This window comes from Brachybacterium sp. AOP42-C2-15 (assembly GCF_052377065.1).
Lineage (GTDB): Bacteria > Actinomycetota > Actinomycetes > Actinomycetales > Dermabacteraceae > Brachybacterium.
In genome coordinates this window covers 1-55510 of sequence record NZ_JBQSWK010000028.1, presented here as the reverse complement: position 1 = coordinate 55510, position 55510 = coordinate 1, and the positions used below count along the sequence as shown (strand labels likewise).

The following is a 55510-nucleotide window of genomic DNA, read 5'->3' as shown; positions in this document are numbered from 1 at the left end:
TGAGGGAGAGAACCAGTATTTTCTCGGCTCTGTGGTTTTGGTTGACCGTGGCGCACCGAAGTTTGACGTCATCGATGGTCAACAGCGTTTGACGACTCTGAGCATCATTTTCGCCCTGCTGCGAGACCTCGCGGAGTCGCCCGCGAATCGTCATGTCCTGGGGGCCATGGTAATGGAGGAGGGTGTCGAGCTGGACGGTATCCCGTCCATGCCGAGGCTCACTCTGCGTGAGCAGGATGCAGCGTTCTTCACTGAGTTCGTCCAGACCGATGGTGGAACGAACGACTTGATCTCCCTCAGTAGCGTTGGCACGCTGACCGACCCTCAACTAACCATTCGAGACAACGCACGTGCACTGCGCAAGCGACTCAACGAGTGGGACGACAAGCGTCGGAACGCTCTGGCAACGCTCCTACGGACGAAGACGTATCTGGTCGTTGTCACAACTGTGGATCTCGACAGTGCCTACCGCATCTTCAGCGTGATGAACGCACGAGGCCTGGACCTCGCGCCGGCAGATATTTTCAAGTCCACGGTGCTCGGAGCGATGTCGGTCAGTGATGACTACTCGAAGAAGTGGGAGTCCGCCGAGGAGGCATTGGGGACCGACGCATTCTCGGACCTCTTCCGGGACATCCGCACCGTCGTGAGTGGTGAGCGGGCTCGTCTTGAGCTCCTCAAGGAGTTTCCAGCTCAGGTACTCCGCCCGTACCTCGAAGGTGACAAGCCAGGGGCCTTCATCGATGAACTGCTCCTGCCATATGCATCCGCATTCGAAGCGACGATGACGACCGAGCTGGGGGCGGGTCCGGAGTGGCATGGCATTGCCACATCCCTGCGCCGTCTGGGAAGGGTCGACAACAAGGACTGGAGGCCCGCTGCACTCTGGGCGATCGTGCATCTCAAGAACGACCCTGAGGAACTCACCAGGGCACTGCAGCGTCTGGAACGCCTGGCAGCCATGCTGCTCCTCCGGGGCATATATACCACACCGCGTATCGAGCGCTACCTGATGCTTCTCTCAGAACTGAAGGACGGGATGGGTGCCAGCGCCCCGAGTTTCGATCTCAGTGACGATGAACGCGCGTCTGCAGTGGAAGCGCTCGACGGTGAGGTGTACCGGATGCAGTCCCGCCGGGCGCGACACGTCCTCCTAACGCTCGATGAGCTCCTGAAGAACGACCCCGGAGTCACCTACAACCACTCCATCATCAGTATCGAGCACGTCCTTCCGCAGAATCCGGGCCCTGACAGCGTGTGGGCTGCAGTCTTCGACGCGGACCAGCGCGACCAGTGGACACACAGGCTCGGAAACCTACTACTGCTGAACAGACGCAAGAACGGGGCGGCAAGCAATTACGACTTTGAGAAGAAGAAGCGAAAGTACTTCGCTGGCAGTTCTGGCTCGGCAGTCTTTGCACTGACCACGCAGGTGCTGCAACACGACGAATGGACGCCAGAGATCGTCAAGGGGCGACAGAACAAGCTCGTTGGCATCTTGGGCCAAGAATGGGGATTGATCTGACATGGCACTGAGCAATCGGGACCGCATAGGCAAGATGTTCGAGGTGATGGCGCCGGCGCTCGACGACTTCATCTCCTCTGTCGTCGGTGCGGATGACCCGGCACTCGGGGCGGAGTGGGTGAAACTCGTCCAGGCCAAGGACGTCAAGAACGGCGCACCCGCGACGAAGACCTACGACCCCCTCGACCAGCACATGCAACTACGCATGCTCAGCGAGAACATCACCGGGCAGTACAAGCAGGGCTGGTATCCGTTCAACGACATGCTCAGTCGGACGCAGCAGTCCTACGCCTCGGAACTTCGGGATGTGCGGAATTCGTGGGCACACAACGGAACCTTCAAGGACGATGACGCCTACCGCGCGCTGGACACGGCCGAGCGGTTGCTCGCCGCGGTCAACGCTCCCGATGCCGCCGCCGCGGTCAAGAGGATCCGGCTCAACCTCCGCCGTGTCACAGCCGACCGGGATGACAAGCGGACGCTGAAGGCCGCAGCCGGAGTCAGCCCCGACAGCTCCGGTCTGCGTCCCTGGCGTGAGGTCCTCCAACCGCACGAGGACGTCGCGACCGGGAACTTCCAAGCCTCGGAGTTCGCCGCCGACCTCTACAAGGTTGCCACCGGCGCAGCAGACCAAGGCAGGGACTACGCCGACCCCGTCGAGTTCTTCGCCCGCACATACCTCACAGATGGCCTGCGGGACCTGATGGGCCGTGCCATACGACGTCTGTCCGGGGATGACAACGCAACGCCTGTCATCAACCTGCAGACGAACTTCGGTGGTGGCAAGACCCACTCGATGCTCTCCCTGTGGCATCTGGCCGGTGGCACTCCGAGCGGGGACTATCCGCAAGAGATCCAAGAGCTCCTCGCTGAGCACGGGTTCGACCCGGCTGAGCACAAGGTCAGGCGTGTCGCGATCGTCGGTAACCACCTCTCACCGAGTGGCGACACCAAGTCCGACGGCACTGTCGTCAACACAGTGTGGGGCGAACTGGCCTGGCAGTTGGGTGGTCCCGAGGGATACGCGATCGTTGCCGACGCGGACAAGGCATCCACTCCGCCCGGTGCCGCGCTCCACACACTCCTCGCAAAGTACGCACCGGCCGTCATCCTCATCGACGAGTGGGTCGCCTACGCCCGCGCCCTCTACGGCCGCGATCCATCCGACCCGAGCAGTCGCCTCGCGGGCGGCACCTTCGATGACCAGTTCACCTTTGCCCAGTCTCTGACCGAAGCGACGAAGGGGACGAGTGGTGTCCTGCTGGCCATCTCCATCCCTGCGTCCGAGAGCAACGACGGCAAGCTCGTCGCCGGCAACGCCGAGGAGGTCGGGGGAAGCCACGGACTCGAGGCACTCAAGCGATTGCAGAACGTCGTCCGGCGTGTCGCGGACCAGTGGCGCCCCGCCAGCTCCAACGAGGCCTATCACATCGTTAGACAGCGGCTCTTCGTCGCGCCGGATGCCGAGGCACTCGCCGCCATCGGTGCCACCGCTCGCGGATTCGTCGAGATGTACCGCACCCACAGCGACGAGTTCCCGCGGGAGGCTCGCGATATCGCCTATGAGGAGCGGATCAAGCAGACATACCCGATCCACCCCGAGCTCTTCGACCGTCTCTATGAGGACTGGTCGAGCCTCGAGCGGTTCCAGCGCACCCGCGGAGTGCTGCGCCTGATGAACACCGTCATCCACGCGCTGTGGGTAGGGGAGGACTCGGGGCCGCTCATCCTCCCTTCGTCCATCCCGTTGGCTACGGGGGAGGTGAACTCGGAGCTCTCCCAGTACCTACCCGACCAGTGGAAGGCCGTCATCGACGCTGACGTCGACGGCGAGAACAGCGAGCCGGCCAAGATTGACCAGTCGAAGCCCCTCTACGGCCAGCGTCGCACGACGAGGCGGCTAGCCCGCACGGTCTTCTTCGGTGCCGCCCCGACGATCGGTGCCGCACAGAAGGGGGTCGAGACGCAGCGGGTCTTTCTCGGGACTGCAGTTCCGGGAGACGTTCCCGGTAACTTCCACTCCGCGCTGAACCGGCTTGCCGACCGTGCGACGTATTTCTATTCCGGGGGAGGAAAGTATTGGTACGACCTACAGGCCAACATTACTCGGCAGGCCAAGGATCAGGCGGCTCGCTTCCACAAGGAAGAGGTGTGGGCAGAGATCATCCGGCGACTCCAGAGCCAAGCTAGGGCCCAGGGAGCGTTCTGTGCCGTCCACGTCTGCCCCGTGGAGAACGCCGACATCCCGGACACTGCCGAAGCTCGACTCGTCGTGCTGCACCCCAAATTCAGCCACGAGAAGGGTGGGATCAGCAAGGGCAGCGACGCGGCGGAGTTCTCGCAAAAGGCCTTGGAGCAGAAGGGCACGAGCAACCGGACCAACCGCAACATGCTCGTCTTCCTTGCTGCTGATGCCAACCGTCTCGAGGAGCTGGAGTCGGCCACGCGGGACTACCTCGGGTGGAGCGAGGTGCTGCGTGACGTCGACCTGGACCTGACTGGGAACCAGAAGAACCAGGCGGATGAACGGCAGCGGCAGGCCGACCGGACCATCGAGACGCGACTGCACAACACCTACCAGTGGCTGCTGCAACCGACTCAGCCCGATCCCGGTCAGCACTTCACGCTCACCGAGGCGAAGGTCGAGGGCCAGGGGACATCGCTCGCGGAGCGGGTAACCAAGCGGCTGGGCAACGACGGCAACCTCGTCGTGCGACATGCTGCGACCCTCGTGCGGATGGCGATCAACCGCGTCCCGAAGGTGTGGGAACGCGGTCACGTTTCCGTCGGGGACCTCTGGGGTCTGTATGCGCAGTACCCGTACATGCCGCGACTGCGGGATCAGTCCGTGCTCATCAAGGGCGTGGTGGATCAGGCGATGCTCTGGCAGATGGACGGATTTGCGCTCGCGCAGGGGTTCGACGACCTAACCGGCCGCTATGAGGGGCTGTGGCTCCCCGACGACAACGGGGCACCCCCGAATGTCAGCGCGGCCACACTCGTCGTCCAGCCGAAGACCGCGTTGGAGCAACGGCGCAAGGACGAGGACGAGGACCAGGACCAGGACGAGGACCCATCACAGGGGTCGAGTCCGACACGACACCTCCCGGGACCGACTCCTCCGGTGCCCGCACCGGCCCCGGTCAAGCGGCATTTCTTCGGAGCCAAAACCCTATCCACCAGTAAAGAAGCCGTCGACTTCAAGCAGATCTTCGACGAAATCCTGCCGCACCTGCGAGGCGGAGGGCTCTCCGTACGGGTCGAGATCGAGGCGGATCATTCCGTCGGCTTTGATGAGTCGGCACGACGGACGGTGGCGGAGAACGCGGCGACGCTGAAGTTCGATCAGTTCGGCTTCGAGGAGTGAGGTGAACGTTGTAGGCGGGCGTGTAGACCTGCCTGCGTCACGATATCGAAGGGTAGGTCGAGGTGACGGTTCATGCACAAGAGTCGGGGCTGCCGCACCCATAGTTGAAGCGGTCACCTGTTCGTGCGGCAGTCCCGTACTTCCGCTGCGCTTCTGTGCCGCTGCGCTCTGGTGCGACAGGTGAGGTCGGGTTCTGTCATCGGTGGCGGAAGCCGGGGACAACGAGATGCTCCGAGTCTCCTCCAAGAATCGGTGACCCGGCCCAGTTCAGCCCGGTCGTCTTCGGCCTGCTGCTGAGCGCCTCCTTGGTGATCCCGGCCATCACCGACACCGCCCCCGATGCCCGGGACCTCACTGGTGTTCGCGGGAATGATGCTCGCCCTCGGCGTCGCCGAGCTGATGGACGCGGACATGCGATGTCTCGGCATCACCCGTCCGTGCCACGGACTGAATCATCGGCGGGAGACGGCTCCAGCACGAACCCCGCATGGTGCAGCACCCCGTCGTGGTACTGGCCGAAGGCCCAGAATCCGTCGTCGTCCAGGTAGGTGATGCGCTCGCGGTCCAGCCAGAAACGGCCGGTGTAAGCATCTCTCCGGCCGGCGCGGGTCTCGCTGTAGCGGCACTCCGGTGTGAGGATCTGCGTCATGTCCCGCTGCGGGTCCCGCCACGTGCCGAGGCGCGGATCCTCCGCCGCGAGCTTGTCGGTCCCGGCACGCCTGACCGGCTCGCCGTCCTGTCACCTGTCCGTGCGGCAGTCCCGCAATCGGTGCCGGAGCGAGAGGTGCGATAGCGGCCGGAGCTTTCGTGGCGGTCTGCGGTGCGGTGGTACGCCGGCGCCGCGCGGCAGCAGCCATCCTCTGGGCTGCCGCTGCGCTCTTCGACGCCACTGCTGGGCCGGCCTGCGCAGCCAGAGTCTCCACGCTGGCAGCGGGACTGCGGGGCTGACGAGGAGATCTGTTCGGAGTCGAGCGCGGCGGAACCTTTGAAGCCGATCTCGCCGGCTCAGGATTCCCCGCCATGGCCATCAAGGCACGCCGAGTTGACTCATCCAGCGTATGCGCGACTTTCACCGGAGTACTCCACCGTTGAGATCCCATGCGTCAAGCATCGACCACCACGGTGACATTTGGAGGCGTTTTCCCATGTGCCAGTTTGTCCGGTTTCGCGCGCACTGCCCAGCCACCACAATGGACCCCATGCCACCGCTGCCCTTCTCCGAGGACACCCTTCGCCTGCACGCTGGTGACGTCCTGTTCCATCGCGGTCTGCACTACGCCGAGCAAGGTCGGGTCGCACTGGTCTCGGCCGGGTCGCGCAGCGCCGTCGCGATGGTGATGGGAACGCAGGAGTACACGGTGCGGCTTTCCGTCGCTACCGGTCGCCTCACCGGCTCGTGCATCTGCCCGTTCGCGGACGATCAGCCGATCTGCAAGCACATCGTCGCTGCCGCGCTGCTCTGGCTCGAGGACTCGGAGCCGTCGGCCGCCGAACCCGCAGCGGAACCAGTACCGCAGGTGCCGGATCTGCGCGAGTTCCTGCTCGCCCAGGACCGTGAATGGCTCGCGGACCAGCTGCTTGCTGTCACACAGGATGATCCCACCCTGCACGCACAGCTGCTCATTGCCGCCGGCGCCGATCCCGAGGACAGCGTCGACGAGGATGCCGTGCGCAGTCAGCTCCTCAGCTCTCTGGAGACCGGCGGGTCCGTCTCCTACTACGAAGCGCATGACTTCTTCACCGGCATCGAGGAGGCACTCGACAGCATCGAAGAACTGCTCGAGCTCGGCGCTTCACGGGCCGCCGCGCGACTCACTCTGCTCGCCCTCGACGGCTTCGAAGAGCTCCTGGACGATGTGGATGACTCTGGTGGCGGGCTGTCCGTCGCCTGCGTCCGGGCCGAGGAGATCCATCTGCGCGCCACACAGGCGTCCCCGGGAGATCCGCGAGAGCTCGCGCAGGACCTCGCGCGCCGAGCACTCACCAGTGAGCTGGAGGTGTTCCTCGATGCCGCTGCGCAGTACCGCGACCTGCTCGGCACCGAGGGACTCGAGCAGTTCCGCGACGCGGTGGAGGAGCGCTGGCGCAGCCTCAGCGACGATGACCGTGCTCACCGCTACCAGGTCGCGGCGCAGCGCAGACGAATCGCCGAGGCGATCGGCGGCACCGACGGTCTGGTCGCGCTGCTGAGAGCGGAGCTCGACACCGACAGTGACGCTGCCGCACTCATCGATGTCCTCCTGGACGCACAGCGCATCGATGACGCGGTGCTCGAAGCACGGGCACTGCTGGAGCGCTTCGGTGACAGCGCCCGATTCCGGGCCGTCGCCGCCGAGGCCTTCGCCCGCGCGGGCCGACACGACGAGGCTGCCGAGCTGTCGTGGACGAACTTCGCCGAGCAGCCCTTCCTGCGCACCTTCCAGTCCCTCAAGCTCAGGAGCGGACCCGCCTTTGCACACTGGCGAGAGCAGGCTCTCACCATCCTGCAGGAGCAAGCCGGCGAGCACGGCACCTGGCCGTCGTTCGTGGACGTGCTGCTCTGGGATGAGGACATGCCTCGCGCCTGGGAGACGGCGGCCGAGCACGGGGCTCGAGACTCCGCATGGCTGACCCTCGCCCGGTGGCGAGCGAGCGCCGACGGGGCGGAGGCAGCGCGAGCGCTGTACGACCTCGCACGGGCGTCCATCGCCGGCGGGCAGCGTTCCGCATACGCGGAGGCGGCGCAGCTGCTCACGGAAGCACAGGGCTACGTCGGCGGAGCCGACGCCAAGGCGCTGACGGCGCAGATCCGCGACCTCCGCGCCCAGAATCGTCGGCGCCCCGCACTGCAGGATGAGTTCAGCAAGGCGGGACTGCCGGGGTAGAACACGACCCGTGCGCTTCCGTGAACCAGCTTCGAGAGCCACCGGCCTGTCCCCCTGCTCCGCCATACTGGCCCCACCACCGAACCGAGGGGGGCAGGCATGACCAGCGAATGGCAGGGGGTCCTCGACCCCGACGTGCTGAACGAAGACCTCGTCGACCACGCCGACCGCCTCGCCGACGCCGCGAAGGCGGGCCGCTGGGACACGGTCCTGAACCTCGTCGAGAAGGGCACCTGGAGCGGCGCGAGACAGTGGCGGATCGACGGCCGTTCCTGGTTCACCCCGCTGCACCAGGTGGCATGGCACGGCGCGCCCGTGGACGTGGCCGAGCGGCTCCTCCGCGCCGGTGCATTGCGGGCGCTGCGCACGGCAGACGGCGACCGACCGCTCGACATCGCCCACCAGCGCGGCCACCACCACCTGCTCGAGACGCTCGCCGTGCGCGACGTCAGCGCGAGCGATCGGCGCCGTTTCGCGGCCTGGGACTCGCGCCTCGCCGACCTGATCGCCGAGCGCACCCGGCAGCTCGACCCGGTCCGCTTCCGTCCCGTGCCCACCGAGCTGCTGGTCATGGAGCGGATAAAGGCCCTGTGGGTCCCGTACCCCGGGATGTACGGCGGGTTCAGCCTCTCCGTCCACCGCGACCGGCTCATGGTGGAGAGCTGGAGCCGCGTGGTGGGCGGCTCGGGCCAGGCCCACGTCATCACCGAGAGCGGATGCGTCCTCGTCGAGGAGGGCTTCGTCTGATCCGTAGGCCCGAGCAGGCCACTCTCAACCCCCACCGTCGCCGTCGCACCGCAGTTCCGTCCAGAGCCCGTACCGGTACCGTGACCTCATGCCCTCGGATCAGACACCCGATGACGAGCTCCTGCGCCAGTTCCGCGCGCAGCTCAGCGAGATGAGCTCTGAGGAGATCCACGGGATCCTCAACGGGCTGCTCGACGCCTCGGGCAGAACGGTGCGCCGCCCCGAGCGGCCCGAACTGCGCCGCCCGCCGCTCGAGGAACCTGCCCTGTTCACGCTCCGTGTGGACCTCGAGCATGCGGTCCCTCCGATCTGGCGCCGGCTCGAGCTGCGCTCGGATCTCACGCTCGAGGAGGTCCACGGGATCCTCCAGACTGCTTTCGGCTGGTTCGATGCGCACCTGTGGCGCTTCGCCGCTGGCGGGACCCCCTTCGACTTCGATTCACAGCTGTTCCTGTGCCCGTTCGACGTCGCCGAGGGGGAGGACGAGGGGCTTCCCGCCTCGCAGGTGCGGCTCGACGAGGTGCTCAGCACCAGTGGAGACCGCCTGGGATACGTCTATGACTACGGCGATGACTGGCAGCTGCGACTGCTGCTGGAATCCGTGCGCCCGGCAGGGGATGGTTCCCCGCCCGCCCGCGCCCTCAGCGGACGGCGTGCTGCCCCGCCCGAGGACTGCGGCGGTTTCACCCGCGCAGAGGATCTCGCCGGCGTGCTCCCGGATCCGGCGCATTTCGACCTCGCCGGGCTCCAGCGCTCCCTCGAGCTCGCCGATCTCGACCCCGCCTCGTACGGAGCCTCTGCCGTGCTGACCGCGGTCGTGACCCGCCTGCCTCCGTCCCCGGTGCGGGAGGACCTGCTCGCCAGGTCGCTGGCACTGGCCACCGCCACCGACGCGCCGTCGGCGGAGGAGAAGCGCACGGCGCTGCGCGGCGTCTCCTGGTTCCTGGACCGTGCGGCCGATGGTGGACTGCCCTTGACTGCGGCCGGCTACCTGAAGCCCGCGGACGTCGAGGCCGCGAGCCGGGTGGTGCCCGAGATGGGCGACTGGATCGGGAAGAACAACCGCGAGATCAACGCGTTCCCGCTGTTCCACTTCCGCGAGGCGCTCAAGCACCTGAAGATCCTGCGCACCTTCAAAGGGCAGCTGCTGCCCACCCGCCGTGCACGTCCGGCGGCAGAGGATCCCGACGCGCTGTGGTCCCTGCTCGCCCAGTCCCTGATCCCACCGCCGGGCTCCTTCGCGCACGACGCCACCGTGCTGCTGCTCGCGCACATCGGATCCACCCCGAGCGGCACCGCCGTGGATCCGCACGCGACACCGATGGCTCTCGACCGGCTCGGCTGGCGCACCCCCGAGGACGGCGCCGTGGACCGCTGGATGGTGCGTGATCTGCCCGCCACGACCGTTCTGCGGAACATCACCCCGGTACAGGACAGACGCGCTGCGCGCGGCGACTGGTCCGACGTCGCCCGGGCACTGGCGCGCGAGGCGCTCGCGCAGGAGTGAGCGCAGGCAGAAAGGCGTCGGCCACGGATGCGAAGGAGCCGCGGCGTCATGTCTGATGGACCCATGACCGCCGACGCCACCGCCCTCGCCCGCACCCTCACCGCGATCGACTCCCGCAGCTACGGCGCCTACAAGCAGCTGAGGGGCAGCTACGACCTGGGCGTGTGCCGTCTCGTGGTCGATCATGTGCAGGTCGACCCCTACGCCCCGCCGTCGCTGATGCGGGTGATCGTCGATCGGGCCGACGCCGACCTGCCGCAGGATCTCCTCTCCGATCACCGCGGCCGGGTCGCTGCCACGGACTTCCTGGCCCGCGCCGTCGCGCGCGCCGCCGCAGAGCTGGGGGAGGGGATCAGCACGGGCGCCCCGGGCCAGGAGGTGCTCGAACGCACCAGCGTCGCCCTCACGTCGGACGGCGTCGAAGCGCGGCTCGCGGTGGCGCTGCCCGCTGCGGGGCGCCGGATCCGCGGCCGCGAGGCCGCCCGTCTGCTCACCGAGGATCTGCCGCGCCTCGCCCAGACGGCCCTGCTCCACGCGAATCTGGACGCTGAGGCACTGCGGGAGCACGTCACCCTGCACCGTGACCAGGAGGCGCTGCGCGACCAGCTCGCCGAGCGGGGCCTGGTGGCCTTTGTGGGCGACGGCGCGATCCTGCCCCGCCGCGCCGGCGACTCGGACCTGCCGCTCGCAGACGGCGCCGTGCCCTTCGCGAGCCCCTCCTCACTGCGGGTGGAGTTCTCTCTGCCCAGCGGCCGGTGCGTGAGCGGGATGGGCGTGCCGGAAGGCGTCACGGTGATCGTGGGCGGCGGCTACCACGGCAAGTCCACGCTGCTGCGCGCGCTCGCCAAGGGCGTCTACCCGCACCGGTCGGGTGATGGCCGCGAATGGGTGATCACCCGGAACGATGCCGCCGCGATCCGCGCCGAGGACGGCCGCGCCGTGACCGGCGTGGACATCTCGCCCTTCCTCACCGGCCTGCCCTCGGGCGCCGACACCCGCGCCTTCTCCACCACCAACGCCTCGGGCTCCACCTCCCAGGCCGCCTCCCTCGTCGAAGCGGTCGACGCCGGCGCCTCCGCGCTGCTGATCGACGAGGACAGCGCCGCCACCAACATGATGTTCCGCGACGAGCGGATGCGCGCCCTGGTCCCGGCCGAGCGTGAACCCATCACCCCGCTCGTGGACCGGGTGCGCCCGCTGCTGAGCGAGCGCGGCGTCTCCACCGTGCTGGTGGCCGGCGGCTCGGCCGCCTTCCTCGACGTGGCCGATCACGTCATCGTGCTCGACGAGTACATCCCCCGCGACGTCACCGCCCAGGCCCGCGCGCTCGCCGAGCAGCGGGCGCCGGCGCCCACGGAGGGCGTGTTCGCCGCAGCCCGCCCCCGCATCCCGGCCCCGGGCACGCTGCGCCCACCGGGCAAGAAGAAGCCCGCCAGTGCGCGAGGCCGGGACACGATCCGCCTCGGGCACGAGCACATCGACCTCGCCGCCATATCCCAGCTGGTCGACGCCGCCCAGACCCAGGCCATCGCCCACGCCCTGGACCGCCTCGCCGAGCTGCTCGACCAGCCCGGACCAGGCGATGCTCCGCTCACGCTCGAACAGGCGATCACGGCGCTGTGCGAGCGGGTCGACGCCGAGGGACTCGACGTGCTCTCACCCCACCGCGGCCACCCAGGGCACCTCACCCGGCCCCGCCCGCTCGAGCTGCATGCGGCCGTGAACCGCTGGCGGGGGCTGCGGCTCATCTGACGAGCCCGGCGGCCGTGCCGATCAGCGCGTCGTCGACGTCCCTGCCGGACGCAGCTCCAGATACACGACAGCGCGGTCCGCGGCAGCGATCTCCGCCCCGCCAGCTCCCGGTGTCGCCGGGTCGATGTGAGCGAGCTGCAGCACGCCGTGGTCACCGAGAGAGACCTCATCCCCGATCTCCAGCAGCACGATCTCGCGGCCTTCCGGGACCGTGATCTCCAGCTGCGCCCGCAGCCCTTCGCCACCATCGGGGAGTTCCCCGACGCGTGCGGAGAGGACTCCTACCTCCACCTCTGCGAGCATCGCCCGGGTGGATTGGAGGATCCTGGCGCGCGTGGTGCCGTCATCCGTGGTCATGGTGCTGGTCATCGCAGTGCCTTCCAGGGCCCGCGGGCCCACTCGGAGGAGGGTGGCACGACGTGCGTCGCGTCCATGTTCTGGCCGAGCTGCTCATCGCTCAGATGCAGGCGGCGGTCGCCGTTTTTGCCTCCATAGTGATCCCCGGCGCCCCACGGGTTCTCGAGCACCACGTTCCCCTCGGCGTCGACTCCGGTCATCACATATGCGTGGTTCTCGACCAGAGGCGGATCGGTCGCCGTCCTGCCTTCGGTCCCGAAGATCACGGTGTAGCCCTGATCGTGGAGGTATTGCGCGGCGAACTGGCTCAGCTCGACCCCGTCGGAGTAATCGTAGAAGCCCCCGATGCCGTTCTCGACGTCGGTCTCGGCACTGATCGGCACCATCATGGACGGTGCCGGGACTCCGGTGATCGCCTCGATCATCGCTTCCGAGTAGCCCGAGTACGTGCCGTCCTCCTGGAGGACCCCGTGCTGGATGAGCGCCGCCTCGTACAGCGTCATCCAGTTCTGGCGGCCATCGGAACCCCTCGCCCCCTCGGGCAGCACGTCGCCCTCGACGGTGTGGACCACGGGACGACCGTTCTCGAAGAGCGTCACCTCGTACACCCCCGGTGAGACCTGCTCGAGGTTGTTCATGAAGAACTCGGCATCCTGCTCGGACAGCCCGCCGAGCAGGGCGATCGTGACGCAGTTCGGGATGCCGCGCTGATTCATCGCCGCGATGCCGAACTCGGACGGGTCATCGATCGGGATGTCATCGCGGATGTCGGTGCGGTCCTGAAGGGGCCACTTGCCGCCGTCCTCCCACCACCAGATGAACGCCTCGCCGGTGTCGTCGTACTCGGCGGCCCCGGCCTGCCCGCCGCCCGCCGCCTCGGTGCTCGAGGCCTGCTCCTGCTCGTCGGCATGACTGCGCAGCTCGTCACCGCGCCCACGCAGCTGGTCGGACACCTGCTCGGCGTCGGTGACCGCCTGCTCCAGACGCTCGCGGAACTCGTGGGCGTCCTCTCCCTGCCACTGCATTCTCCTGGCTGCGGTCTGCAGCGTCCCGACCATCGCGCCGAGCCGTTCCGCCTCAGACCCGACCTGCGCCGCGCACCCCCGCAGCGCCTCCACATCCGCCCCGTGAAACACCGCTGCCCCCTCGTCACCGTTCCTGATGGTTCACGAATGTAGTGAGAGATGAGGGGGTTGCCCATGGGGAGAAGTCCCCGGACACCTCGCCCGGCCGCGATCGCTCGAGCTGCACGCGGCCGTGAACCGCTGGCGGGAGCTGCGGCTCGTGCGCGGGTCCGCCGCGTCGGGCGTGAGATGACCACTGTGCACAGCGGACGCCCAGGAGTAGGATTGAATCCTACTCATGTGGCAGGAGGCGCCATGCGCACTACGAAACAGCTCAGCATCACCCTTCCTACGGGCATGGCTGATGCGGTGAAGGAGCGCGTTGCATCGGGCGCGTATGCGAGTGAGAGCGAAGTGCTCCGCGATGGACTGCGCGCCCTGTTCGCGCGCGATGAGGCTGTGGAAGCTTGGCTGCGCTCTGACGTCGTCGCAGCGTACGACGAGCTGCGCGCCGATCCGTCGCAGGCGATCAGCGCCGACGACATGCGCGCGCATCTTGCGATGGTCCACGAGGAGCGCACTGCGTCGAGCGGGGCATGAACCGTCGTGTCGTCTACGCTCCGCGAGCACGAGAGCAACTGACCGACCTCTACACATGGATTGCAGATGAGTCCGGATATCCGGAACGCGCTGCTGGCTATCTGGCCGCGATTCTCGATTACTGCGACGGATTGGTCGTCTTCCCGTACATCGGCGTTGCGCGCGATGATCTCCGGCCCGGTCTGCGCACAATCGGATTCCGTCGTCGAGTCGTGATCGCCTTCGCGGTGACAGAGGAACCCGTCGAGGTGCTTGGCGTCTACTACGGCGGGAGCGACTACGAAGCCCTCATCGCCGCAGAGCTCGAGTAGTCGCCCCGAAGCGCAGGCGGTGCCTCAGGGCGTACTTCTTTGTGCTGATCGCACCTACCCCACCCACTCCAGGAACTCCTCCGCCGTCAGCATCGGCTTGCCCCACCGCGCCGCGTTCTTCGCTTTCGTGGACTGCGACCCTGCCTCGGCCACCACCAGCACATCGGTGCGCACCTTCGTCAGGTTCGGGACGGCCACGAGCCCGCGCGCCTCGGCCATGGCGTGCAGCTCCTCCTTCTCGAGCCAGCCGTGCCGCGGGGAGTGGACGGTGCCGGAGAAGCACACCTTCGCGCCCGGCACCAGCACGTCGGCCGCGAGCACGGGCCCGTCGGCCTCGAAGCCCTCCGGCAGCACACTCACCCCGAAGTGCTGCTCGACCGCGCGCAGCCGCTCCACCACCTCCGCATCGGGGGAGAGCACCCGCTGCCAGGTCTGCTCGAGCAGACGCGCGAGCACCGCCGCGGAATCGTCCTCCGCGCCGAGGTTCCCGCCCACCACGAAGCCCGTCGGCGCCGTCGTGCCGGAGGGCCCGGACGCGCGCGCGAGCAGATACCCGTGCCCGGTCGCGACCTGCCGGAACGCCATCCCGGTGCCCGGCAGCTCGCCGCCGTCGGCCCGCACCCGGCGGGCCGCATCCCGGATCGCGCGGGCCCGTTCGAGCGCCGTCGGCGCCGCGAGCCGCCGACGCTCCTCGGCAGTCAGCAGACGCTCCGGCACCTCGATCCCCAGCGGCACCGGCTCCACGATCCCGTTGCGCTTCAGCTCGAAATCCACATGCGCGAGCTGACGATCCACCCCGACCCCCACCGGCACGCGCCCGGCCAGCAGCGCCGAGAGCGCCGGCCACGCCTCCGCGAGCAGCGGCGCGAGCTGGACGTCCCGCGTGGTGACGCCGAACTCGTCCCGCGCGGAGAACAGATCCGAGGTGGGGTTGATGACGGTGGAGATCTCGTCGCCGTCGTCGGTGACCACCGCGATCTCCACCGGCCGGGGCCGCCACCGATCTCCGACGGTGCCCACCGTCAGCACCGACAGGTACGCCTCGCCGAGCGTGTCCGTCGCCGCGGCGCCGGTGGCGAGATAGCGGCGAACCCGCTGATCCGTCTTCAGATCCCGCGGAAGCACCTCGCGCTTCAGCACCAGCCCCTCGAGGCTCGTGCAGCGCGACAGCGCCACATACAGCTGACCGTTCGCGAAGGTGCCTCCGGTGAGGTCCACGACCACCCGGTCCAGGGTCTGCCCCTGGGACTTGTGGATCGTGATCGCCCACGCCAGCTTCATCGGCAGCTGCGTGAACGTGCCCACGATCTCGTGCACCAGCGAGCCGCCCTCGACGCTCGGCCGGGTGATCTCCCAGGTGTGCTCGCGCACGTGCTCGGTGCGGCCGTCGCGCAGCAGCACCGTGACCACGGGCCCGTCCTCATCAGCACCGATCGCCGTGATACGGCCCAGGGTGCCGTTGACCCAGCGGTCCGACGGGTCATTGTTCAGCAGCATGACCTGCGCGCCCACCGCGATCCGCAGCGTCTCCTCGGTGGGATGCTCGAACCCGTCGGTGCTGCCGGTGAGGCGGGCGGTGAACGTGAGTGCCGGATCCGGCAGCCGCTCCAGCATCTGCCTGTTCCGCGCGCCGACGATCCGGTTGGTGGTCGCGAGTGTCAGCCAGAACTCATCCAGCGCAGGCTCGAACTCGGCGTCGGTGCGCAGGTTCAGCTCCGCCCGCGCATCCTCCAGCAGCGTCCCCTCCCGCACCGCGTTCAGCAGGTGCACGAGCGCGTCATCGCCCTGCTGACGGAACACCGTGGACAGCTCCACCACCGGGAACGTCTCGGTGTCGAAGGAGCGGGCGGAGAAGAAGAACGGGGTGCCGAAGCGCTCCTCGATCCAGCCCGCCTCCTGATCGGTGACCACCGGCGGCAGCTGGTACAGGTCCCCCACCAGCACCAGCTGCACCCCGCCGAAGGGTGTGCCGGGCCGGGGCCCGTAGAGCTCCAGCGCGGCGGTGAGCGCGTCGAACAGATCCGCCCTCACCATCGACGCCTCATCGATGATCAGCGTGTCCAGGTTCTTCAGCGCCTTCGCGAAGCGGCCCGGGTAGTAGCCGGGACCGCGCACCGTCTCCTCGGTGACGCCGAGCGGGAACGAGAACAGGCGATGGATCGTGTACCCGTCCACGTTCAGCGCCGCGATCCCCGTGGGGGCGACCGTGATCGTGGACCGCTCGGTGTGCTCGAGATAGTGGCGGATCAGCGTGGACTTGCCCGTGCCCGCCTTGCCGGTGAGGAACAGGTGATGGCCGGCGTGCAGGTGGTCCAGCGCCGCCCGGAAGTCCTCGGTGATGGTGAGCGGCGCGGCGGCAGCGGGCGGTGCCGGCGCCGCAGCGGGGCCCGGCGTGTCAACTGCCGCGGACGCCGGCACGTCAACAGCCAGCTGACGACCCAATTTCTGCGATTCTTGGTTCGCCAGCGGGCTGTTGCGCTGCTCCGCCGGGGCCGCCGCCGGAGCCGCAGCCGCCGAAGCCGCCGCCGGGCCCACCGCCGCGGGGGCGGCGCCGCTCACGCCCATCGCGGCACGGTACTGCGCGGCCAGCTCGGCCTTGATCCGCCCGCGATCACCGACGGCGATGCCCTGTGAGCGGGCCCAGGCCCTGATCGCGGTGGGGGAGAGGTCAACGGGGCGAGCGTCGCCCGCCGGCACCGGAACGGGTGCCACCGCCGCAGCGGGGGACGGCGCACCACTTGCCGCGGACGCTGGCACGTCGACAGCCAGCTGACGACCCGTTCCGGGCGGATTCTGGTTCGTCAGCCGGCTGTCGCGCTGCTCTGCGGGGGCTGCCGCACGCAGTGCCCGCGTCGCCGTGAGCGGGGCGTCGTAGCCGGTCTGCGCATCCAGCGCCAGAAATCGCTCGAGCAGCCCTGCCGTCGCCGCCGCATCCCCGAGCGCCGAATGCGCCTGCTGATGGGGCACGCCCAGCGCCGCGCAGCACTCGGCGAGAGTGCGTCGCCGCAGCTGAGGCAGGTACAGCGTGCTGCCCTGCAGGGTGCAGTAGGTGGAGAAGCGCGGCATCGGCATCCCGGCACGGGCGAACTCCGCGCGCAGGAACTCCACGTCGAACTCGGCATTGTGCGCGACGACCACGAAGCCCTGCAGAGCGATCCCGATCGTGACCGCGAGATCCGCGAAGCGGGGTGCGCCGGCGACATCCGCGTCGGTGATCCCATGGATGTGGGTGGCACGCACGGGAATGCCGGGGTTGATCCGCGTGCTCCAGCGGTGAAGCTCCCGTCCGTGCACATCGGTGTGCACGATCGCGATCTCGAGGATCCTCTCCCGCGAGGGGTCCAGCCCGGTGGTCTCCACATCGAGCACGGCGAAACGCGCCGCGGAGGCAAGGGACGGGGAGTCGGCACCGAGCTGCGACGACGAGCGCTGGCGAAGACGATCACGCAGCCCCACAGCCACCCCTTCCGTGCAGTCCATCGGACGTCCCCCTGATCATCCCAGACGGGGCCGACCGATGAACGGCCATGCGTATCCTGGCTCGACCACAGCATGAAAGGCCTCGTCATGACCGATCGAACCCAGCAGCCCGCCGAAGAGCCCGTCCCTGAGACCGGCGAGCCGCCGATCCCCACCCTCGAGGAGGACCAGTCGATGGCGCCCCGCCCGGAGGAGGAGGTCGCGGACCAGCTGCGGTCCGAGCCCGACCCGCACGGTCGCCCTCACGACGACGAGTGAGCCCGGCCGGCGTGATCACGGTGGTCGGCTCGATCAACGTCGACCTCATCGCCCAGGTGCGCAGGCACCCGCTGCCGGGGGAGACCCTCCACGGCACCGGCGGGCAGATGCTGCCCGGCGGCAAGGGCGCGAACCAGGCCGTCGCCGCCGCCAAGCTGGGCGGGGACGTGCGGATGATCGGCGCGGTCGGCACCGACGCCCAGGCCCAGGTGGGTCTGACCGGTCTGCGCGCCGCCGGGGTGGACCTGACCGGCGTGCGCAAGGTCGAGGGGCCGACGGGCCTGGCCATCGTCACCGTGGCGGAAGACGGTGAGAACTCCATCGTGGTGATCGCCGGCGCCAATGCGTCGGTGGACGCCGCCCAGGTGGCGTCGGCGAAGAAGGTGCTCGAGGCCTCCGCGATCGTGGTGTGCCAGGGCGAGATCCCGCGCGACGGGATCGAGGCCCTGCCGGCCCTGGTCACCGGACGGTTCCTGCACAACCCCGCCCCGGTCATGGAGCTCGACCCCGCGGTGCTTCGCGCCTCGAACCCACTGGTGGTCAACGAGCACGAGGCCGCCCTGGTCCTCGCGCAGCTCACTCCTGGTGCCGACGGGACGGGGGACCCGGAGCAGATCGTCGCCGCACTCCGCGACGCAGGGATCGCCTCGATGGTCCTCACCCTGGGGGCACAGGGCTCCCTGGTGGCTGACGCCGACGGACTCCACCGCATCCCCGCTGCCCCGGTCACCGCGGTGGATACCACCGGCGCCGGCGACGCGTTCATCGGTGCGCTCGCCGTGGGCCTCGCCCGGGGCGAGTCCCTCCTGGCCGCTGCCCGCCTCGCCTCCCAGGTGGGGGCGTACGCGGCGACCGGCAACGGCGCCCAGCCCAGCTACCCCAGCACCGGCGACGAGCTGCCCCCGCTCGCGGAGGTGAACGCATGAAGCGCGGCGGGATCCTCCACCCCGAGCTGTCCGCGCACCTGGCCCGCCTGGGCCATACCGACACCTTCGTGATCGGTGACGCGGGCCTGCCCGTGCCGCCCGGGGTGGCGCGCGTGGACCTCGCGGTGACCCTCGGCGTGCCCGGCTTCGCCGAGGTGCTGGATGCGATCCTCGCCGAGATCGAGGTGGAAGGCGCGGTCATCGCCACCGAGGCAGCGGGCTCGCCGGTCGGTGCGCTGTTCGATGCCCGCCTCCCGGGCGCCGAGACGGTGCCGCATGAGGAGTTCAAGCAGCTGACCGGTCAGGCACGGTTCGTGGTGCGCACGGGGGAGACCACCCCGTACGCGAACGTGATCGTGCGGTGCGGGGTGCCGTTCTGACCTGGAGGTATCACTGCTAGATCGGCAGCGTGAAAGCGGGGGCATCCACTGACCGATGGGTGCCCCCGCTTCGGCGTGCACGGGGTGCGTCTCGGGATGGCGCGTGGGCCGCCCTGACTCGCAGAATCTCGTGTCAGCCCGGTGAGGCGGGATACTTCACCCGAGTCTTCTCCAGCTTGTCCAGCACGATCGGGACTGCCGCACGATCAGGTGACAGTCCGATCCGACTGGCTGCCCCGATGCCCGCCCTCCGTGCCACCATGCTGCTATGAGCGCTGATTCCTCCCTGCCGTATGTGAGCGAGCAGGACATCATCCGCTTCACCGGAACGACCGCCGCCCAGCGGGGCAAGCGCTACAGCCGCTCGGGCGCCGTCGGGAGGGTGGCCTGGGAGGAGTCCGCCACCTCCACCCGGGCAGGCACGCTCACCCTGGAGGGCGAGGTGCGCGGGACCCGCGCTCAGCCGTACCGCACCCAGGTCACCCTGCGGGAGAACCGCGCTCGGACCGCAACGGCGGGCCCCTCGATGTCGCTGGGGCTGACGGCCCGAGAGCCGGTCGACTCGTGGTGCAACTGCCCGGTGGGCACGGCCTGCAAGCACGCCGCGGCTCTCATGTACACCGTGACCACCGAGGCGATGCGCAGTGGGCTGCTGCGCGCTTCCGACGACGGTCTCGGCGACGCTCTCGACGACGCTCTCGATCACGCACCGCGCGCACCGCGATCCCGCGAGATCTCGCCGCCACCATCCCCTGCACCGTGGCGCCGCACCCTGGCACCGCTGATCGATGTCGCCACGAGCCGTGAGACCACGGCGTTGGCGCTCGGGGTCGAGCTCCGGGCCGGCGCGCGCGGGCACGCCGTCTCGCGGTACTCCTCGGTCCCCGCGACGACCGCGAGTGTGGAGAAGGGGGCACTGCTCAGCGTCGGGCTGCTGCCCCTGCGCGCGGGGGCCGCGAAGCCATGGATCAAAGGCGGCCTGTCCTGGAGTGCGTTCCAGTACTCGACCTCCCAGTACCCGACCGCCCACTCCGAGTTCCCCGCGGAGCACGCCGAGCTGCTGGGCCGGCTCGCGCGGGCGGCAGCCCTCGACCAGCCGTACGGCGGCTACTCCGACGAGCGGCTGCTCCTGGACGATCTGCGCTCCCGCGACGGCTGGGAGCTGCTGGGTCAGGCAGTCCGCGCAGGGGTTCCGCTGGTCGGCATGGGAATCATCGCGGACGTCACCTGGCAGGACCCGGCCCACGTGCACCTCGAGGTCCAGGCCGACGGCGGTGATCTCCTCGTCTCCGCGATGGCCGAGATCGACGGCGTGCCGCGCACCGATCTGCGCCCCGCCGGCCCTGGCGGGTTCATCGACGTCAGGACGGCTCCCCGCGCCACCAGCGTGCAGGTGGTGCTCCATCCCGCCGCGAAGCCCATGCCCGAGACCGTGCGCCGGCTGCTGGAGCACGAGGACACGCTGCGGATCCCGGCACCCGATGCCGAGGAGTTCCTTCGCGACGTCGCCCCGCAGCTCCGCTCCGTCATCGAGGTGACCAGCACGGACGCCTCGGTCGAGTTCCCAGAGCCGGCCCGGGCGCGGCTCGAGCTGGAGGTGCGGCACCTGTCCGAGGACCGGGCCGAGCTGCACTGGGCGTGGGCCTACGATGCTCCCCGCCGAAGAGTCCCCCTCGGCCGCGAGCTGAGCGGGCCGCGCGATGCCGTCCATGAGGGCGCGGTGCTGGAGTCCGTGCGCGAGCACTGGGAGGACGCGGCCGCCCGGGCCGAGCAGCAGCTCGCCGGTGTCGATGCCGCTGCCTTCGTCGACCAGGTGCTGCCCGCGCTGCAGACGCTCGAGCACGTCGACGTCCGCGAGATCGGAACCCGACCGCGCTACGCCGAGCTGCGGGGAGATCCGTCGCTGCGCATCTCCCAGGCCGACTCCACGGACCCGCAGGACAACGACTGGTTCGACCTCGGGTTCGAGGTCACCATCGGCGGCCACCCGGTGCCCTTCACCGCTGTCTTCACCGCCCTGACCCGGGAGGAGCCCTCCGTGCTGCTTCCTGACGGCACCTACTTCCGGCTGGACCATCCCACCTTCGACCGGCTCCGGACGCTGATCCAGGAGGCCGGGGCGATGGACGACTGGGAGCCCGACTCCCAGCGCATCAGCCGGTACCAGGTGAGCCTGTGGGACGAGCTCGAGGACCTCGCTGACGAAGCACTCGACACCACGGCGTGGCGCGAGAGCGTCGGCGCCCTCAGAGCCCTCGAGCAGATCCCGGTGCCGGAGGTGCCAGCAGGACTGCAGGCGACGCTGCGCCCCTACCAGCACGAGGGTTTCGCGTGGCTGTCGTTCCTCTACGACCACCATCTGGGCGGGATCCTCGCCGACGACATGGGACTGGGCAAGACCCTGCAGACCCTCGCCCTGATCATGCGCGCCCGCACCCTCCGCCCTGACGCGCCACCGTTCCTGGTCATCGCGCCCTCCTCGGTGCTGTCGGTGTGGAAGTCCGAGGCCGAACGGTTCGCCCCGCAGCTGGACGTGCGCATCCTGGACTCGACCACCGCTCGACGCGGCAGCACGGTCGCCGAGGCCGCAGCCGGCGCGGACGTCGTCGTCACCAGCTACGCCCTGCTGCGGATCAACGAGGAGGACTACGCCGCTCCGGGCTGGGACGGTCTGATCCTGGACGAGGCGCAGTTCGTCAAGAACCGCGTGACCAAGGCGCACCGGGCTGCCCGCCGCATCCGCGCCCCGTTCCGCCTGGCGATCACCGGCACCCCGATGGAGAACTCGCTCTCGGACGTCTGGGCGATCCTGTCCCTCACCGCGCAGGGCCTGTTCCCCTCCTGGCAGCGCTTCCGGCAGGAATACCTCACGCCCATCGAGCGTGCCGAGTCCGGTGAGGAGGGACGCCGGCTTTCCGAGGAACGCCTGGGTCGGCTCCGGCGACGGATCCGCCCGTTCATGCTGCGCCGCGGTAAGGGCGCGGTGGCGTCGGACCTGCCCCCGAAGCAGGAGCAGGTGGTGAGGGTCCCCCTGCAGCCCGCCCATCGGCGGCTGTATGATCGCGTGCTGCAGCGCGAACGGCAGAAGATGCTGCGCCTGCTGGAGGACATGGACCGGAACCGGTTCGTCGTGTTCCGCTCCCTCACACTGCTGCGGATGCTGGCGCTGGACCCGGCGATCGTCGCCGAGGAGCACGCGAAGGTGCCCTCCTCGAAGCTGGACGCGCTGCTGGAGCACCTCGACGAGATCCTGGCCGAGCAGCACCGGGTGATCATCTTCAGCCAGTTCACCTCGCACCTGGCGCGAGTGGGCCAGGCACTCGAGGACCGGGGCGTGCGCTACGCCTACCTCGACGGCTCCACCCGCGATCGCGCCGGCGTGATCGACTCCTTCCGCAGCGGCGACCAGCCGGCGTTCCTGATCAGTCTGAAGGCCGGCGGGTTCGGCCTCACCCTCACCGAGGCCGACTACGTGTTCCTGCTGGATCCCTGGTGGAACCCCGCCGCGGAGGCGCAGGCGGTCGACCGTGCCCACCGCATCGGGCAGACGCGCAGCGTCATGGTGTACCGCATGGTCGCCGAGAACACCATCGAGGAGAAGGTGCTGGCCCTGCAGGAGCGCAAGGCCGCGCTGTTCAACGCGCTGACCGACGGGAACCAGGCCTTCAACGGCACCCTCACCGCCGACGACGTGCGGGAGCTGCTCGCCGGCGATGGGTGAACGCTGCAGTGCGCCGGCGGACGCAATGTGCTGCGGCGACCGGACCGCCACGTCGCGTCACTGTCAGTCGTCGAGGAACCCCGAGGGGATGTCACGCGCGGTATGCAGCACCCGGTGGACGCGGTCCCGGTGGCGAAGGTATGTCACCGCCGAACCGCGTGGCGTGCGGAACTCAGCAGCAGACCGGGCTCGATGAGCAGGTTGATCGCGATATGAGCGGCGACGGCGGGCAATACGATCCTCCCGGAGGCGAGGTATACCAGCGCCATCAGCACGCCGAGCCCGAACGTCGACAGCAGGATCGGCAGCACCGCCTTCCAGCTGCGCCCGAACACCACCCAGATCGTGTGCGTCGCCGCGAAGAGCAGCGCGGAGACGATGATCTGCAGCACCGTTCCCAGGCCCACCGCCGCGAACCACGACATGAGGAGATGCCGGAAGAACATCTCCTCGATCAGGCCGGAGCCGAGCGCCAGCGGGACGGCGAGAGCCCGGAACCAGGACACCTCGAGAGCCACCGGACGGATCTCCGGGACGGCCCATAGCGTGTATCCCGCATAGCAGGCTGCTGCGAGAGCGGCGACGATCCACCCGGAGGCGGGGATGTCGGTGCCCAGACCGAGTTCCGCGGCGAAAGCGGCGGCATCCGGACCGGCCCAGAGGAGCAGCCCGAGCGCGAATACGACGATCACGCCCGCAGCCAGGCGCGCCGTGCGGCGGCGGGCAGCAGCCTCAGCCGTCGTCGAGGTCGTCGCCATCACGCCGTCCACTGTAGGTGGCCGCATCTCTGAGTGGCTGCTGCGGCGGCTCGGCCGCCCATCTCAGGCCCGGCGCGCCGTGAGCTCCCGTGTCAGCCAGATGGCCAGCTCGTTCTCGTCGGCCGCGAGCCCGTTGGGGAGCCACATGACGGGCTGTGACTCCTCCTCGGTTCGTGCGAGATCGAGCTCGACGCCCGCTGAGTCTCCGCTCTGGCGGCGGCGCTCCTGCTCGGTGACGGCGAGGATGACGAAGGAGCTCGCGCCCGAGCGCATCACGGAGACGTCGGTGATCTGCAACCACGGGATCGGACCGGCCGTGCCGCGCCCCACCGTGATGCCCTCGGCGGTGACGACCGCGGCGGGCCGCCGCGAGAGTGCCCGGCGCACGAGCACCACCACGGAGACGATGGAGACGAGGACCAGCAGCCAGCCGGTGAGGGCGAGCACCAGATCGGCGGCGAGGCCGAGGGCGAGCCCGATCAGGCCGACCACCAGCATCACCAGTGCCAGGAGGACGCTCTTGAGCCGCGACCGGTGGAGCGCGACCTCCTCCCTGCGGGACAGCGCCGCTGCCCATGCCTCGATCTGAGGGGAACTGGTCATGTCTCCGGTGGTCTGCATGCCTCGTCGTACTCCTTCTGTGTGCCAGGGCCCCGGACAGGGCCGACGACCAGGCTAGTGCGCGGTGGCTGCGCTCCCACCAGACGATCCACAACCACCGTGTACTAGAACTAGTACGTGGGTGTACGGTGATCTCATGGCCGACGTGACCCGGACCGAGCTGAATCAGCAGACCGCACGTGTCCTCGCCCGCGTCGAAGCCGGCGAGCAGATCACCGTGACCGATCGCGGCCGGCCGATCGCGCAGCTGACCCCAGTGCCCTCGAATCGCCGGGCGCGCCGACTCGCCACCGGAGCGCTGCGCCCCGCCACGGAGCGAGGCATTCCGGAGATCCGCACCCCGCTGCACGGTTGGAGCACCGAACAGATGCTCGAGGACATGCGCGGAGACCGGGCGTGATCTACCTCGACACCTCCGCGGCGTACAAGCTGCTCAGCCGGGAGCCCGAGGTCAGCGAGGTCGAGGCGCTGTTCGCCGATGGAGCCGAGCTGCTGTCCTCACGGTTGCTAGAGGTCGAGCTGCAGGCGACCGTGAACCGCCGAGGGGGATCGCTGGAGGACGTCGCGGCGATCCTGCGCCGCGTCGAGCTCGACGCGGTCGACGATGAGATCATCGACCACGCCCTGTCCCTGCAGGCGGGACTGTGCGCACTGGACGCGCTGCACCTGTCGACCGCGCTGCTGTACGGGACGGACGTCTCCGCGATCGCCACCTACGACCGCGAGCTCGCCCTCGCGGCGCAGCGCCACGGCCTCGCGATCCATCGCTGACCCCGGGCCGACCGCGGTCGTGACAGCTGCCGGAATGTCCCCGCGAGCGCCACGGTCCTGGGTGTGGAGACTCCTCATCGCGCCCGACCGGGCGGTGCGGGTGCGCGCCCCCGGCGCCTTGATCCCGAGGCCCACACCCCCTCCCAGCATCCTCCCGACCGAACAGTGTTCAATAATGCACCAGCACCGTGGCTCCCGCCCGGTGGCGGACTCGGCGAAGGAGCTGGATCATGAGTGATGTCCTGGCAGTGATAGGTGTCGGCGGAATGGGCGAGGCGATCGCCCGGCGGTCCGGAACGGGCAGGCAGCTGCTGCTTGCGGACTTCGACGAGACCACCCTGGAGCGCGTGGCCGAGACCCTCCGCGGCGAGGGCTTCGCAGTGACCACCCGGAAGGTCGACGTCACCTCCCGCGAGTCGGTCGCCGCGCTCGCCGCCGCGGCTGCCGAGCTCGGCCCGGTCACCGGCGTGGTGCACACCGCCGGGCTCTCCCCGATGCAGGCGCCGACCGCCGCGATCCTGCGGGTGGATCTGTACGGCGTGGCCGTCAGCCTGGAGGAGTTCGCGAAGGTGGTCGCCCCCGGCGGGTCCGGGATCGTCATCGCCTCGATGGCCGGCACCTTCACTGTGGGCCGCTTCCCCGCGGAGATGGAGCAGGCCCTGCTGGGCACCCCTACGGAGGAGCTGCTGTCCCTGCCGTTCCTGCAGGAGGGGGCCGTGGCGAACCCCGGCGTCGCCTACAGCATCTCCAAGCGCGCGAACCAGCTGCGGGTGCATGCGGCCGCGACCACCTGGGGTGAGCGCGGAGCGCGGGTGAACACCATCAGCCCCGGCGTGATCTCCACTCCGATGGGCCAGGAGGAGCTGGCGGGGGAGAGCGGCGAGGGCATGCGCGCCATGATCGCCGGCTCCGGCAGCGGGCGCGTGGGCACCCCCGCCGACATCGCCGCCGCGGCCGCCTTCCTGCTGGGCCCGGACTCCACCTTCGTCACCGGCACCGATCTGCTGGTCGACGGCGGCGTGGTGGCCGGGGTGCGCAGCGGCAGGATCACTCTTCCCCAGTCCTGACCCCAGTCCTGCGGGGCAGGGGCTGCGGGCCCCCTCGCTCACGCTCCGGCGGCCGACGCGGTGGTGCCGCGCCGACGCCGGAGCGGGAGTGCTCAGTCCCCGAAGCGCGCCACCAGTCGTCCGGTGACCTGGTTGTTCCTCAGCCTCTCGAGGCCCTCGCCGATGCCCGAGAAGGGGATCTCCTCGAAGCGCGGGGTGATCTCGCCGCGGACCATCAGGTCATAGACCTCCTCGATGTCCTCGACCGTGCCGCCGAGGGAGCCCTCGAGGGTCTTGCCCAGGATGGAGTTGGTGGCAATCGTGAAGGTCGGCCTGCCGAGGCCCACCTGCACCACCTTTCCGCCGCGCCTGACCGCGTTCAGCGCCGTCTGCGTGGTCTCGAAACCGGCGTAGTCGACGATCAGGTCGAAGTCGCCCGCCGCCATCGCCTGGCCGGTGGGCACCCACTCCTGCGCGTCCGCGACGCAGGCGGTGACACCGGCCTCGAGAGCGAGCGGCCAGACCTCCTCCTTCGTCTCGGCGACGTGGACCTCGGCGCCCGCCAGCACGGCAGCGCGGGCACCGATCTGGCCCAGACCCCCGTACCCGATCACGCCGACCTTCATGCCGGCGCTTGCCCGGCCCACCTTGATCATGGCGTGATAGCTGGTCATCCCCGCGTCGGTGCCGAGAGCGGCGAGGGAGAGGTCCAGGCCCTCCGGGACCCGCGCCAGATCCCGGTGGTCGGCGGCGAGCTGATCGGCGAAGCCGCCAGGGGTGAACATGCCCGTCGGCAGCTGGACGCCGGAGCTGCACACGCCCACCACGTCGCCCACGGCGAAGTCAGTGACCTCCGCACCGAGCGCGGTGATCACGCCCGCGTTCTCGTGACCCTGCGTCATCGGCAGGAAGGGCATCACGCCGTCGCCCACCTCCATGTACATGATGTCCGAGTGGCACAGCCCGGCCGCGCGCACGTCGATGATCACCTGCGTGGGCCCCGGGGTCGGCTCCGGCACCTCGTTGAGCTGGATGGGGGTGCGGTCGCCCATGTACTGCCAAGCCTTCATGGCGTTCCCTTCGATGGTGGGTCCCGGCGGTGAGAGGTCGGGAGCGTGACGGCATCCTCGCCGTGCACGAATAGTCTAACAGTGTTCGGAAATGTGTTCACGGATCTGCGATGACGGATAATGGCCCCATGAACGGACGAGGGCCGGGGCGGCCGCGCGGGACCAGCCATGCCGAGATCCGCGACATCGCACTCGAGCTCTTCCTCGAGCAGGGCTACGCGGCGACATCGCTGGTGAGCATCGCGCGCGAGGCCGGGGTCAGCCGCACCACCCTGTTCGCCTACTTCCGCACCAAGCGCGACATCATCTGGGCGGACCACGACCTGCGCGCGGCGGACATCGACCACGCCCTGGACTCCGGGCCCACCCATCCGGTGGTGGAACTGATCCAGCGCGGCCTGCTGGTCAACGCGCACTACGGGGTCGAGGAGCATGCGGCGCTCGCCGCCCGGATGCGGCTGACCGAGCGGGAGGACGAGCTGCGCGCCTACGCCACCTTGATCGCCCAGGACACCTCCGAGCGCGTCCTCCGGGGGGTGATCCGGCGGGTGCCCGAGGCTGATCCGGCCATGATCGGACTGGTCAGCGCCGCCTTGTCCGCCGCTGCCTCGCGCTGCCTCCGGGAGTGGGCGAGTCAGGAACGGCCCACGGTCCCTCTCGAGGAGCACGTCGCGCAGGGCGTCGGCCCGCTCGTGGAGGCCCTGCGACCGCTGCTGCCGTGAGCGCGGTGACCCGGTGGCCGTGTCCCCGCTCCGCCAGTGAGCAGGAGTGCAGGTGCCGCCCTGAAGGGACCCGATGCCGTCTTCGCGGTCACGATGCACCCCCGTCCTGATCGTGCTGGCGGTGTACCTGGGCTCCCAGATCGACAGCGTGTATTTCCCGCTCCTCGGCACCGCAGGCATGGGGTGCGGCGGCATGGCTCTCGCCGTGCGGAGGCACGAGATCGTCACGATGCTGCAGTCCGAGCTGGTGATCCACGAGGAGGGGATCGTGGCGCATCGCGCCTCCGGCGACCTGGAGGTGATCCCGTGGGAGGAGGCGGCGGCGCTGCAGCCGCCCAAGCGCCCCGGACGGTCCTCGGCGTTCTTCGTGCTCCTCCGGAACCGCAGGCAGGTGCAGATCGCGCGGCTCTCCCTCTCCCCGAGGCAGGATCACGTGGGCAGGTGGCTCCCGCATCCGGACGCTGTGCCGCTCCTCGAGCACTACCTGGAATGGTGCCGACGGACCGGTCGCCTCCGAAGATCGAGCCGGTGAACGCCCGCGGATTCTGAGCGGTGCCAGCTCCGCCACAGAGCTGGACATTTCGCAGGGTCAGCTGCCGCGCGAGGTGGTCGAACATCGCGGAGCAGGCCTGCTGACAAGAAGCCTCAGTCCGGCCGGTGCATATCGAACTTCTGGGCCAGGTCGATCCCGAAGTACGCGCTGGGCCCGCCGGCCCGCAGCACCGGCTCCGCCGCGGCGGTGTCATAGATCCCTTCGACCAGCAACGACTCCTCGATATGGACGCCCACGACCTCGCCGACCACGAACCAGGAGCCGGAGGCCTCCCCGGAGGCTGCCTGCAGATCGATGATCTGGGTGACGCGGCATTCGAAGTTCACCGGAGACGCCGCCACCCGTGGCGCGGCGATCTCGCTCGATGCGGCGGCCTCCAGCCCCGCGGCGTCGAACTCGTCGATCCCGGCGGTCGTCGCGGAGGCGTTCATCTGCTCGGCCAGGGTGCGCGTGACCAGGTTCCAGGTGAACTCGCCGGTGGCCTGGCAGTTGGCGACCGTGTCCTTCCAGGCGTTGCTGGAGAACCCGACGAGCGGCGGGAGGTAGTTCAGCGCAGTGAAGAACGAGTACGGCGCGAGATTGCGGCGACCCTCGGCATCCAGCGTGCCGATCCAGCCGATCGGACGCGGCCCGACGATCGCATTGAACGGGTCGTGGGGCAGGCGGTGCCCCTCGGAGGGCCGATAGAAGTGGGTCATCGGCTCATTGTGTCTCAGGACCGCACCCTGGCCAGGTGTGACGTCATCGCGACTGTGATGCTCTTCATCAGCGGCATCGTTGCAGGCCACGGCCGGATCTGTGCTGCTCCCAGGCAACTGTGAGGACCGCCGTGGCGAACGTTGACACTGCCGAGCAGGATGAGACCCATGGCTTCCCCCGTGCGTCACTCCGCTCGTTCTTCCGCTGCTGGGCCCGACGCGCAGGATCCTCCCTCGCAGAGCCCGGGCGGTGAACCGGATCTGCAGATCAAGAAGCTCTCCCCGATGGGTCTGATCGCCAGTGGAGCGGCCGCGGCCACCGCGACGGTCGTCGGCGGCCAGCTGGGCATCGCGGGCACCGTCATCGGCGCCGCGCTCACCTCGGTGGTCTCCGCCACGGCACTCGCCTTCTACACCGACTCGGTCACCAGGAGCACGCGAAAGCTCAAGGAAGTCGCCGCCCGGGGTCGCGAGCGCCCCCATTCCGCGCCGAAGAACGGTGTTCACTCCTCCCGCACGGGCGCTCGACGCGACCGCCCCGACGATGCGGAGAGCGCTCCCGGCGCGCTCGCCGGCATGGACGAGGCACCCTCCGATGCCTCCACCACCAGGCGCCGGATCGTGAAGATCGCCCTGCTGGCCGCCGTGATCGCACTGATCGGCATCGGCGCGATCTTCGGCATCCAGAGGATCACCGGCACCGAGCTGTCCCCGGGCACGGGACAGATCCAGCGGTCGGTCACCGGTTCCGACGCGGTCTCACCGCGAGGGGACTCCTCCTCGACGGACGACGGTCATGAACAGCAGGACGACTCTGAACAGGACATCTCCGAGCAGGGCGACGATCAGGCCCCGGCCACCGAGGTGCCGGAGGACTCCGGCCAAGGCTCCGGCGGGGAGCAGGACGACGGGACCACGACGGACCAGGGCGGCACCTCGGGCGGCCTGGACGAGGCTCCGATCGACCCGCCGACCTCACCCTCGGGGCAGGGCGACGGTGCGGGCTCGAGCGGTGGGGACAGTGGGAGCGGAGGCGCCGGCTCCGGCGAGTGAGTGCGCACGTCGGCCGGCGGCCGCACGAGCATCTCAGTGCACGTCAGCCTGCGAAGGACTGTGCAGGGAGGCCGCGAGCACCAGAAACCATGAGATCGATCCAACCACTGGGCTTGAGGGTGCTGAGCGAGAGCGATCGGCAGTACGGAACAGGTAACGTCGGTACCAACAATGGTGGCGCCCTCTCCTGCGGAGCCCGCCGCCTCCTGCACTCCTCGGCGACCCCGAGATCCTGGCCCTTCCTACCGACCCTCCCCAAGGAGAGCTCATGAGCGTTCCCCGCCTGCTCGACCACATCGTCATCGCCGGCCCCGACCTGGCCGAGATCGTGGACTGGTTCCACGAACTCACCGGCATCACCGCCGCCCCCGGCGGCACCCACCCCACCGGCACCGCCAACGCGCTCGTGGCCCTCACCGTCAACGGCGAGCCGCGCCCGCACTACATCGAGCTGATCGGCCCCGATCCCGAGCGGGAGGGCGAGGAGCTGCCGAAGACCTTCAGCATCAACCGCCTGAAGAAGCCCACCCTGATCACCTACGCCGTGCATCCCGAGGGCATCGACCAGGTCGTCGAGCGCGCCCGCGCCGCGGGCTTCGACCCCGGCGACGTGGAGGAGCTCTCCCGCACCACCGCCGACGGCACCGAGCTCCAGTGGCGGCTCACCCAGGCCGCAGCCCCGCGCAACTACGGTGTGCCGTTCCTGATCGACTGGGGCACCACCGACCACCCGGGCCTCAGCGGCCTTCCCTCGATCGAGCTGGTCTCCTTCGAGCGCATCGAGGTCAACCCCGGCCCGCAGCAGAAGTCCACCGACGCCCTCGGCCTCGGAGACGGTGTCGCCGAGATCCGTGAGGCGCAGGGCTCCCGGTTCGTGCTCCAGCTGCGCACCGAGGACGGCCGCGACATCACGATCTGAGGCAAGGTCGAGCGCTCCACCCGTCCACGCCGCTGTGGGAAGCTCGGTACTGTCCGACCTCCCGCTGCGCCCGCGCAGCGGCGCCCCGTCGGCCGCCGATCCCACGCACTCAGGAGCCCGATGCCCCGCCCGGAGCCGTACGACCCGACCTCCGCGCTGGTGCTCTCCCTCCTGCTCGGCTTTCTCGGCATCGACCGGTTCTACATCGGGCACCCGATCCGCGGCCTGCTGAAGCTCCTCACGCTCGGCGGGCTGGGGATCTGGTGGCTGGTGGACATCGTGCTGCGTGCAGTCGACGTGCGACGCGCCGGCCGCGCAGCCCGGACCGCACCCGCGCAACCGGCCTCCGTGCCGAGCGCCGGCACGGCAGAGGGGGAGCGGGTGCCGCTGGCGCCTGCCGGGACGGGCGTCGAGCCGCCGGCCCGCACTTCGATGATGACGGAGGTGGTCGGTGAGCATCTTCGGTCCGGCGCCTTTGCGCACCTGCTGGACGGCGTGCCGCAGAACGGCTCCTACTCCAAGGTCGAGCGCATCGCCGCGCTCAGCCTCGAGCCGCACGATCCCCACGATCCGGGCCTCGCGGTCTCGGTGTGGATCGAGGGGCGGCACGTCGGCTTCCTCGCCCGCCAGAACGCGAGCCGTTACGCGCCGCTGCTGGCCGGCATGGCCGAGCGCGGCCACCACCTGACCCTCCACGCCACGATCGCCGGCCGCTACGACCGGCGCCAGGAACGCTGGACGGTCGATGTCAGCCTCGAGCTGCCCGAGCCCGAGCAGATCCTGCCCGAGATCCCGCTGCCCGAGTAGGAACGTCAGCCCGTCACGCCACCCGCGCCGGGATCTCCGCCGCCGCTCTTCGTGTATCGCAGCAGCAGCTCGTCGCCGCCGCGCAGCACGCCGGCCAGTTCCATCGCCGTGGGCGCCGACTGCGGCGCCTGCGTGATGCGCATGGCAGAGCCCGCCTCGAGGGTCGGGGCGAGGGTGAGGCAGAGCTCGTCCACGACGCCTGCCTCGAGGAATGCCCCGAACAGGGTGGGCCCGCCCTCGGAATGGATCCGCCGGTGGCCCCGCGCCTCGAGCTGCGCGCGGACCACGGCCGGATCCACCACCGTCTCGCCCACATCGACGATCTCCGCCACCTCGGACAGGGCCGCCCGCCGTTCCGCCGGCGCCTCGGAGACGGTGAAGATCAATGGCGTGACCGGGGCGTCGGTGAAGATCGGTGAGGCCGAATCGAGATCCAGACGCCGGGTCACCAGCGCGAAGACGGGCTGTGGCGCGAGGCCCTGCTCCACCCGCCAGCGCTCCGCCTCCTCGGGCAGCCGCATCCCGCCGTAGCCCTCCGCGCGCGCCGTGCCGGCCCCGAGCAGGACCACATCCGCCCACCGGCGCAGCAGCTCGAAGACGCGATGATCGGCCTCGTCGCCGAGCCCGCCGGAGAGCCCGTCGCGGGTGACCGCCCCGTCGAGGCTGGAGATGAAGTTCATCCGCAGCCAGGGGCCGGCGGGCGGCGCGTAGAGCTCGAGCAGCTGCTCGTCGGTCAGGTCCGCGCCGGGGGTGGGCCAGAGCGACTGGATCGAGGTCATGGGCGACTCCTGGGGGGCGGGTGAAGCTCAGGATGGATGCTGCGGGGGCTGCGGGGGCTGCGGGGGCTGCGAGGGGTGCGGGGGAGCGGCGTGGTGCTGGCGCAGCGCGCGCAGATCCACCCGGTTCCCGCGGAAGGGAACATGCTCCTTCGCGAGCAGGGCCGGGGCGGTCCCGCCGTGGCAGGTCGCGGGAGTCCCGTCAGCGCGGAGGATCCGCCACCAGGGGATGGACTCGGAGATGAGGCCGACGATCCGGCCCACCTGGCGCGGGTGCAGGCCGGTCGCGAAGGCGATCTCCCCGTAGGTCATCACGCTGCCCGACGGGATCGTGAGGGCGACCGCGCGGACGGCAGCGGCGGGATCCTCCACGGCACCGTCCCTTCCTCGACCTTCTCCGAACCTGCGGAGCGCGCCAGCCCGGTCGTGACCGACGCAGGCTCCTGACCGACGCAGGCTCCTGACCGCACTGTATGCGCTCAGGCCCCCGTCATCGCTGTGATCTCCGAGCCAGCGCCACCGCCTGGAAGCAGGTCTATCGTGAGCAGGGAAGGACCCGATGTGCCCCGCGAAGATGCACCCTGCGAAGGAGAGTCGACATGACCGATCCGCTCTATCCCCAGGCCACCCCTGCCGTCAGCGCGCGCCGCAAGGAGCTGGCCCCGAAGATCGACAGCGCCTTCGCGGAGTTCAGCAAGGCCGTCTTCGAGGACGGCGCCCTGCCCGGAAAGACCAAGCAGCTGATCGCCGTGGCCGTCGCCCACGTGACCCAGTGCCCGTACTGCATCAAGGGGCACACCAAGCTCGCCTCCCGGGCAGGTGCCACGGACGAGGAGATCATGGAGTCGATCTGGGTGGCCGCAGAGATGCGGGCCGGTGGCGCCTACGCCCACTCCACCCTCGCGCTCGACGTCCTCAAGGGCCACGAGCACCACGCCTGACCTCCGCGCGGAGCGTCTTTCCACGGGGTAGAGCATCCCCGCTCAGCCCAGCGCGTCCTCAGCCGGCGATCTCCTCGAGCTGGCGCAGCCACTGCGCCTTCTTCTCGGCGCTCGCCCAGCTGATCTCGAGCGAGTTGCGTGCCAGCAGCACCACCTCGGCGCGGGTGAGCTGCTGCGCCTCGGCGAGCACCGCGATGTTCTCGCTCACGTAGCCACCGAAGTACGCGGGATCGTCGGAAGCGATCGAGACCTTCAGCCCCTCACGCAGCAGGGCCGCGATCTCCGCACCCTTCATCTGGTCGGTCACGAAGGAGTTCGAGACGGGGCAGCAGGTGAAACCGATGCCGCGCTGCTTCGCCTCGGCGACCAGCGCCGGGTCCTCGAGGATGTTGGTGCCATGGTCGATGCGCTCCACCCCGATCGTGTGCAGCACGGTCGCGATGTTCTGGATCGACTGCTCCTGGTCGATGTCGCAGTGCATCGTCAGCCGGTAGCCGGCGTCCTTCGCGGCGGCGAACACCGCCGCGAACTTCTCCGGCGGGTTGCCGCGCTCATCGGAGTCCAGGCCCACGCCCACGATCCGGTCGCGGTAGGGGAGCGACGCGGCGAGGGTCTCCTCGGCGGAGTCGGCGCTGTGATCCCGCAGGAAGCACATGATCAGCGCGGCATCGATGCCGAGCGACGGAGCCTCCTGCACCGCGGACCACAGCCCGTCGATCACGGTCGCGAAGGAGATGCCGCGGCTGGTGTGCGCCTGGGGATCGAAGAAGATCTCCGCACGCACCACCCCGTCGGCCGCCGCGCGGCGCAGGTAGGCGAGGGCCAGGTCGCGGAAGTCCTGCTCGGTGACCAGCACCTCCATCGCCGGATAGTAGACGGCCAGGAAGCTCGTGAGATCGGTGAAGGAGTAGGTGTCCCGCACCTGCTCGACCGTGCTCTGACCGATATCCACGCCGTTGCGCTGAGCCAGCTCGAGCTTCAGCTCCGGCTCGAGCGTCCCCTCGATGTGCAGGTGCAGCTCGGCCTTCGGCAGGGAATCGATGAACGCGCGATCGATGCTGGTCATGGGGGGTGAGATCTCCTCGGTGGGGTGGGTGCTGATCACTGGCAGGGTACGCGCAGGGACCTGCGAGTTCGGTCGGCGGGCGAGCGATGGTGACCGTAATCCATATGTCACGCTATGAACGTCCCATAGTGCAACTTAGGGACTCGTGGTCTACTGGCGGCAGCGGCAGCCCGCCGCGCCCCGTGTTCGCTCCACTCCTCAGGAGACCCTCCATGGCGTCCTTCACCCGTCGGTCCGTACTCGCGCTCAGCATCTCGGTGCCCGCTCTGGCCACCCTCGCGGCGTGCGGTGCGAGCAGCGGTGGGGCGGCGGCCGGCGGGGAACCGGCCAGCGGCGGCACACTCGTCTACCTCGAGCCGCAGACCTGGACCACGCTGTACCCGCCGTCGGCCGGCTTCTATCCCAACGGTGGGATAGTCAACAACGTCACCGACCGCCTGCTGCACCAGAACCCGGAGACCCTCGAGCTGGAGCCGTGGATCGCCACCGCCCTGCCCGAGGTCAACGAGGACGCCACCGAGTACACCTTCACCCTGCGTGAGGGCGTCACCTACTCCGACGGCAGCCCGCTGGATGCCGAGAACGTGGTGAAGAACCTCGACCTCTTCGGCCTCGGTGACGCCGCCCGCGCCCTGACCGTCTCCGAGGCGATCAACAACTACGACCGCGGCGAGGTCATCGACCCCGTCACCGTGCGCTTCCACTTCACCGCCCCGGCGCCGGGCTTCGCCCAGGCCGTCTCGACCATCAACTCCGGCCTGCTCTCCTCGGCCACGCTGGACCGTGACGGGCAGCAGTTCGGCCCCGGCAACGCGACGGAGATCATCGGCTCGGGACCCTTCGTGATCGCCGAGGAGAAGCTCGGCACCCAGGTCAACCTCGCCGTCCGTGAGGACTACGACTGGGCGCCCGCCTCCCTGCAGCACACCGGCCGCGCGCGCCTGGACGGGATCGACATCATCGTCGCCGCCGAGGACAGCGTGCGCGTGGGCACCGTGACCTCCGGCCAGGCCCATCTCGCCCGTCAGATCGAAGCACCGGACGAGCCCCAGTTCGCCGCCGAAGGGCTGTCCCTGCACGCCGCGGCGACCAACGGCGTGAACAACGGCCTGAACTTCCGCTTCCGCGACCCGCTCTTCGAGGACATCCGCACCCGGCAGGCACTGATCGCCGCGATCGACCGGCAGGCGATCGTGGACACCCTGTTCACCGCGAACTATCCGCTGGCCACCGGGGCGCTGGCCACCACGGCTCTGGGCCACCTCGACACCTCCGAGCACTACGCCCACGACCCCGAGATCGCGATCTCGCTGCTCGAGGAGGCCGGCTGGGTCGCCGGGCCCGACGGCACCCGGGCCAAGGACGGCGTCCCGCTCACCCTCACCGCCAACGAGGCCCTCCCGCAGCCGCGCTCGCGCGAGGTGATCACCCTGATCCAGGAGCAGCTGGCCGAGTTCGGGATCACCGTGACCCTGCTGTCCGGGGACCAGGCCGCGCAGGACGCCGCCCGCGCCGAGCCCGGCACCGTGCAGGTGTACCACTCGATGGTGGGCCGCGCGGACTTCGATGTGCTGAAGTCCCAGTACGCCTCCGACAACCGCAACGTCCTGCTGAACCTCGAGCCCGACGGCAGCATCGGCGACCCGGAGCTGGACGAGCTGCTGGCCGCGGTCGCCTCCACCCCGGGCGCGGAGGGTCGCACCGAGGCGTCGGCCGCCGCCCAGACGCACCTGGCCGAGCAGGCCTATATCCTGCCGCTGTTCGAGGAGCCGCAGGTCTTCGGCCTCGCCGACGCCGTGCAGGGCTTCGCCACCGAGTCCGTGGGCCGGCCGAGCTTCCTCGGCACCTGGCTCGCCGGCTGAGGGCCCCGGTGCACTACGTCCTGCGCCGCACGGGCGGCGCCGTGCTGGTCCTGGTCCTCGCGTTCACCGCCGCCTACGTGATGCTCACCGCCCTGCCCGGGGATGCGGTGATGGCCCGCTACGGCAGCCCTGACCTGGGGCTCTCCGCCGCAGAGCTCGCCGAGATCCGTGCCGCCTACGGGGCCGACCAGCCTGCCCTGGTGCAGTACTTCGACTCGGTCACCTCGTTCCTGCGCGGCGACCTGGGCTACTCCGTGCAGACCGGTGCCTCCGTCTCCGCTCTGCTCACCGAGGCGCTGCCTGCCACGCTGACCCTCGCGGCGCTGGGCCTGGTCGTCGCGGTGACCCTCGCCGTGGTCATCGCCTTCATCGCCACCCACGGGAGCCTCCGCCACCTCGGCGCCACCCGGGCCCTGCGCGGCGCTCTGCGGGGCCTGCCCCCGCTGATGGTCTCGCTGCCGGTGTTCTGGATCGGGATCATGCTGCTGCAGGTGTTCTCCTTCCAGCTGGGACTGGTCCCGGTGCTCAGCGCGAGTCCGCTCCAGGCGCTGATCCTGCCGGTGATCACCCTCGCGATCCCGATCGCGGCGCCGCTGGCCCAGGTGCTGATCCGCTCGATCGACGAGGTCTCCTCCCAGCCCTTCGTCGCCGTCACCCGCGCCCGCGGCGCCTCCACTTGGTGGGTGCTCACCCGCAGCATCGCCCGCAACGCCCTGCTGCCCAGCCTGACCATGGCCGGACTGCTGTTCGGAGAGCTGGTGGGCGGTGCGGTGGTCACCGAGACCGTGTTCGGCCGGATGGGGGTGGGGCAGCTGACCGCGCAGGCGGTCGCCGCCCGCGACACCCCCGTGCTGATGGCGGTGGTGGTGCTCTCCGCGGTGGTGTTCGTGCTGATCAACCTGGTGGTGGACCTGCTCTACCCGGTGCTCGATGCCCGACTGCGCAGCTCCGCCTCCGCGCCTGCTGCTCCTGTTCCCGCCAAGAGAGCGATGGTGCCGGCCTGATGAGCATCCTGACCCGCACCACCGCCCCGCGCCCCCGCACCCCCCTCGGGGCCGACGAGCCCGCCCCCGGGGCCGACACCGGGGCCTCCCCCGGGGCCGCCCCGGGGGCCGTCGGGGGCGACCGTTCACCGCTGCAGCGAAATGGCACCCAGCGACTGACTGCCCGGCGCCTCGCCCGGCGCCTCACCAGCCTGCGCCCCACCGTGGCGCTCTCCGCGCTGGTGCTGCTGCTCGCGCTCGCCTGGGCCCTGGCCCCGGGCCTGTTCACCGGCTTCAGCCCCACCGCCTCGACCACCGAGGCGCTCCAGGCCCCGAGCGCCGCACACTGGTTCGGCACCGACTCCACCGGACGGGACCTCTACTCCCGCGTGGTCCACGGCGCCTCCCACTCGATCACCGCCGCGCTGATCGCGGTCGCCGTGGGACTCGTCGCCGGCACCACGATCGGGGTGCTCGCCGGGACCGTCGGCGGACTCGTCGAGGAGGCGCTGATGCGCCTGGTCGACGTGCTGCTGGCCATCCCGGGCCTGCTGCTGTCGCTGTCGGTGGTGATCCTGCTCGGCTTCGGCACCACGAACGCCGCGATCGCCGTGGGGATCACCTCCATCGCGACCTTCGCCCGGCTCTCCCGCTCCCGGGTGCTCGAGGTGCGGCGCAGCGAGTACGTCGAAGCCGCCTACGGCTCCGGCGGCACCCTGCCCGCCATCCTCTGGCGCCACATCCTGCCCAACTCCGCAGCCCCCGTCCTGGCGCTCGCCGCGCTGCAGCTGGGCTCCGCGATCCTGCAGATCTCCACCCTCGGATTCCTCGGCTACGGTGCCCCGCCGCCCACCCCCGAATGGGGGCTGCTGATCGCCGAGGGCCGCGACTACGTCGCCACCGCCTGGTGGTTGACCCTCCTGCCCGGCCTGGCCGTGGCCGCCGTGGTCCTGTCCACCAACCGCCTCAGCGCAGCCCTGGGACAGGGGGAGCAGTCATGAGCAACCCGCCCCTGCTCGAGATCACCGACCTGTCCATCAGCTACCGCAGCCGCCGCGGCGCCGTCGACGCGGTGCGAGGGATCGACCTGTCCGTCGCCCGCGGCCAGGTCACCGCGCTGGTCGGCGAATCCGGGTCCGGCAAGTCCTCCGCCGCCCACGCCGCGATCGGGCTGCTGCCCGGTAACGGCCAGGTCATCGGCGGATCGATCACGCTCGGCGGCCAGCACGGCGCGCGCGAGCAGCTGGTGGGCCTGCCCGAGCATGCCTGGCGCGAGCTGCGCGGCACCCGCATCGGCCTGATCCCGCAGGACCCCACCAGCTCGCTGGACCCCGTGCGCACCATCGGCGCGAGCGTCGCCGAGCCGTTGCGGATCCACGGCTGGCGCGACCGCGACCAGATCACCGTCCGCGTGCACGAGCTGCTGGAGCGGGTGGGCCTGGACGACCCCGAGACCCGCGCCCGCCAGTACCCCCACGAGCTCTCCGGCGGGATGCGCCAGCGGGTGCTGATCGCTGCCGCCCTCGCCCTGGACCCGGATCTGCTGATCGCCGACGAACCCACCAGCGCGCTGGATGTCACCGTCCAGGCCACGGTGCTGGATCTGATCGACGAGCTGCGCGAGGCGACCGGCGCGGGAGTCCTGCTGATCACGCACGACCTCGCCGTCGCCGCTGACCGCGCCGATGAGCTGGTGGTGATGCGCAGCGGCCGCATCGAGGAGTCCGGCCGCTCCGCGGAGGTGCTCGCCGCCCCGTCGGCCGCGTACACCCGCACCCTGCTGGCCGACGCCCCCTCCCTGCGGCAGGTCGTCGAGCGCAGCCCTCACCGACCCGACCCCGGGACCACCCCGCTGGTGCGGGTGCGGGAGCTGCGCCAGGAGTTCACCCGCCCCGGCGGGGAGCCGTTCGTCGCGGTCGACGGGATCTCCTTCGACATCGCCCCCGGCACCACCCACGCCCTGGTGGGGGAGTCCGGCTCCGGCAAGACCACCACCGGGCGGGCGATCGCCGGCTTCCGCCGTCCCACCGCGGGCAGCATCGAGGTGGCCGGCACCGAGGTGACCGCGATCGGGAAAGGCAGGGCGCTGCGGGAGTTCCGCGCCACCGTGCAGCTGGTCCACCAGAACCCCTTCGGCTCCCTGGACCCGAGGCAGTCCATCGCCGCGATCCTCGAGGAGCCGCTGCGCAACACCCGCCGCGGCACCCGGGCCGAGCGCCGCACCGCCGCCCTGCACCACCTCGAGCTGGTCTCCCTGCCGCCGGAGGTCGCCGACCGTCGGCCGCGCGAGCTCTCCGGCGGGCAGCGCCAACGGGTCGCGATCGCGCGTGCCCTGATCCTGCAGCCCGAGCTGGTGGTGCTCGACGAGGCGGTCTCCGCTCTGGACGTCACCGTGCAGGCGCAGATCCTGCGCCTGCTGGCCCGCCTGCAGGAGGAGCTCGGCCTCACCTACCTGCTGATCTCGCACGACCTCGCCGTGGTGCGCCAGGTCGCGGACACCGTCTCGGTGCTGCGCCGCGGCCAGCAGGTCGAGGCGGGCCCCGTGGGCCGGGTTCTGGAGAACCCCCAGCACGAGTACACCCGGGCGCTGCTCGCCGCGATCCCCGGCGCGGGCCGTCCCGCGGCGGCACCCGGCCCTTCATCCGCCTCCAGCTCCGCACCCGCCACTGCACCCGCCCGCAGCTCTCTCCCCGAAGAGGTTTCCGCCCCATGACCGGACCCCGATTGGGCCTGTTCACCCGCCTGCTCGAGAACGCCCCCGCTGCCGATCGCTACCGCTTCGCCCTCGAACAGATCCGCCATGCCGATCAGCTCGGCTTCGCCTCCGCCTGGGTGGCCCAGCACCACTTCGGCGAGCACGAGGGCGGGCTGCCCTCACCCTTCGTGCTGCTCGCCGCCGCGGCGCAGCACACCACCGACATCGCGCTCGGCACCGCCGTGCTCACCCTGCCGATCGATGACCCGCTGCGCGCCGCGGAGGACGCCGCCGTGCTCGACGCCCTCTCAGGCCGCCGGGTGCAGCTGGGCATCGCCGCCGGCGGCACCCCCAGCTCCTTCCCGGCCTTCGGCCGCGACCCCGCCGCGCGCCGGGAGCTGTACGCCGAGCACCTCGAGGTGCTGCGGAACACGCTCGCCGGGCGCGGGATCCGCGGTACGGACTCGCAGATCTACCCGCCCGCCGGCGACCTCGACGAGCGGATCTGGCAGGCGACGTTCTCCGCCGACGGCGGCCGCCGCGCCGGGCAGGCGGGGGACGGGCTGTTGCTCTCGCGCACCCAGCCGCGCCCCGACGGGAAGCACGACCTGCCGCTGCACGCCCTGCAGCTGCCGATCATCGAGGCCTATCGCAGCGCGCTGCCCGACGGTGCTGCGCCGCGGATCCTCGCCTCCCGCACCGCACTGGTGGTCGACCCTGCGCAGCGTGCCCGCGCCCTGCAGCTCGCCGAGCCCGGGCTGCGGAAGCTCGCCGCGACCCAGCCCGGCTTCGACGCCTCCGGGGCGAGCCTCACGGAGCTGATCGCCGTGACCGACACCCACGTCGGCACCGCCGAGGAGGTCACCGCGTCGCTTGCGGCCGACGCCTCGCTGCGCGAGGTGACCGACGTATCCTTCCAGGTCCACTCGATCGACGCCGGGCACGAGCTGACCCTGCGCAGCCTCGAGCTGCTGGCCACCGAGGTCGCCCCGCAGCTCGGCTTCGCGACCGGTCCGGCTGCCGCGCGGGAGCTCCGCGAGGCGCATCGGGTGCCCGTCGCCTGAGCGCCGGGCCGGGCCGGGTGCGGGGCCCCGCCCGTTACCGCCCCGGTTCTACCGTTCGGCCCGGAGAGTTGCCGCCCTCTCCCGCACTGAATAGCGTGGAGAGCAGTCCGAGCAGTTCATCGACATGATCGACCAGGAGGAGCTCCCATGAACGACACCGTCAAGGTCCCCACCCCCGCCGGCGCGAAGCGTACGAAGAAGGAGAACGCTGAGAGCGGCTTCCTCGCTCCCGCCGCGCTCGCCAAGAACCTCCAGGCCGTGCTCGTGGACCTCACCGCACTGCAGCTGGTGGGCAAGCAGGCCCACTGGAACATCGTGGGCCCGAACTTCCGGGACCTGCACCTGAACCTCGACGAGATCGTCGACATCGCCCGCGCCAGCGGCGACCAGGTCGCCGAGCGCATGCGTGCCCTCCATGCCACGCCCGACGGCCGGCCGGCCGTGGTCCCCGAGCAGACCTCCCTGCCCGAGTTCCCCCAGGGCGAGGTGCTCACCCACGATGCGATCGACCTGATGGTCACAGCGATCGAGAGTGTGGTCGGCACCATGCGCGACGTCCACGACGAGGTCGACGAGGCCGACCCCACCTCGGCGGACATCCTGCACGGCATCCTCGAGCAGCTCGAGCAGCAGGCCTGGTTCCTCAGCGCGGAGACCCGCACCCCGAAGACGAGCTGAGGCCGCGCCCTACCCCTCCGGCGCCACGTTGTAATTGATGCGGAACAGGTTCCCGGGGTCGTAGCGCTGCTTGACCCGCTGCAGCCGGCGATAGGTCTCCTCGCCGTAGATGCGACGGGAGTAGTCGTTCAGGGGATGGGCGAACTCGCGGGCCCGGAAGTTCACGTACTCACCCTGCTCGCTGAGCTGGTCCATCACCGCGTGGGCCTGCTCGGCGAAGGCGGTGAGGCGAGCATCCTCCTCCGCGTCCTGCCAGAACCCGTAGATGGCCATCCAGAAGCGGGAGCTGCGATTGGGGAAGGCGGTGGACTCCTCGGGCACGCGGGCGAAGGCTCCGCCGAGGTGGTGGATGTCCACGGCGGTGCCCCTGCCGGGGATCGCCGAGGCGATCGCGGTGAGCGCATCCAGCGCGTCCTCGTCCATCCGGGAGAAGGCCGCGTTGCGCCAGAACCCGCGGGCACCGTCCGGGAACAGCTCGTCCATGGCGCTCTGCCACTGCGGCCAGGAGATCGGGCCCGAGGTCTGGTCATCCGGCGGAGCGGCCCGGCGCAGGCGGTCCAGCAGCAGGTTCCCCGCCCTCACGTCATCTCCCACGTACGCGCAGCGGATGATCAGCCATGCCTCATCGCCCATCCCGAGGTTCTCGGGCATGACCATCACCGTGAGGATCGTGGTGAGCGTATCGGGCAGGTCGCGGCTCCAGCGCTCGAAGGCCGCGAGTGCGCGGCGCCAGCGGGCGGGCTGGTAGAACAGGGTCGCGCCGAGCACCGTCTCCGGCAGCGACACCGCACGGTAGGTGAAGGAGGTGACCACCCCGAAGTTGCCGCCGCCGCCGCGCAGGCCCCAGAACAGATCGGGGTTCTCGCTCGTGCTCGCGGTCAGGTGCGTGCCGGCGGCGGTGATCACCTCGGCGCGCACCAGCCGGTCCAGCGCCAGTCCTGCCCGTCGCACCAGCCAGCCCACGCCGCCGCCGAGCGTCATCCCGGCGATCCCGGGCGTGGACACCGTCCCCAGCGGTACGGCCAGGCGGTGAGGGGAGGTCGCGGCGTCGACGTCGGCCGCGAGAGCGCCGGGCCCGGCCGTCACCAGGCGGCTCTCCGGATCCACGGTCACCTCCCGCAGGCCGCTGAGGTCCAGCACGATCCCGTCGTCGATGGTGCCGAGGCCCGCGATGCTGTGCCCGCCGCCGCGCACCGCGAGCGGCAGCCCGGTCTCCCGGGCGGTCTCCAGCACGGGGATGACCTCGGCCGCGGAAGCGACGCGCACGATCGCCAGCGGATACCGGTCGATCATCCCGTTCCACACCGCGCGGGCCTCGTCATAGCCCTCATCGCCCGGTTCGAGGAAGGTGCCGTCGATGCGGTCGCGCAGCCGCAGCAGCGCCGGCCTCGCCTCGGGAACCGGGTATCCGTTGATCGTCATCGCTGCCAGAGCTCCCTGCACCGGTGGGCGAGCCTCGCCCACGATCTGGGCGGGTGAACCGCGGACGTCCTCGTCCTCGTATCCGATCAGCCGGACCGGAACCATGTGCGGCACCTGCCATGGTCTGCGTGAATCCTGCTCTCGACGGTACCCCTGCGGGTACGGGGGAGCAATGGCCCAACCGCCCGGCAGGTCGGGCGGGCAGGCCCAGGACGCGGCCACCGATCGCCGGATGCTCCTTGTCCCTCGCCTGACGCCTGCTGGATAGGCTCAGCAGTACTCGCAGCGCCGCCCCCACGCGCGCTGCATCGAAGGAGGATCCGTGCCCAGCATCGTGCAGCTCGACGCCATCACCCAGGACGACCTCATCGCCGCCGGCGCGACTCGCTGGGCCCGTGGTGGGGACGTGATCGGTGCGTTCGTCGCCGAGATGGACTTCGGGGTCCCCGCGGCGGTCACCGAGCGCCTGTACGCCGAGGTGGAGCGGGGCGCGTTCGGCTACCTCCCCGCCCGGCTCGCCGCCGAGCTGCCGCAGGCCACCGCCGGATTCCTCGCTCGGCAGACCGGCTGGGTCGTGGATCCCGCGCACATTCACGAGATGCCGGACGTCATCTCGATCTTCCAGGCCGTGATCGGGAACTTCCTGCGCCCGGACTCGAAGATCATCGTGCCCACCCCGTCCTATATGCCGTTCCTCGAGGTGCCGCCGCTGATGGGGCGTGAGGTCATCGAGGTCGAGATGCTCCGCGACGACTCCGGCTGCTACCGCTACGACCTCGCCGCGCTCGAAGCCGCATTCGACGCCGGCGGTGAGCTGCTGGTGCTGTGCAACCCCCACAATCCCACCGGCAGGGTCTTCACCGGCGAGGAGATGGACCCGCTCATCGACCTGGTGGATCGCAAGGGCGGGCGCGTGTTCTCCGACGAGATCTGGATGCCGCTGGTGCTCGAGGGCCAGCACCTTCCGTACGCCTCGCTCAGCGATACCGCAGCAGGCCACACGATCACCGCCATCTCGGCATCCAAGGCGTTCAACCTGCCCGGGCTGAAGTGCGCACAGCTGATCACCAGCAACGACGCCGACCGCGACCATTTCGCGACCGTCGGCCACTTCGCCCGCCACGGCGCCGCGAACCTGGGCCTCGCCGCCACCTCGGCCGCCTACACCGAGGCAGGGGAGTGGCTGGAGGACGTCGTCACCTACCTGCGCCGCAACCGCGACACCCTCACCGAGCTGGTCCGCACCCTGCTGCCGAGGGCCCAGCTGACCGCGATGGAGGGCACCTATGTCGCCTGGCTCGACCTGCGCGCTTACGGCATCACCGGCTCCCTGCACGACCACCTGCTCGAGACCGCCCGCGTCGAATGCACCGACGGCACCGATTGCGGCGCCGTCGGAGCCGGACATGTGCGGCTGATCTACGCGATGCCGCAGCCGCTGCTCATCGAGGCGGTCACCCGCCTCGCCCGGGTGCTGGAGCCCGTGAAGAGCGGCGACGGGTTCGTCGTCAGTTGATTCGTGCACGGAGTGCGCCGTCGGAGAGAGCGCGTCGTGAGCTGGATGTCGCGCGGCATCCCTTCAGCCGTCATCATGGGAGACATGCCGAAGAAGCGCAGAACACGACGCGACCACCGCGAACAGACAGGTCCCGGCCCTGACCGGCACAGCACCGGTACCCGCCGCTGGGAGCGGGATGTCGAGGCGCTACTCGCACAGTTCGTGCTGTCGCGCCGGGACGCTGTCTCCGTGGCGACGGCGGACTCGGAGGCATCCCATGTCGAGCAGCTGCTGCGACTGAAGGCGGAGCAGCTGGAGAGCCCTGACCCCACCTACTGGACCGGGGAGCTCATCGAGGTGCTGCTCACCGAGGTGGCGCCCCGGAAGGTGGTCCAGCCGCGGGAGATGGTGATGGCGCAGGGCCCGGCGCTCGGGCAGTTCCTCGGCTTCCTGCAGGAGTCCGGCCGCCGACACCCCGACGGGCTCACGGCCGATGACGCCCAGGAGCTCCTGGCGGAGCTGGAGTTCACGACGCTCGAAGCGGCCGACGACCCCTCCCGTCGTACCTTCTCCGGGAACATCCTCACCTACGCCCAGACCCTCGGCGTCGAGCTCGACGACGCCGAGACCCTGGAAGACTTCATGACCTGGTACAACACAGAGCTCACCGTGGTAGAACGCCATGAGCTCAGCGACACAGGGCAGCTGCGGAACCCCTCCCGTCCCTACATCCCCGGTGCTCGCAGCCCAGCGCTCGGAGCCGGCAGCGGCTCCGCCTTCTTCTCCCATGCCCCGGCACCGGAACCTGTCAGCACGGACCCTGCGGCCTCCGCCGGTGCGGAGGCGCTCGGCTGGCCCTGGTTCCTCCCGCAGGACGGGCTGTCGCGCAGCGCCCTGGAGAGCTCCGTCGACGTCGACGAGGACCCGGTCGGAGCGGCGGCCGTCTACGCCGAGATCCCTCTGGTGCGCGGCGCCGTGCGCCTGCTCGAGCACGTGGGCGAGGGCCGCCGGATCACCTCCACCGGCGCGCTGCGCATGGCCGACGTCCGCGCCCTGGTCGAGGCATGGCAGCTCGACCTCGGCGAGCAGAAGCTCACCACGATGTGGCAGGTCGGCCCGATCGTCGGCCCCTGGAACGCCCTGGTCAGCGGCGGCTGGCTGGAGCTGAGCAGCACCCGGGTCACGCCGGGGCAGGGGCTGACGCCCGCGGTCCCGCAGACGGAGGACCCTGCGGCCTTCGTCCGCTTCTCCCGGGCGCTGCTCATGCTGCTGATCCTCGACACCCTGCAGCAGGGGCCCGAGGGGGGTGGCCTGTTCGGCGGCCCCGACACCTTCGCGGCTCTGATGCACACCATCGCGCCCGGCGGACTCGCACTCCCGGCCACGATCCGCGTCGCGCTCGACCGTGACCTGGTCCCGGCGGACCTCGGCGGTGACCCCGACATGGACGAGATCCAGCGGTACTGGCAGACGGGACGGGACCTGGCAGCGCTCGCGACCTACGGACTGCTGGTGCGCGAGGCCTCCCCGGACGGGAACGACCTCCGATTCCACGGCACCGTCGAGGTGATCGTCGAGGCCTTCGGCGCACTGGAGATGCAGGAGGAGTATGAGGGTCTGGGGTGAACACGGCGATGCGGACGTCGCGGACCACATGACGTTCGCCGTCCCGGCGTCGATCCTCTCGCCGTGGATCTGTACGGCGCGGTCACGCGTCGTCCGAGCGCCGCACCTCATGCACCGTGAGTCCGTCGATCCCCTCGAAGTCCTTCGGGTTCGCCGTGTAGACCGGCAGTTCCCGGGACATCGCGACGGCGGCGATCAGTGCGTCGTAGGCGCGGGCGGCAGGCTTGCGGCCTGAGGCGCGCAGCGCCGCGGCGACCAGCCCGAAGGCGCGTGCCGCAGAGCTGTCGAAGGGGATCGGCTCGAAATCTGCTTCCGCCTGCTGCAGATGTGCCTGCCGCGCCGCCCGCACGGAGGCTGACCGGGCCGCGTGAGGGCCGACCGAGAGTTCGGCGAGGGTGATCGCAGTGATGCTAGGCCTCGAGGGCAGGGATGACGGGTCCAGCGAGGCAAGATCGATCAATGCCGAGGTGTCCAGCACTCCATGGCTGTCCGGGTGCGTCACAACGCTGGATCGATCAGCTCGTCGATCTCGGCCTGCAGCTCCGCTGCATCGATCGCAGGCAGTGAACGCCGATGGGCGATCAGCGTCTCGACGGAGAGTGCCCGTCGAGGAAGGGGGCCGACGGCGGCGACGGGCTCGCCGTCCCGCGTCACGGTGAGCGTCTCCCCGTGCTCAACCCGACGAAGCACTTCGGCGCTGCGATTCCGTAGGTCTCTGACCGTCACTCCGTTCATGAAGGGAGTGTATCACCGGTGATACCGAAGCCCATGGCGCAGGTTCTGCGGTCAGCCCCCGATTCGGCGTGCAGGCGGCGTGGTGGGCAGCATTGGCTGCTCAGCTCGCGGCTCTCAGCTCACCGCCCGGCGAACACTGCGACGCTCACGGCGGTCTCCTCCGGCTCGCCCTGATCGACCGAGCGCTGCACCGTCCACGGCTCGCCGCGGTCGAAGGTCTCGGCGATGCCACCAGAACTCTGTCTCCTGTGAGCTGTGAACGGCTGTGGAGCGTTCAAGACCTCACGAGCGACAGAAATCCGGTGGCGAGACCGGTGGCGAGATCAGGCGGAACGCCGCCAGAGGAAGCAGTGCGTCACACCGCTGTCAGCAGTGATCTTCTCCAGGTGGAAGCGGTCCTCGAGATCCTCCGGCCGATCCCAGAGCTTCAGGCCCGTCCCCAGCGCGATCGGCGCGATCGCCACGTGCAGCTCGTCGACCAGGTCTGCGTCGAGGAAGGCGCGCAGGGTGGTGACACCCCCACCGAGCCGCACATCGAGCCCATTCGCTGCCTTTCTCGCCTGTTCAAGTGCCTCAGCCGGGGTGGCGTCGAGGAAGTGGAAGGTTGTCTCGCCCTTGACCAGCGGCGGGCGCGGGTGGCTCGTGAGCACGAAGACAGGGGTGTGGAACGGTGGTTCCTCACCCCACCAGCCCTCCCATGTCTCGTCGGGCCAGGGGCCGGACTTGGGGCCGAACTTGTGACGGCCCATGATTTCGGCGCCGATGCCGTGGGTGAAGTCGCGGGTCAGGCGGTCCTCGAAGCCTCGGCTGCCGCCGGCGTCCGTGCGGTTGGGCCAGCTCGCGGTGCCCGCAGCCCAGCTCATCAGCTCCATCGGATTCACGTCGTGGCCGAAGGGCTGCTCGAGCGTCTGGTCCTCGCCGGCGGCGATACCGTCGCGGGAGACAGTGAAGTTCTGGACGCGCAGGCGCTGCGACATGGGTGGGTCCTCTCGGAGGGGTCCGGGCCGCCCATCCTGCTCCTCGCGGGCGTGGCTGTCACGCCTGGTGCTCACGCCCGAACCCGTCAACCCCACTCTTGGCACTGAAGGGCGGCACGCCCGACCCTCAGGCATGACCGTGGCGGCCCCACCACGTGGAGCCGCCACCGAGAACTGCGCGCAGACCGGGCTCTCGCCCGGGCCGGATCAGTCCCGCTTGTCCTTGTCGCCGAACATCCCCTCAGCGGCACCCTTCACGGAATCGCGGGCGTCCTGGAGCTTGTCCTTCGCCTCGGCCTTGCCCTGCTGGGCCTGACCCTCGGTCTCGGTCTGCTTGTCGCCGGTGGCCTTGCCGAAACCTTCCTTGGCCTGGCCGCCCAGCTTGTCCTTCGCGTTCTCGAACTTCTCGTCGGTGCTCATCGCGTACCTCCTGATGTCGAGGGTCCGCGCCGATAATGCGCGGTGATGGCGAGTGTAGAACGACAGCGCCGGTCGGGTCCGACCTTCCGGTCGGAGCCGATGCGCCTGCGCGTCAGCCCTTCGACGCCCCGGTGACCGCGTCCCGGAACCAGTCGACGTCACGCCTGGCACACACTCATCTCACCTGCTGCGCCGTCAGCGGGATCCGACCCCCGGCCAGGACCATGCCCACCTGGCGCTCCGAGAGCCGGTGCGCCAGGCGCACCTCGCGCCCGCCGATCGTCGCGCTCAGGCTTCGACCCTCGTGCAGCGCCGCGTGTACGCCCTCGAGGATCACCTCATCGCCGACCGCGATCGACTCCAGATCCGCAGGGTCCTCGAACTCGAGCGGCACGATCCCGAAGTTCGCGAGGTTCTGCCAGTGGATCCGGGCGAAGCTCACCGCGATCACGGCCTGCAGCCCCAGGTAGCGCGGGGCGATCACCGCGTGCTCGCGCGAGGAGCCCTGTCCGTAGTTCTTCCCGGCCACCACCACGTGTCCGCCGTCGGTCTCCCGGGCCCGGCGCGGGTAGTCCTTGTCGATCCGGGTGAAGGCGAAGTCGGCGATGCGCGGGATGTTGGAGCGGAAGGGCAGCACCTGGGATCCGGCCGGGAGGATCTCGTCGGTGGAGACGTCATCGCCCATCACCAGCAGCGTGGGCACCGCGAGGCGGTCCGCGACCGGCGCGAAGTCCGGCAGCGAGGAGATGTTGGGTCCCTTGACCAGTTCGACGGACAGCGCCTCCTGCTCGGGCAGCGGTGGGATCAGCATGTCGCTCATCTGCGCGTACTGCCCGGGCAGCGTGGGTCGCGGATACGGGAGGTCGTGGCTGGCCTCGAGGGTGCGTGGATCGGTGATCGTCCCGGTCAGCGCCGAGGCGGCTGCGGTCTCCGGGGAGCACAGCCACACCGCATCCTCCTCGGTGCCGGAGCGGCCCGGGAAGTTGCGGGGCATGGTGCGCAGGGAGTTGCGGCCGCTGGCGGGGGCCTGGCCCATTCCGATGCAGCCCATGCAGCCGGACTGGTGGATCCGGGCGCCGGAGGCGACCAGCGACCCCAGCCAGCCGCCGGTGATGAGGTCCGCCAGCACCTCCCGCGAGGTGGGGTTGATGTCCACCGACACCCGCGGGTCGGCCTGCCTGCCGTCGAGGATCTCAGCCACCACGGCGAAGTCCCGCAGCCCCGGATTCGCCGAGGAGCCGACGACCACCTGATTCACCGGCTCTCCGGCCACCTCCGCCACCGGCACCACGTTGCCGGGGGAGGAGGGGCGGGCGATCAGCGGCTCGAGCGCAGCGAGGTCGATGCGCTCGGTCAGGTCGTAGGTCGCGCCCTCGTCGGCCTCCCAGGGCTCGAACTGCTCGGCGCGGCCGACGGCCTCCAGGTAGTCGCGGGCGGCGTCGTCGGCCGGGAAGACTGTCGCGGTCGCCCCGAGCTCGGCGCCCATGTTGGCGATGACGTGCCGGTCCATCGCATCGAGCTGGGCGAGCCCCGAGCCGTGGTATTCGATGATGCGGCCCACGCCGCCGCTGACCCCGTGACGGCGCAGCATCTCCAGCACCACGTCCTTCGCGCTGACCCAGTCCGGCAGGTTCCCGGTCAGCTCGACGCCCCAGATCTCCGGCAGGGTGACGTACAGCGGCTGGCCCGCCATCGCCATCGCGACCTCGAGCCCGCCCACGCCGATCGCCAGCATCCCCAGTGCCCCGGCCGCGCAGGTGTGGGAGTCCGAACCGATCAGCAGCGCGCCCGGACGACCGAAGTGTGCCTGGTGGACGGGATGGGAGACGCCGTTGCCGGCCTTGGAGAACCACAGCCCGAAGCGCTGGGCGGCGGACTGCAGGAACAGGTGGTCGTCGGGGTTCTTCTCATCGGTCTGCAGCAGGTTGTGGTCCACGTACTGCACCGACAGCTCGGTGCGGACCCGGTCCAGGCCCATCGCCTCCAGCTCGAGCATGACCATGGTGCCGGTGGCGTCCTGGGTGAGGGTCTGGTCGACCCGCAGGCCGATCTCGGCTCCGAGCTCCAGCGACCCCTCCACCAGGTGAGCGGCGATGAGCTTCTGCGCGACGTTGCGGGGCATGGCACTGTCCTCCTCGGAGAGCGGAACGCCGTCGAGGCCCGTCGGCGGACCTGCCTTCACCGTAGGCCCACCCACCCGCGAAAGCTATGGCCCGCGCTCCCTCCCCTGCTTCCAGCCCACGCAGCGGACTCGGCCTTGCTCCCCGCAGGGATCCGTGTACTCTCTCCCGCATGCAGAACCGTTGGTTTACCTATGCGAAGTCGGCCCTGGAGGGGCCGGCGGCCGTGTAGCGTCCCCAACCTCTCCAGAGCCGACAAGGGCAGAGCACATGCTCTGCCTTCGCCATTCCCCGGCGGGCTCTGAGCATCGGGTCCGCCCCTATGAAGGACAGGACCCATGACTCTTCTCGCCACAGCCCCCGCTGTCCCCGCAGCCCCTGCCGCTCCCGAGCGCCACATCGCGAGCTACACGCCGCTGCCCACCCCCGCTGAGCTCCTCGCTGAGCTCCCGCTCCAGCCCCACCACGCCGCCCAGGTCGCGGCTCACCGTGACCAGGTGCGCGCCGTGCTGGCGGGCACTGATGATCGGCTGCTGGTCGTCGTCGGCCCGTGCTCGATCCACGACCCGGAGGCCGGGCTCGACTACGCCCGCCGCCTCGCCGCGATGCAGGCGGAGGTGGGGGAGGAGCTGCTGCTGGTGATGCGCACCTACTTCGAGAAGCCGCGGACCACCGTGGGCTGGAAGGGCCTGATCAACGACCCGCACCTGAACGGCTCCCACGACATCGCCACCGGTCTGCGCCGCGCGCGGACCTTCCTGCGTGAGGTGACCGCGCTCGGCCTCCCGACTGCGACCGAGTTCCTCGAACCGATCAGCCCCCAGTACATCGCGGACCTCATCAGCTGGGGCGCGATCGGCGCCCGCACCACCGAGTCCCAGATCCACCGCCAGCTCGCCTCGGGCCTGTCCATGCCGATCGGCTTCAAGAACGGCACCGACGGCGGGATCCAGGTGGCGCTCGATGCGATCGCCGCGGCCTCCGCCCCGCAGTCCTTCCTCGGCATCGGGGCCGACGGGCGGGCGAGCCTCGTCGCCACCACCGGCAACCCGGACGCCCACCTGATCCTGCGCGGCGGGGCCGACGGGCCGAACTGGGGTCCCGGCCCGGTGCGGGAGGCCACCGAGCGCCTGGCCGGCGGTGCTCTGCCGCAGCGCCTGGTCATCGATGCCAGTCATGGCAACAGCGACAAGGACCACGTGCGCCAGGCCGAGGTGGCGAGGATGCTCGCCCCCCAGATCGCGGTGGACGGAGCGGCCGTGGCGGGTGTGATGCTCGAGAGCAACCTCGTCGCCGGTGCGCAGAAGCTCGACGTGGATGCCGGCCCCGCCGGCCTGGTGCGCGGCCAGTCCGTGACCGACAAGTGCATGGACTGGGGGACCACCGAGCAGGTGCTCCGCGACCTCGCCGCTGGGGCGCATCGTCGCCGCATGGCAGGGGAGCAGTGAGCGTGAGAGGACTGCCTCGGGCGTCGCGGCCGCCGGCCCCGGTGCCCGCCAGGAATATGCCTCTGCCCGCCCTTGCAGCCCAGGCCGAACGCCTGATCGAGCTCGAGGTCCACACCCTCGCCGGGCTCACCGAGCAGTCCCTGCGCGACGCCGCGGTGCAGTGGGGGAGCGACCGCTCCGACGCCCTGCTCGCAATCGACCCGGCGCTCGCGCCGCCGTCGGCCCTGACCCCGCTGCTGCGCCGCGGTGACAAGCCGGGCTTCGTGGTCGAGGACATGACCGATGCGGACCAGTTCGCCCCGACCGGGATCGAGCTGAGCGGCGAGGCGCTCTATCTGGTCGAGGGCCCGGACCGCGGGGACGAGTTCGAGAACGCCTCCCCGGCGGAGGCACTCACCGAGCTCACCGCCCGCAGCCGCACTCCGCTGCTGCTCACCGAGGGCATCCACTGGGTGCTCCAGCGCCCCGAGGTGCTCGAGCGCAACCACTGCTTCATGACCATCGGCTCGCGCCTGAAGAAGCCCAGCGGCACCTTCGACTCCCGCACCCCGGCGCTGTGGATCAGCAACGGCACCGGTCGCGACGGCAGGGAGCGGAAGGACGCCCCGAAGCTCGGCTGGTGCTGGTGGAACAACCGCCACACCTGGCTCGGCATCGCCTCCGCCGCGGGGCGCGCCGCCTGATCGCTCGGTGGTCGTGCCGTCCTGGACGGAGGCACCGCGGGATGTGGTCGTGCTGGGATCGGACGAGGACCGCGGAATGCGCTGGAGCGACAGCGCCCGCACGATGTACGTTCCCCGTCATGACCGCTTCCTCCGCCCCGACCTGGTGGCACGCCGAGAACGACGCGCTGCGCGCCGCTGACGAGGACGATCCGAGCGTCTCCGAGCAGCTCCTCTCGCCCGAACTCCTCGCACTGCTCGACGAGGTCGAAACAGCCTTCGCGGAGACCGGCGCGGACACCCCCGGCTGGGAGGATCCGCATCTGACCGCCGACGGGGAGTGGCGCGACAGCCTCGACGAGGAGTACAGCCGCTGCCTGGACCCCCACAAGTTCCGGATCCTCTGGGCTCGGGCAGAGGCATGGACACGGGTGCTCACCGCCCGCGGCTGGGCCGACGCGGCGGAGGTGGACGACAGCGGGCAGGTCGACTGGGCGGTCCTGCCGCACGCCGACCGTCACCGCGCCACCGTGCTGCGGCCCCGTCGGCAGGGCGCCCTGCCTCTGGTCCTCGTCCGCACCGCAGCCGAGGAGGCAGCCGGCAGCACCGACCTCGAGAGCAGCGACTCAGAGATCCTCGGCCTGGTGATCGGGATCGGTGATCCGGCGGTGCCCGTGAGCACCACGCCGGACTGCGGCTGCGATGCCTGCGACTCCGGCTCCCGCGACCTGCTCGAGAACCTCGACCGCACGCTGCTGTCGATCGTGGACGGCTCCTTCGAGGTGGCCCACACCACGCAGGGTCACAGCATGCGCACCTCCTTCGGTGCGGAGAGCGGCAGCGGGGTCGGCGACCCGGCCGTCACCCTGACCCTCACCGCGCTGCCCTGGGCCGAGAGCTGGACGCCTCGCCCGCTGAGTCCGGCGATCGATCGGGATGACTCCGCGTGGGCCGACGAAATGATGCGCGAGGGCCGACGCACACTCCTGCTCAATGCGCTCATCGACGCCTTCCCACCGGTATTCGCCGCCCGGCTCCACCGCCTCCGGCCCGGACGCTCGGGCACCGTCTCCTCCTACGTCTACCTGCCGCTGACCGAGCAGCCGCTCCTCACCGCACCACTGGACGCTCTTGAGCACCCGCCCGCCGGATACCGCAGAGACCACCGCAGCACCGTGGTCACCGGCATGGACTTCGAGCGCGCCGCCTCAGCGCTGCGCAGCGGGGAGGTGCATCGGCGTGCCGGACTGCAGATCAGCACCACTGAGACCCCGCTGCTGGAGGGCACGGAGATCCACCTGCTGCTCGGTCGCCCGCCGTTCCGGCTCACCGCGCCCTGCCGCGTGCTGTGGGTGATCGATGAGCCGGACCGTGCCGGCTTCGCCTACGGCACGCTGCCCGGGCATCCCGAATCCGGGATCGAGCAGTTCACCGTGACCCGCACCGCGACGGGCCTCGTGCGCTTCCACCTCGACGTCGTCTCCCGGCCCGCCGCCTGGTACGCCCGGCTTGGCGCCCCCGTCTCCCGGCTCGTCCAGGAGCACATCACCCGCCGCTACCTCCGCGCCCTGTCCGCCCCACCTGCGAGGAGCTCTGCCGCGAGGCTACCGGTCCACCGCATCTGCAGTCCTACTACTTCAGTCGGTCCACAGCTACTGCCCGCCCACGGCGTTAGTCGGTGCGGACCACGGTGACGGGGCCCTCGTCGTCCGTCGGCGGCTGGAAGTGGTCGTAGTAGCGCTCCGCGATCTCGCGCGGCAGGCGGAAGTCGTCGCTGTGGCCCACGGCCCGCGGCTTCGCAGCGCTGCTCTGAGGGGCCCGAGCCAGCCGCCCACCACCAGCGCGGACAAAGCCCGGTTTCTCCGCCCCGATTCTGCTTCACTGTGGGCATGCACTATGAAGATCCGCAGACAGGACTCTGGAGCTTCGGAGTCAAGGCCGGCAGCAAATTCCTCGGCGCGAGCTGCGTGCCGACTTTCGTCCTCGAGGTCGAGTCGCGACTGAAGAGGTTCGTGGAGCAGGAGGACATCTCCCAGTGGCATGACGGCTACGAGATCCGGGACGGCTTCTCATCGTTCTTCCTCCGGGATGAGGGCGATGGCTTCGTCATCGAGGTCCCTGACTTCTGGCAGAACCCCGAGCATGACCGCACCGAGGATCTCTCCGACCTGTGGCGCATCGAGCGCCGACAGGCGGAGATCGTCGCGATTGCCGGTCGTCAGCAGGGACCACCGGTGCACTATCTCGACCTCGTCTTCGGCCAGGAGGGCTGGCAGAGGGCGTCCGGCGTGCAGATGACCCGGGATCTCTCCGACCTTTCGATCCGGGATGACGGGATCGATTCCGGCTGGTTCATCCAGCTCACGAGCGGCCCCGAATGGGCTGACGATGCACTGACCGTGCATCCTGCGTGGGAGGCGCTGCGCATCAACCCCGGCGTTGCCAACGGCTTCCAGCTCCCCGAGGGGTTCGCGGTGCTCGTGGACGACTATCGGGTCAGCGACGTCATCGATCGGGCTTCCGGCGACTCCCTCGGTGCGCAGACGTCACCGTCCACCTGAGACCGGTCTCGCGAGTCAGTCCGTGTGCACCACGGTGATCGAGCCTTCGTCGTCCGTCGGTGGCTGGAAGTGGTCGTAGTAGCGCTCGGCGATCTCGCG

The 55510-nt window shown here is 70.1% G+C and carries 49 protein-coding genes and 2 pseudogenes (1 of these 51 cut by a window edge); 34 read left to right on the top strand and 17 right to left on the bottom strand.

Going from position 1 to position 55510, the window contains the following annotated elements; genetic code table 11:
• Nucleotides 1–1525, top strand: the 3' portion of a protein-coding gene (locus ACT3SQ_RS14400; protein ID WP_444601259.1) for a DUF262 domain-containing protein. The gene continues 152 nt to the left of window position 1, outside the view; only the last 1525 of its 1677 coding nucleotides appear in the window; the start codon falls outside the window, past its left edge; its stop codon occupies nt 1523–1525.
• Nucleotide 1526: 1 nt separating this feature from the next.
• Nucleotides 1527–4892, top strand: coding sequence for a Swt1 family HEPN domain-containing protein (locus ACT3SQ_RS14395; protein ID WP_444601258.1), 3366 nt, complete (start codon nt 1527–1529; stop codon nt 4890–4892).
• Nucleotides 4893–5319: 427 nt separating this feature from the next.
• On the opposite strand, the pseudogene ACT3SQ_RS14390 reads toward ACT3SQ_RS14395, so the two are convergent.
• Nucleotides 5320–5568, bottom strand: a pseudogene (locus tag ACT3SQ_RS14390) (Atu4866 domain-containing protein); the annotation flags it as partial.
• 523 nt (nt 5569–6091) lie between these two features.
• On the opposite strand from ACT3SQ_RS14390, the gene ACT3SQ_RS14385 reads away from it, so the two are divergent.
• The 4 genes from ACT3SQ_RS14385 to ACT3SQ_RS14370 all read left to right on the top strand — a co-directional run bounded on the left by ACT3SQ_RS14385 (nt 6092) and on the right by ACT3SQ_RS14370 (nt 11762).
• Nucleotides 6092–7756, top strand: coding sequence for an SWIM zinc finger family protein (locus ACT3SQ_RS14385; protein WP_444601257.1), 1665 nt, complete (start codon nt 6092–6094; stop codon nt 7754–7756).
• A gap of 99 nt (nt 7757–7855) precedes the next feature.
• Nucleotides 7856–8503 carry a hypothetical protein gene (locus tag ACT3SQ_RS14380; protein ID WP_444599567.1) on the top strand — a complete coding sequence of 216 codons (648 nt, stop codon included), beginning with the start codon at nt 7856–7858 and terminating at the stop codon, nt 8501–8503.
• 88 nt (nt 8504–8591) lie between these two features.
• A complete protein-coding gene (locus tag ACT3SQ_RS14375; protein ID WP_444601256.1) occupies nt 8592–10010 on the top strand; it encodes a plasmid pRiA4b ORF-3 family protein in 1419 nt (472 codons plus the stop codon).
• A 48-nt stretch (nt 10011–10058) separates the two neighbouring features.
• On the top strand, nt 10059–11762 hold the full coding sequence (locus tag ACT3SQ_RS14370; protein ID WP_444599569.1) for an ABC-ATPase domain-containing protein: 1704 nt from the start codon (nt 10059–10061) through the stop codon (nt 11760–11762).
• Between the two features lie 21 nt (nt 11763–11783).
• Here ACT3SQ_RS14370 and ACT3SQ_RS14365 read toward each other — a convergent pair whose 3' ends face one another.
• Nucleotides 11784–12131: a hypothetical protein gene (locus ACT3SQ_RS14365; RefSeq protein ID WP_444599570.1), complete on the bottom strand. Its 348-nt coding sequence runs from the start codon at nt 12129–12131 to the stop codon at nt 11784–11786.
• Nucleotides 12128–13144 (bottom strand): hypothetical protein, encoded by a 1017-nt coding sequence (locus tag ACT3SQ_RS14360; protein WP_444599571.1) that lies wholly within the window; start codon nt 13142–13144, stop codon nt 12128–12130. The genes ACT3SQ_RS14365 and ACT3SQ_RS14360 overlap by 4 nt, the downstream gene beginning before the upstream one ends.
• Before the next feature lie 193 nt (nt 13145–13337).
• Here ACT3SQ_RS14360 and ACT3SQ_RS14355 point away from each other — a divergent pair.
• From ACT3SQ_RS14355 to ACT3SQ_RS14345, 3 genes and pseudogenes are all read left to right on the top strand, one after another.
• A pseudogene (locus ACT3SQ_RS14355) lies at nt 13338–13436 on the top strand (hypothetical protein); the annotation flags it as partial.
• Nucleotides 13437–13498: 62 nt separating this feature from the next.
• Nucleotides 13499–13783 carry a ribbon-helix-helix domain-containing protein gene (locus ACT3SQ_RS14350; protein WP_087484810.1) on the top strand — a complete coding sequence of 95 codons (285 nt, stop codon included), beginning with the start codon at nt 13499–13501 and terminating at the stop codon, nt 13781–13783.
• On the top strand, nt 13780–14094 hold the full coding sequence (locus ACT3SQ_RS14345; protein WP_444601255.1) for a type II toxin-antitoxin system RelE/ParE family toxin: 315 nt from the start codon (nt 13780–13782) through the stop codon (nt 14092–14094). The genes ACT3SQ_RS14350 and ACT3SQ_RS14345 overlap by 4 nt, the downstream gene beginning before the upstream one ends.
• A gap of 54 nt (nt 14095–14148) precedes the next feature.
• On the opposite strand, the gene ACT3SQ_RS14340 is transcribed toward ACT3SQ_RS14345, so the two are convergent.
• Entirely contained in the window at nt 14149–17574 is a 3426-nt protein-coding gene (locus ACT3SQ_RS14340) for an exonuclease domain-containing protein (RefSeq protein WP_444601254.1), read from the bottom strand.
• 87 nt (nt 17575–17661) lie between these two features.
• On the opposite strand from ACT3SQ_RS14340, the gene ACT3SQ_RS14335 reads away from it, so the two are divergent.
• The 4 genes from ACT3SQ_RS14335 to ACT3SQ_RS14320 all read left to right on the top strand — a co-directional run bounded on the left by ACT3SQ_RS14335 (nt 17662) and on the right by ACT3SQ_RS14320 (nt 22859).
• On the top strand, nt 17662–17832 hold the full coding sequence (locus tag ACT3SQ_RS14335) for a hypothetical protein (protein WP_444502430.1): 171 nt from the start codon (nt 17662–17664) through the stop codon (nt 17830–17832).
• Nucleotides 17829–18758: a ribokinase gene (locus ACT3SQ_RS14330; protein ID WP_444502431.1), complete on the top strand. Its 930-nt coding sequence runs from the start codon at nt 17829–17831 to the stop codon at nt 18756–18758. The genes ACT3SQ_RS14335 and ACT3SQ_RS14330 overlap by 4 nt, the downstream gene beginning before the upstream one ends.
• Nucleotides 18755–19138, top strand: coding sequence for a D-ribose pyranase (gene rbsD / locus ACT3SQ_RS14325; RefSeq protein ID WP_444502432.1), 384 nt, complete (start codon nt 18755–18757; stop codon nt 19136–19138). Before ACT3SQ_RS14330 ends, rbsD begins: the two co-directional genes overlap by 4 nt.
• Before the next feature lie 268 nt (nt 19139–19406).
• Nucleotides 19407–22859: a DEAD/DEAH box helicase gene (locus ACT3SQ_RS14320; protein ID WP_444601253.1), complete on the top strand. Its 3453-nt coding sequence runs from the start codon at nt 19407–19409 to the stop codon at nt 22857–22859.
• A 143-nt stretch (nt 22860–23002) separates the two neighbouring features.
• Here the strand turns inward: ACT3SQ_RS14320 and ACT3SQ_RS14315 are convergent, their stop codons facing one another.
• Nucleotides 23003–23617 (bottom strand): CPBP family intramembrane glutamic endopeptidase, encoded by a 615-nt coding sequence (locus ACT3SQ_RS14315; RefSeq protein ID WP_441443821.1) that lies wholly within the window; start codon nt 23615–23617, stop codon nt 23003–23005.
• Between the two features lie 63 nt (nt 23618–23680).
• Nucleotides 23681–24238 carry an STM3941 family protein gene (locus tag ACT3SQ_RS14310; protein ID WP_444601252.1) on the bottom strand — a complete coding sequence of 186 codons (558 nt, stop codon included), beginning with the start codon at nt 24236–24238 and terminating at the stop codon, nt 23681–23683.
• Nucleotides 24239–24374: 136 nt separating this feature from the next.
• Between ACT3SQ_RS14310 and ACT3SQ_RS14305 the strand changes: the two genes are divergently transcribed.
• The 3 genes from ACT3SQ_RS14305 (at nt 24375) to ACT3SQ_RS14295 (ending at nt 26076) form a co-directional block, all read left to right on the top strand.
• On the top strand, nt 24375–24638 hold the full coding sequence (locus ACT3SQ_RS14305) for a type II toxin-antitoxin system Phd/YefM family antitoxin (RefSeq protein WP_441443759.1): 264 nt from the start codon (nt 24375–24377) through the stop codon (nt 24636–24638).
• Entirely contained in the window at nt 24635–25009 is a 375-nt protein-coding gene (locus ACT3SQ_RS14300) for a type II toxin-antitoxin system VapC family toxin (protein WP_444601251.1), read from the top strand. The genes ACT3SQ_RS14305 and ACT3SQ_RS14300 overlap by 4 nt, the downstream gene beginning before the upstream one ends.
• 230 nt (nt 25010–25239) lie before the next feature.
• Nucleotides 25240–26076 (top strand): SDR family oxidoreductase, encoded by an 837-nt coding sequence (locus tag ACT3SQ_RS14295; protein ID WP_441443761.1) that lies wholly within the window; start codon nt 25240–25242, stop codon nt 26074–26076.
• A gap of 92 nt (nt 26077–26168) precedes the next feature.
• Here ACT3SQ_RS14295 and ACT3SQ_RS14290 read toward each other — a convergent pair whose 3' ends face one another.
• Nucleotides 26169–27125 (bottom strand): zinc-binding dehydrogenase, encoded by a 957-nt coding sequence (locus tag ACT3SQ_RS14290; RefSeq protein ID WP_444592265.1) that lies wholly within the window; start codon nt 27123–27125, stop codon nt 26169–26171.
• A 128-nt stretch (nt 27126–27253) separates the two neighbouring features.
• Here ACT3SQ_RS14290 and ACT3SQ_RS14285 point away from each other — a divergent pair, with 128 nt between their 5' ends.
• Nucleotides 27254–27847 carry a TetR/AcrR family transcriptional regulator gene (locus ACT3SQ_RS14285; RefSeq protein WP_441443763.1) on the top strand — a complete coding sequence of 198 codons (594 nt, stop codon included), beginning with the start codon at nt 27254–27256 and terminating at the stop codon, nt 27845–27847.
• A gap of 73 nt (nt 27848–27920) precedes the next feature.
• Nucleotides 27921–28379, top strand: coding sequence for a hypothetical protein (locus tag ACT3SQ_RS14280; protein ID WP_442332241.1), 459 nt, complete (start codon nt 27921–27923; stop codon nt 28377–28379).
• A gap of 113 nt (nt 28380–28492) precedes the next feature.
• Here ACT3SQ_RS14280 and ACT3SQ_RS14275 read toward each other — a convergent pair whose 3' ends face one another.
• Complete coding sequence (locus ACT3SQ_RS14275; protein WP_441443765.1) at nt 28493–29098, bottom strand: flavin reductase family protein; 606 nt, start codon at nt 29096–29098, stop codon at nt 28493–28495.
• Nucleotides 29099–29266: 168 nt separating this feature from the next.
• Here ACT3SQ_RS14275 and ACT3SQ_RS14270 point away from each other — a divergent pair, with 168 nt between their 5' ends.
• The 3 genes from ACT3SQ_RS14270 to ACT3SQ_RS14260 all read left to right on the top strand — a co-directional run bounded on the left by ACT3SQ_RS14270 (nt 29267) and on the right by ACT3SQ_RS14260 (nt 31877).
• Complete coding sequence (locus tag ACT3SQ_RS14270) at nt 29267–30151, top strand: hypothetical protein (protein ID WP_441443766.1); 885 nt, start codon at nt 29267–29269, stop codon at nt 30149–30151.
• Between the two features lie 268 nt (nt 30152–30419).
• Complete coding sequence (locus tag ACT3SQ_RS14265; protein WP_441443767.1) at nt 30420–31070, top strand: VOC family protein; 651 nt, start codon at nt 30420–30422, stop codon at nt 31068–31070.
• Nucleotides 31071–31190: 120 nt separating this feature from the next.
• The gene (locus ACT3SQ_RS14260) at nt 31191–31877 is read left to right on the top strand and encodes an NINE protein (RefSeq protein ID WP_441443768.1); all 687 of its coding nucleotides are present in this window, start codon (nt 31191–31193) and stop codon (nt 31875–31877) included.
• A gap of 5 nt (nt 31878–31882) precedes the next feature.
• Here the strand turns inward: ACT3SQ_RS14260 and ACT3SQ_RS14255 are convergent, their stop codons facing one another.
• Both ACT3SQ_RS14255 and ACT3SQ_RS14250 read right to left on the bottom strand, forming a co-directional pair.
• Entirely contained in the window at nt 31883–32656 is a 774-nt protein-coding gene (locus ACT3SQ_RS14255) for a pyrimidine reductase family protein (protein WP_442332236.1), read from the bottom strand.
• Nucleotides 32657–32683: 27 nt separating this feature from the next.
• Nucleotides 32684–33025 carry an MGMT family protein gene (locus ACT3SQ_RS14250; protein ID WP_444601250.1) on the bottom strand — a complete coding sequence of 114 codons (342 nt, stop codon included), beginning with the start codon at nt 33023–33025 and terminating at the stop codon, nt 32684–32686.
• 227 nt (nt 33026–33252) lie between these two features.
• On the opposite strand from ACT3SQ_RS14250, the gene ACT3SQ_RS14245 reads away from it, so the two are divergent.
• The gene (locus ACT3SQ_RS14245; RefSeq protein WP_441443771.1) at nt 33253–33594 is read left to right on the top strand and encodes a carboxymuconolactone decarboxylase family protein; all 342 of its coding nucleotides are present in this window, start codon (nt 33253–33255) and stop codon (nt 33592–33594) included.
• 58 nt (nt 33595–33652) lie between these two features.
• On the opposite strand, the gene add is transcribed toward ACT3SQ_RS14245, so the two are convergent.
• Complete coding sequence (add, locus tag ACT3SQ_RS14240; protein WP_441443772.1) at nt 33653–34660, bottom strand: adenosine deaminase; 1008 nt, start codon at nt 34658–34660, stop codon at nt 33653–33655.
• 212 nt (nt 34661–34872) lie between these two features.
• Between add and ACT3SQ_RS14235 the strand changes: the two genes are divergently transcribed.
• The 6 genes from ACT3SQ_RS14235 to ACT3SQ_RS14210 all read left to right on the top strand — a co-directional run bounded on the left by ACT3SQ_RS14235 (nt 34873) and on the right by ACT3SQ_RS14210 (nt 41942).
• Nucleotides 34873–36522, top strand: coding sequence for a TIGR04028 family ABC transporter substrate-binding protein (locus tag ACT3SQ_RS14235; RefSeq protein WP_441443773.1), 1650 nt, complete (start codon nt 34873–34875; stop codon nt 36520–36522).
• Nucleotides 36523–36530: 8 nt separating this feature from the next.
• Nucleotides 36531–37526: an ABC transporter permease gene (locus ACT3SQ_RS14230; RefSeq protein WP_441443774.1), complete on the top strand. Its 996-nt coding sequence runs from the start codon at nt 36531–36533 to the stop codon at nt 37524–37526.
• Complete coding sequence (locus ACT3SQ_RS14225) at nt 37526–38506, top strand: ABC transporter permease (RefSeq protein ID WP_441443775.1); 981 nt, start codon at nt 37526–37528, stop codon at nt 38504–38506. The genes ACT3SQ_RS14230 and ACT3SQ_RS14225 overlap by 1 nt, the downstream gene beginning before the upstream one ends.
• Nucleotides 38503–40218: a dipeptide ABC transporter ATP-binding protein gene (locus ACT3SQ_RS14220; RefSeq protein WP_441443776.1), complete on the top strand. Its 1716-nt coding sequence runs from the start codon at nt 38503–38505 to the stop codon at nt 40216–40218. Before ACT3SQ_RS14225 ends, ACT3SQ_RS14220 begins: the two co-directional genes overlap by 4 nt.
• The gene (locus ACT3SQ_RS14215; RefSeq protein ID WP_441443777.1) at nt 40215–41264 is read left to right on the top strand and encodes a putative FMN-dependent luciferase-like monooxygenase; all 1050 of its coding nucleotides are present in this window, start codon (nt 40215–40217) and stop codon (nt 41262–41264) included. Before ACT3SQ_RS14220 ends, ACT3SQ_RS14215 begins: the two co-directional genes overlap by 4 nt.
• A gap of 147 nt (nt 41265–41411) precedes the next feature.
• Nucleotides 41412–41942, top strand: a complete 531-nt coding sequence (locus tag ACT3SQ_RS14210; protein ID WP_441443778.1) for a Dps family protein — start codon at nt 41412–41414, stop codon at nt 41940–41942.
• A 9-nt stretch (nt 41943–41951) separates the two neighbouring features.
• On the opposite strand, the gene ACT3SQ_RS14205 is transcribed toward ACT3SQ_RS14210, so the two are convergent.
• Nucleotides 41952–43469, bottom strand: a complete 1518-nt coding sequence (locus ACT3SQ_RS14205) for an FAD-binding oxidoreductase (RefSeq protein ID WP_441443779.1) — start codon at nt 43467–43469, stop codon at nt 41952–41954.
• A gap of 217 nt (nt 43470–43686) precedes the next feature.
• Between ACT3SQ_RS14205 and ACT3SQ_RS14200 the strand changes: the two genes are divergently transcribed.
• Entirely contained in the window at nt 43687–44880 is a 1194-nt protein-coding gene (locus ACT3SQ_RS14200; protein WP_441443780.1) for a MalY/PatB family protein, read from the top strand.
• Between the two features lie 84 nt (nt 44881–44964).
• Nucleotides 44965–46488, top strand: a complete 1524-nt coding sequence (locus tag ACT3SQ_RS14195) for a hypothetical protein (RefSeq protein ID WP_441443781.1) — start codon at nt 44965–44967, stop codon at nt 46486–46488.
• Nucleotides 46489–46570: 82 nt separating this feature from the next.
• On the opposite strand, the gene ACT3SQ_RS14190 is transcribed toward ACT3SQ_RS14195, so the two are convergent.
• The 5 genes from ACT3SQ_RS14190 to ACT3SQ_RS14170 form a co-directional block, all read right to left on the bottom strand.
• Complete coding sequence (locus ACT3SQ_RS14190) at nt 46571–46990, bottom strand: type II toxin-antitoxin system VapC family toxin (protein WP_441443782.1); 420 nt, start codon at nt 46988–46990, stop codon at nt 46571–46573.
• A complete protein-coding gene (locus ACT3SQ_RS14185; RefSeq protein WP_441443783.1) occupies nt 46987–47223 on the bottom strand; it encodes a type II toxin-antitoxin system Phd/YefM family antitoxin in 237 nt (78 codons plus the stop codon). Before ACT3SQ_RS14185 ends, ACT3SQ_RS14190 begins: the two co-directional genes overlap by 4 nt.
• 323 nt (nt 47224–47546) lie before the next feature.
• The gene (locus ACT3SQ_RS14180; RefSeq protein WP_441443784.1) at nt 47547–48200 is read right to left on the bottom strand and encodes a dihydrofolate reductase family protein; all 654 of its coding nucleotides are present in this window, start codon (nt 48198–48200) and stop codon (nt 47547–47549) included.
• A gap of 207 nt (nt 48201–48407) precedes the next feature.
• Entirely contained in the window at nt 48408–48620 is a 213-nt protein-coding gene (locus ACT3SQ_RS14175) for a CsbD family protein (RefSeq protein WP_345081079.1), read from the bottom strand.
• Nucleotides 48621–48795: 175 nt separating this feature from the next.
• Nucleotides 48796–50742 (bottom strand): aconitate hydratase, encoded by a 1947-nt coding sequence (locus ACT3SQ_RS14170; RefSeq protein WP_441443785.1) that lies wholly within the window; start codon nt 50740–50742, stop codon nt 48796–48798.
• Between the two features lie 336 nt (nt 50743–51078).
• On the opposite strand from ACT3SQ_RS14170, the gene ACT3SQ_RS14165 reads away from it, so the two are divergent.
• The 4 genes from ACT3SQ_RS14165 to ACT3SQ_RS14150 all read left to right on the top strand — a co-directional run bounded on the left by ACT3SQ_RS14165 (nt 51079) and on the right by ACT3SQ_RS14150 (nt 55411).
• Nucleotides 51079–52188 (top strand): 3-deoxy-7-phosphoheptulonate synthase, encoded by a 1110-nt coding sequence (locus ACT3SQ_RS14165; protein ID WP_442332235.1) that lies wholly within the window; start codon nt 51079–51081, stop codon nt 52186–52188.
• Nucleotides 52189–52244: 56 nt separating this feature from the next.
• Nucleotides 52245–52871 (top strand): DUF5701 family protein, encoded by a 627-nt coding sequence (locus ACT3SQ_RS14160; protein WP_442332234.1) that lies wholly within the window; start codon nt 52245–52247, stop codon nt 52869–52871.
• A 119-nt stretch (nt 52872–52990) separates the two neighbouring features.
• Nucleotides 52991–54544 carry a DUF1990 domain-containing protein gene (locus ACT3SQ_RS14155; protein WP_441443788.1) on the top strand — a complete coding sequence of 518 codons (1554 nt, stop codon included), beginning with the start codon at nt 52991–52993 and terminating at the stop codon, nt 54542–54544.
• Between the two features lie 195 nt (nt 54545–54739).
• The gene (locus tag ACT3SQ_RS14150; protein ID WP_441443789.1) at nt 54740–55411 is read left to right on the top strand and encodes a hypothetical protein; all 672 of its coding nucleotides are present in this window, start codon (nt 54740–54742) and stop codon (nt 55409–55411) included.
• The last annotated feature ends 99 nt before the right edge of the window (nt 55412–55510 follow it).

What these genes read in the sequence shown, in the direction of transcription:
- ACT3SQ_RS14290 (WP_444592265.1), bottom strand. Translation starts at nt 27,125, where the DNA reads ATGAAGGCTTGGCAGTACATGGGCGACCGCACCCCCATCCAGCTCAAC.
- ACT3SQ_RS14295 (WP_441443761.1), top strand. Translation starts at nt 25,240, where the DNA reads ATGAGTGATGTCCTGGCAGTGATAGGTGTCGGCGGAATGGGCGAGGCG.
- ACT3SQ_RS14340 (WP_444601254.1), bottom strand. Translation starts at nt 17,574, where the DNA reads ATGGACTGCACGGAAGGGGTGGCTGTGGGGCTGCGTGATCGTCTTCGC.
- ACT3SQ_RS14315 (WP_441443821.1), bottom strand. Translation starts at nt 23,617, where the DNA reads ATGGCGACGACCTCGACGACGGCTGAGGCTGCTGCCCGCCGCCGCACG.
- ACT3SQ_RS14155 (WP_441443788.1), top strand. Translation starts at nt 52,991, where the DNA reads ATGACCGCTTCCTCCGCCCCGACCTGGTGGCACGCCGAGAACGACGCG.
- ACT3SQ_RS14375 (WP_444601256.1), top strand. Translation starts at nt 8,592, where the DNA reads ATGCCCTCGGATCAGACACCCGATGACGAGCTCCTGCGCCAGTTCCGC.
- ACT3SQ_RS14345 (WP_444601255.1), top strand. Translation starts at nt 13,780, where the DNA reads ATGAACCGTCGTGTCGTCTACGCTCCGCGAGCACGAGAGCAACTGACC.
- ACT3SQ_RS14270 (WP_441443766.1), top strand. Translation starts at nt 29,267, where the DNA reads ATGGCTTCCCCCGTGCGTCACTCCGCTCGTTCTTCCGCTGCTGGGCCC.
- ACT3SQ_RS14185 (WP_441443783.1), bottom strand. Translation starts at nt 47,223, where the DNA reads ATGAACGGAGTGACGGTCAGAGACCTACGGAATCGCAGCGCCGAAGTG.
- ACT3SQ_RS14275 (WP_441443765.1), bottom strand. Translation starts at nt 29,098, where the DNA reads ATGACCCACTTCTATCGGCCCTCCGAGGGGCACCGCCTGCCCCACGAC.
- ACT3SQ_RS14255 (WP_442332236.1), bottom strand. Translation starts at nt 32,656, where the DNA reads ATGACCTCGATCCAGTCGCTCTGGCCCACCCCCGGCGCGGACCTGACC.
- ACT3SQ_RS14215 (WP_441443777.1), top strand. Translation starts at nt 40,215, where the DNA reads ATGACCGGACCCCGATTGGGCCTGTTCACCCGCCTGCTCGAGAACGCC.
- ACT3SQ_RS14225 (WP_441443775.1), top strand. Translation starts at nt 37,526, where the DNA reads ATGAGCATCCTGACCCGCACCACCGCCCCGCGCCCCCGCACCCCCCTC.
- ACT3SQ_RS14245 (WP_441443771.1), top strand. Translation starts at nt 33,253, where the DNA reads ATGACCGATCCGCTCTATCCCCAGGCCACCCCTGCCGTCAGCGCGCGC.
- ACT3SQ_RS14385 (WP_444601257.1), top strand. Translation starts at nt 6,092, where the DNA reads ATGCCACCGCTGCCCTTCTCCGAGGACACCCTTCGCCTGCACGCTGGT.
- ACT3SQ_RS14360 (WP_444599571.1), bottom strand. Translation starts at nt 13,144, where the DNA reads ATGCAGTGGCAGGGAGAGGACGCCCACGAGTTCCGCGAGCGTCTGGAG.
- ACT3SQ_RS14170 (WP_441443785.1), bottom strand. Translation starts at nt 50,742, where the DNA reads ATGCCCCGCAACGTCGCGCAGAAGCTCATCGCCGCTCACCTGGTGGAG.
- ACT3SQ_RS14180 (WP_441443784.1), bottom strand. Translation starts at nt 48,200, where the DNA reads ATGTCGCAGCGCCTGCGCGTCCAGAACTTCACTGTCTCCCGCGACGGT.
- ACT3SQ_RS14335 (WP_444502430.1), top strand. Translation starts at nt 17,662, where the DNA reads ATGACCGATCGAACCCAGCAGCCCGCCGAAGAGCCCGTCCCTGAGACC.
- ACT3SQ_RS14195 (WP_441443781.1), top strand. Translation starts at nt 44,965, where the DNA reads ATGCCGAAGAAGCGCAGAACACGACGCGACCACCGCGAACAGACAGGT.
- ACT3SQ_RS14265 (WP_441443767.1), top strand. Translation starts at nt 30,420, where the DNA reads ATGAGCGTTCCCCGCCTGCTCGACCACATCGTCATCGCCGGCCCCGAC.
- ACT3SQ_RS14310 (WP_444601252.1), bottom strand. Translation starts at nt 24,238, where the DNA reads ATGCAGACCACCGGAGACATGACCAGTTCCCCTCAGATCGAGGCATGG.
- ACT3SQ_RS14150 (WP_441443789.1), top strand. Translation starts at nt 54,740, where the DNA reads ATGCACTATGAAGATCCGCAGACAGGACTCTGGAGCTTCGGAGTCAAG.
- ACT3SQ_RS14160 (WP_442332234.1), top strand. Translation starts at nt 52,245, where the DNA reads ATGCCTCTGCCCGCCCTTGCAGCCCAGGCCGAACGCCTGATCGAGCTC.
- rbsD (WP_444502432.1), top strand. Translation starts at nt 18,755, where the DNA reads ATGAAGCGCGGCGGGATCCTCCACCCCGAGCTGTCCGCGCACCTGGCC.
- ACT3SQ_RS14285 (WP_441443763.1), top strand. Translation starts at nt 27,254, where the DNA reads ATGAACGGACGAGGGCCGGGGCGGCCGCGCGGGACCAGCCATGCCGAG.
- add (WP_441443772.1), bottom strand. Translation starts at nt 34,660, where the DNA reads ATGACCAGCATCGATCGCGCGTTCATCGATTCCCTGCCGAAGGCCGAG.
- ACT3SQ_RS14165 (WP_442332235.1), top strand. Translation starts at nt 51,079, where the DNA reads ATGACTCTTCTCGCCACAGCCCCCGCTGTCCCCGCAGCCCCTGCCGCT.
- ACT3SQ_RS14205 (WP_441443779.1), bottom strand. Translation starts at nt 43,469, where the DNA reads ATGGTTCCGGTCCGGCTGATCGGATACGAGGACGAGGACGTCCGCGGT.
- ACT3SQ_RS14380 (WP_444599567.1), top strand. Translation starts at nt 7,856, where the DNA reads ATGACCAGCGAATGGCAGGGGGTCCTCGACCCCGACGTGCTGAACGAA.
- ACT3SQ_RS14320 (WP_444601253.1), top strand. Translation starts at nt 19,407, where the DNA reads ATGAGCGCTGATTCCTCCCTGCCGTATGTGAGCGAGCAGGACATCATC.
- ACT3SQ_RS14175 (WP_345081079.1), bottom strand. Translation starts at nt 48,620, where the DNA reads ATGAGCACCGACGAGAAGTTCGAGAACGCGAAGGACAAGCTGGGCGGC.
- ACT3SQ_RS14280 (WP_442332241.1), top strand. Translation starts at nt 27,921, where the DNA reads ATGCCGTCTTCGCGGTCACGATGCACCCCCGTCCTGATCGTGCTGGCG.
- ACT3SQ_RS14260 (WP_441443768.1), top strand. Translation starts at nt 31,191, where the DNA reads ATGCCCCGCCCGGAGCCGTACGACCCGACCTCCGCGCTGGTGCTCTCC.
- ACT3SQ_RS14370 (WP_444599569.1), top strand. Translation starts at nt 10,059, where the DNA reads ATGTCTGATGGACCCATGACCGCCGACGCCACCGCCCTCGCCCGCACC.
- ACT3SQ_RS14210 (WP_441443778.1), top strand. Translation starts at nt 41,412, where the DNA reads ATGAACGACACCGTCAAGGTCCCCACCCCCGCCGGCGCGAAGCGTACG.
- ACT3SQ_RS14305 (WP_441443759.1), top strand. Translation starts at nt 24,375, where the DNA reads ATGGCCGACGTGACCCGGACCGAGCTGAATCAGCAGACCGCACGTGTC.
- ACT3SQ_RS14220 (WP_441443776.1), top strand. Translation starts at nt 38,503, where the DNA reads ATGAGCAACCCGCCCCTGCTCGAGATCACCGACCTGTCCATCAGCTAC.
- ACT3SQ_RS14235 (WP_441443773.1), top strand. Translation starts at nt 34,873, where the DNA reads ATGGCGTCCTTCACCCGTCGGTCCGTACTCGCGCTCAGCATCTCGGTG.
- ACT3SQ_RS14365 (WP_444599570.1), bottom strand. Translation starts at nt 12,131, where the DNA reads ATGACCAGCACCATGACCACGGATGACGGCACCACGCGCGCCAGGATC.
- ACT3SQ_RS14350 (WP_087484810.1), top strand. Translation starts at nt 13,499, where the DNA reads ATGCGCACTACGAAACAGCTCAGCATCACCCTTCCTACGGGCATGGCT.
- ACT3SQ_RS14395 (WP_444601258.1), top strand. Translation starts at nt 1,527, where the DNA reads ATGGCACTGAGCAATCGGGACCGCATAGGCAAGATGTTCGAGGTGATG.